Annotated in this window: 64 protein-coding genes, 1 pseudogene and 1 other annotated feature (1 of these 66 running past the window's edge); of the genes and pseudogenes, 19 read left to right on the top strand and 46 right to left on the bottom strand. The window is 39.4% G+C overall.

Translation table 11 applies throughout. From position 1 onward, the window contains the following. The 4 genes from AR334_RS00450 to AR334_RS00435 form a co-directional block, all read right to left on the bottom strand. Positions 1-1344 carry the 5' portion of a molybdopterin-dependent oxidoreductase gene (locus AR334_RS00450; protein WP_066303735.1) on the bottom strand. The gene continues 852 nt to the left of window position 1, outside the view, so the window shows 1344 of its 2196 coding nt (coding positions 1-1344); its start codon is at positions 1342-1344; its stop codon lies off the left edge, out of view. Continuing rightward, on the bottom strand, positions 1338-1958 hold the full coding sequence (locus tag AR334_RS00445; protein WP_066303731.1) for a molecular chaperone: 621 nt from the start codon (positions 1956-1958) through the stop codon (positions 1338-1340). The genes AR334_RS00450 and AR334_RS00445 overlap by 7 nt, the downstream gene beginning before the upstream one ends. Then, the gene (locus tag AR334_RS00440) at positions 1951-2193 is read right to left on the bottom strand and encodes a hypothetical protein (RefSeq protein ID WP_066303730.1); all 243 of its coding nucleotides are present in this window, start codon (positions 2191-2193) and stop codon (positions 1951-1953) included. Before AR334_RS00440 ends, AR334_RS00445 begins: the two co-directional genes overlap by 8 nt. 236 nt (positions 2194-2429) lie before the next feature. Next, on the bottom strand, positions 2430-4484 hold the full coding sequence (locus AR334_RS00435; RefSeq protein ID WP_066303729.1) for a molybdopterin-dependent oxidoreductase: 2055 nt from the start codon (positions 4482-4484) through the stop codon (positions 2430-2432). Positions 4485-4615: 131 nt separating this feature from the next. On the opposite strand from AR334_RS00435, the gene AR334_RS00430 reads away from it, so the two are divergent. Both AR334_RS00430 and AR334_RS00425 read left to right on the top strand, forming a co-directional pair. Then, positions 4616-5215, top strand: a complete 600-nt coding sequence (locus AR334_RS00430) for a 4Fe-4S dicluster domain-containing protein (protein ID WP_066303723.1) — start codon at positions 4616-4618, stop codon at positions 5213-5215. After that, positions 5190-6764, top strand: coding sequence for a CdaR family transcriptional regulator (locus AR334_RS00425; RefSeq protein WP_066303721.1), 1575 nt, complete (start codon positions 5190-5192; stop codon positions 6762-6764). The genes AR334_RS00430 and AR334_RS00425 overlap by 26 nt, the downstream gene beginning before the upstream one ends. Positions 6765-6806: 42 nt before the next feature. Here the strand turns inward: AR334_RS00425 and AR334_RS00420 are convergent, their stop codons facing one another. The 12 genes from AR334_RS00420 to AR334_RS00370 all read right to left on the bottom strand — a co-directional run bounded on the left by AR334_RS00420 (position 6807) and on the right by AR334_RS00370 (position 13637). Next, on the bottom strand, positions 6807-7133 hold the full coding sequence (locus AR334_RS00420; RefSeq protein WP_253701137.1) for a hypothetical protein: 327 nt from the start codon (positions 7131-7133) through the stop codon (positions 6807-6809). 16 nt (positions 7134-7149) lie between these two features. Further along, a complete protein-coding gene (locus AR334_RS00415; RefSeq protein WP_066303719.1) occupies positions 7150-7503 on the bottom strand; it encodes a hypothetical protein in 354 nt (117 codons plus the stop codon). Between the two features lie 16 nt (positions 7504-7519). Beyond that, positions 7520-7705 carry a hypothetical protein gene (locus AR334_RS00410; protein ID WP_066303716.1) on the bottom strand — a complete coding sequence of 62 codons (186 nt, stop codon included), beginning with the start codon at positions 7703-7705 and terminating at the stop codon, positions 7520-7522. Positions 7706-7725: 20 nt separating this feature from the next. Then, positions 7726-8100 carry an Hsp20/alpha crystallin family protein gene (locus AR334_RS00405; RefSeq protein WP_066303713.1) on the bottom strand — a complete coding sequence of 125 codons (375 nt, stop codon included), beginning with the start codon at positions 8098-8100 and terminating at the stop codon, positions 7726-7728. A gap of 100 nt (positions 8101-8200) precedes the next feature. Continuing rightward, positions 8201-8446, bottom strand: a complete 246-nt coding sequence (locus AR334_RS00400) for a hypothetical protein (RefSeq protein WP_066303707.1) — start codon at positions 8444-8446, stop codon at positions 8201-8203. A gap of 1 nt (position 8447) precedes the next feature. Beyond that, the gene (locus AR334_RS00395; RefSeq protein ID WP_066303703.1) at positions 8448-9008 is read right to left on the bottom strand and encodes a hypothetical protein; all 561 of its coding nucleotides are present in this window, start codon (positions 9006-9008) and stop codon (positions 8448-8450) included. 203 nt (positions 9009-9211) lie between these two features. Then, positions 9212-9721: a hypothetical protein gene (locus AR334_RS00390; protein ID WP_066303699.1), complete on the bottom strand. Its 510-nt coding sequence runs from the start codon at positions 9719-9721 to the stop codon at positions 9212-9214. A gap of 94 nt (positions 9722-9815) precedes the next feature. Further along, positions 9816-10064: a hypothetical protein gene (locus tag AR334_RS00385; RefSeq protein ID WP_066303696.1), complete on the bottom strand. Its 249-nt coding sequence runs from the start codon at positions 10062-10064 to the stop codon at positions 9816-9818. 112 nt (positions 10065-10176) lie between these two features. Beyond that, on the bottom strand, positions 10177-11706 hold the full coding sequence (locus AR334_RS00380; protein ID WP_066303693.1) for an NAD(P)/FAD-dependent oxidoreductase: 1530 nt from the start codon (positions 11704-11706) through the stop codon (positions 10177-10179). 177 nt (positions 11707-11883) lie between these two features. Further along, the gene (locus AR334_RS00375; RefSeq protein WP_082692709.1) at positions 11884-12819 is read right to left on the bottom strand and encodes a hypothetical protein; all 936 of its coding nucleotides are present in this window, start codon (positions 12817-12819) and stop codon (positions 11884-11886) included. Between the two features lie 235 nt (positions 12820-13054). Further along, positions 13055-13213: a DUF3934 domain-containing protein gene (locus AR334_RS28600; protein WP_082692708.1), complete on the bottom strand. Its 159-nt coding sequence runs from the start codon at positions 13211-13213 to the stop codon at positions 13055-13057. Positions 13214-13436: 223 nt separating this feature from the next. Continuing rightward, on the bottom strand, positions 13437-13637 hold the full coding sequence (locus AR334_RS00370) for a cold-shock protein (RefSeq protein WP_027322326.1): 201 nt from the start codon (positions 13635-13637) through the stop codon (positions 13437-13439). A 257-nt stretch (positions 13638-13894) separates the two neighbouring features. On the opposite strand from AR334_RS00370, the gene AR334_RS00365 reads away from it, so the two are divergent. Then, positions 13895-14179, top strand: a complete 285-nt coding sequence (locus AR334_RS00365; RefSeq protein ID WP_066303689.1) for a hypothetical protein — start codon at positions 13895-13897, stop codon at positions 14177-14179. Between the two features lie 82 nt (positions 14180-14261). On the opposite strand, the gene lysS is transcribed toward AR334_RS00365, so the two are convergent. After that, positions 14262-15722, bottom strand: coding sequence for a lysine--tRNA ligase (gene lysS / locus AR334_RS00360; protein ID WP_066303684.1), 1461 nt, complete (start codon positions 15720-15722; stop codon positions 14262-14264). Positions 15723-15809: 87 nt separating this feature from the next. Further along, positions 15810-16076 (bottom strand) — a binding site (T-box leader). 219 nt (positions 16077-16295) lie between these two features. Continuing rightward, the gene (locus AR334_RS00355; protein ID WP_066303682.1) at positions 16296-17273 is read right to left on the bottom strand and encodes a DNA/RNA non-specific endonuclease; all 978 of its coding nucleotides are present in this window, start codon (positions 17271-17273) and stop codon (positions 16296-16298) included. Between the two features lie 446 nt (positions 17274-17719). Between AR334_RS00355 and AR334_RS29795 the strand changes: the two genes are divergently transcribed. Continuing rightward, entirely contained in the window at positions 17720-18103 is a 384-nt protein-coding gene (locus AR334_RS29795) for a DUF5661 family protein (RefSeq protein WP_172799132.1), read from the top strand. 84 nt (positions 18104-18187) lie between these two features. Here AR334_RS29795 and AR334_RS00345 read toward each other — a convergent pair whose 3' ends face one another. Both AR334_RS00345 and AR334_RS00340 read right to left on the bottom strand, forming a co-directional pair. After that, a complete protein-coding gene (locus AR334_RS00345; RefSeq protein ID WP_301337148.1) occupies positions 18188-19639 on the bottom strand; it encodes a serine hydrolase in 1452 nt (483 codons plus the stop codon). A gap of 311 nt (positions 19640-19950) precedes the next feature. Beyond that, complete coding sequence (locus AR334_RS00340; protein WP_066303677.1) at positions 19951-20358, bottom strand: DUF6223 family protein; 408 nt, start codon at positions 20356-20358, stop codon at positions 19951-19953. A 205-nt stretch (positions 20359-20563) separates the two neighbouring features. On the opposite strand from AR334_RS00340, the pseudogene AR334_RS00335 reads away from it, so the two are divergent. The 3 genes and pseudogenes from AR334_RS00335 to AR334_RS00325 all read left to right on the top strand — a co-directional run bounded on the left by AR334_RS00335 (position 20564) and on the right by AR334_RS00325 (position 23562). Beyond that, positions 20564-21250 (top strand): annotated as a pseudogene (locus AR334_RS00335) (response regulator transcription factor). Continuing rightward, positions 21247-22371, top strand: coding sequence for a cell wall metabolism sensor histidine kinase WalK (locus AR334_RS00330; protein WP_066303675.1), 1125 nt, complete (start codon positions 21247-21249; stop codon positions 22369-22371). Before AR334_RS00335 ends, AR334_RS00330 begins: the two are co-directional and overlap by 4 nt. A gap of 42 nt (positions 22372-22413) precedes the next feature. Beyond that, on the top strand, positions 22414-23562 hold the full coding sequence (locus tag AR334_RS00325) for an FAD-dependent monooxygenase (protein ID WP_066303673.1): 1149 nt from the start codon (positions 22414-22416) through the stop codon (positions 23560-23562). Here AR334_RS00325 and AR334_RS00320 read toward each other — a convergent pair. The 5 genes from AR334_RS00320 to AR334_RS00300 form a co-directional block, all read right to left on the bottom strand. Continuing rightward, positions 23539-23880, bottom strand: a complete 342-nt coding sequence (locus AR334_RS00320; protein WP_082692706.1) for a DJ-1/PfpI family protein — start codon at positions 23878-23880, stop codon at positions 23539-23541. The two genes, AR334_RS00325 and AR334_RS00320, sit on opposite strands and share 24 nt — an antisense overlap. Positions 23881-24470: 590 nt before the next feature. Then, the gene (locus AR334_RS00315; protein ID WP_066305134.1) at positions 24471-25373 is read right to left on the bottom strand and encodes an NAD(P)/FAD-dependent oxidoreductase; all 903 of its coding nucleotides are present in this window, start codon (positions 25371-25373) and stop codon (positions 24471-24473) included. A gap of 78 nt (positions 25374-25451) precedes the next feature. After that, on the bottom strand, positions 25452-25844 hold the full coding sequence (locus AR334_RS00310) for an Rrf2 family transcriptional regulator (RefSeq protein ID WP_066303669.1): 393 nt from the start codon (positions 25842-25844) through the stop codon (positions 25452-25454). A gap of 302 nt (positions 25845-26146) precedes the next feature. Beyond that, positions 26147-26698, bottom strand: coding sequence for an NADPH-dependent FMN reductase (locus AR334_RS00305; protein WP_007085796.1), 552 nt, complete (start codon positions 26696-26698; stop codon positions 26147-26149). 176 nt (positions 26699-26874) lie between these two features. Continuing rightward, positions 26875-27204: a putative quinol monooxygenase gene (locus AR334_RS00300; protein ID WP_007085797.1), complete on the bottom strand. Its 330-nt coding sequence runs from the start codon at positions 27202-27204 to the stop codon at positions 26875-26877. A gap of 176 nt (positions 27205-27380) precedes the next feature. On the opposite strand from AR334_RS00300, the gene AR334_RS00295 reads away from it, so the two are divergent. Further along, entirely contained in the window at positions 27381-27737 is a 357-nt protein-coding gene (locus tag AR334_RS00295) for a winged helix-turn-helix transcriptional regulator (protein ID WP_007085798.1), read from the top strand. 386 nt (positions 27738-28123) lie between these two features. Here AR334_RS00295 and AR334_RS00290 read toward each other — a convergent pair whose 3' ends face one another. After that, the gene (locus AR334_RS00290; RefSeq protein ID WP_066303665.1) at positions 28124-28477 is read right to left on the bottom strand and encodes a hypothetical protein; all 354 of its coding nucleotides are present in this window, start codon (positions 28475-28477) and stop codon (positions 28124-28126) included. 340 nt (positions 28478-28817) lie between these two features. On the opposite strand from AR334_RS00290, the gene AR334_RS00285 reads away from it, so the two are divergent. After that, on the top strand, positions 28818-29279 hold the full coding sequence (locus tag AR334_RS00285; RefSeq protein ID WP_066303659.1) for an Rrf2 family transcriptional regulator: 462 nt from the start codon (positions 28818-28820) through the stop codon (positions 29277-29279). A gap of 40 nt (positions 29280-29319) precedes the next feature. Continuing rightward, positions 29320-29988, top strand: coding sequence for an NAD(P)H-dependent oxidoreductase (locus tag AR334_RS00280; RefSeq protein ID WP_082692705.1), 669 nt, complete (start codon positions 29320-29322; stop codon positions 29986-29988). Positions 29989-30305: 317 nt separating this feature from the next. Here AR334_RS00280 and AR334_RS00275 read toward each other — a convergent pair whose 3' ends face one another. From AR334_RS00275 to AR334_RS00260, 4 genes are all read right to left on the bottom strand, one after another. After that, positions 30306-30824 carry an RNA polymerase subunit sigma gene (locus tag AR334_RS00275; RefSeq protein WP_253701136.1) on the bottom strand — a complete coding sequence of 173 codons (519 nt, stop codon included), beginning with the start codon at positions 30822-30824 and terminating at the stop codon, positions 30306-30308. Further along, complete coding sequence (locus AR334_RS00270; protein ID WP_066303656.1) at positions 30818-31033, bottom strand: hypothetical protein; 216 nt, start codon at positions 31031-31033, stop codon at positions 30818-30820. The genes AR334_RS00275 and AR334_RS00270 overlap by 7 nt, the downstream gene beginning before the upstream one ends. Before the next feature lie 326 nt (positions 31034-31359). Continuing rightward, positions 31360-31698, bottom strand: coding sequence for a DUF1801 domain-containing protein (locus AR334_RS00265; RefSeq protein ID WP_066303653.1), 339 nt, complete (start codon positions 31696-31698; stop codon positions 31360-31362). 43 nt (positions 31699-31741) lie between these two features. Continuing rightward, positions 31742-32104: a VOC family protein gene (locus tag AR334_RS00260; protein ID WP_066303649.1), complete on the bottom strand. Its 363-nt coding sequence runs from the start codon at positions 32102-32104 to the stop codon at positions 31742-31744. A gap of 686 nt (positions 32105-32790) precedes the next feature. Here AR334_RS00260 and AR334_RS00255 point away from each other — a divergent pair. Together AR334_RS00255 and AR334_RS00250 are read left to right on the top strand one after the other, a co-directional pair. Then, positions 32791-33705 (top strand): SDR family oxidoreductase, encoded by a 915-nt coding sequence (locus tag AR334_RS00255; protein WP_066303647.1) that lies wholly within the window; start codon positions 32791-32793, stop codon positions 33703-33705. A 5-nt stretch (positions 33706-33710) separates the two neighbouring features. Continuing rightward, on the top strand, positions 33711-34304 hold the full coding sequence (locus AR334_RS00250; protein ID WP_066303645.1) for a TetR/AcrR family transcriptional regulator: 594 nt from the start codon (positions 33711-33713) through the stop codon (positions 34302-34304). 11 nt (positions 34305-34315) lie between these two features. Here AR334_RS00250 and AR334_RS00245 read toward each other — a convergent pair whose 3' ends face one another. The 3 genes from AR334_RS00245 to AR334_RS00235 all read right to left on the bottom strand — a co-directional run bounded on the left by AR334_RS00245 (position 34316) and on the right by AR334_RS00235 (position 36194). Continuing rightward, positions 34316-34555: a hypothetical protein gene (locus AR334_RS00245; protein WP_066303641.1), complete on the bottom strand. Its 240-nt coding sequence runs from the start codon at positions 34553-34555 to the stop codon at positions 34316-34318. A 54-nt stretch (positions 34556-34609) separates the two neighbouring features. Next, positions 34610-34972: a VOC family protein gene (locus tag AR334_RS00240; protein WP_066303639.1), complete on the bottom strand. Its 363-nt coding sequence runs from the start codon at positions 34970-34972 to the stop codon at positions 34610-34612. Between the two features lie 427 nt (positions 34973-35399). Beyond that, positions 35400-36194 (bottom strand): collagenase, encoded by a 795-nt coding sequence (locus tag AR334_RS00235; RefSeq protein WP_172799130.1) that lies wholly within the window; start codon positions 36192-36194, stop codon positions 35400-35402. Between the two features lie 322 nt (positions 36195-36516). Between AR334_RS00235 and AR334_RS00230 the strand changes: the two genes are divergently transcribed. After that, complete coding sequence (locus AR334_RS00230; protein WP_066303636.1) at positions 36517-36804, top strand: hypothetical protein; 288 nt, start codon at positions 36517-36519, stop codon at positions 36802-36804. Between the two features lie 507 nt (positions 36805-37311). Here AR334_RS00230 and AR334_RS00225 read toward each other — a convergent pair. Further along, on the bottom strand, positions 37312-37809 hold the full coding sequence (locus AR334_RS00225) for a DinB family protein (RefSeq protein WP_066303634.1): 498 nt from the start codon (positions 37807-37809) through the stop codon (positions 37312-37314). Between the two features lie 330 nt (positions 37810-38139). Here AR334_RS00225 and AR334_RS00220 point away from each other — a divergent pair, with 330 nt between their 5' ends. The 3 genes from AR334_RS00220 to AR334_RS00210 all read left to right on the top strand — a co-directional run bounded on the left by AR334_RS00220 (position 38140) and on the right by AR334_RS00210 (position 41109). Then, a complete protein-coding gene (locus AR334_RS00220; protein WP_066303632.1) occupies positions 38140-39060 on the top strand; it encodes an alpha/beta hydrolase in 921 nt (306 codons plus the stop codon). A gap of 127 nt (positions 39061-39187) precedes the next feature. Continuing rightward, on the top strand, positions 39188-39985 hold the full coding sequence (locus AR334_RS00215; protein WP_066303630.1) for a Cof-type HAD-IIB family hydrolase: 798 nt from the start codon (positions 39188-39190) through the stop codon (positions 39983-39985). Positions 39986-40125: 140 nt separating this feature from the next. After that, a complete protein-coding gene (locus tag AR334_RS00210; RefSeq protein ID WP_066303629.1) occupies positions 40126-41109 on the top strand; it encodes a metal-dependent hydrolase in 984 nt (327 codons plus the stop codon). A gap of 68 nt (positions 41110-41177) precedes the next feature. Here AR334_RS00210 and AR334_RS00205 read toward each other — a convergent pair whose 3' ends face one another. From AR334_RS00205 to AR334_RS00190, 4 genes are all read right to left on the bottom strand, one after another. Continuing rightward, positions 41178-42032 (bottom strand): patatin family protein, encoded by an 855-nt coding sequence (locus AR334_RS00205; protein ID WP_066303627.1) that lies wholly within the window; start codon positions 42030-42032, stop codon positions 41178-41180. Positions 42033-42266: 234 nt separating this feature from the next. Beyond that, positions 42267-43055, bottom strand: a complete 789-nt coding sequence (locus tag AR334_RS00200) for an enoyl-CoA hydratase/isomerase family protein (RefSeq protein ID WP_066303622.1) — start codon at positions 43053-43055, stop codon at positions 42267-42269. Positions 43056-43295: 240 nt separating this feature from the next. Beyond that, positions 43296-44852: a glycine betaine ABC transporter substrate-binding protein gene (locus AR334_RS00195; RefSeq protein WP_082692704.1), complete on the bottom strand. Its 1557-nt coding sequence runs from the start codon at positions 44850-44852 to the stop codon at positions 43296-43298. Beyond that, on the bottom strand, positions 44842-45990 hold the full coding sequence (locus tag AR334_RS00190; RefSeq protein ID WP_066303615.1) for an ABC transporter ATP-binding protein: 1149 nt from the start codon (positions 45988-45990) through the stop codon (positions 44842-44844). The genes AR334_RS00195 and AR334_RS00190 overlap by 11 nt, the downstream gene beginning before the upstream one ends. 331 nt (positions 45991-46321) lie before the next feature. Here AR334_RS00190 and AR334_RS00185 point away from each other — a divergent pair, with 331 nt between their 5' ends. Then, on the top strand, positions 46322-46762 hold the full coding sequence (locus AR334_RS00185; protein WP_066303613.1) for a YaiI/YqxD family protein: 441 nt from the start codon (positions 46322-46324) through the stop codon (positions 46760-46762). A gap of 22 nt (positions 46763-46784) precedes the next feature. Here AR334_RS00185 and AR334_RS00180 read toward each other — a convergent pair whose 3' ends face one another. The 8 genes from AR334_RS00180 to AR334_RS00145 form a co-directional block, all read right to left on the bottom strand. Beyond that, entirely contained in the window at positions 46785-46979 is a 195-nt protein-coding gene (locus AR334_RS00180) for a hypothetical protein (protein WP_066303609.1), read from the bottom strand. Between the two features lie 14 nt (positions 46980-46993). After that, positions 46994-47992 carry an NAD(P)-dependent alcohol dehydrogenase gene (locus tag AR334_RS00175; protein ID WP_066303608.1) on the bottom strand — a complete coding sequence of 333 codons (999 nt, stop codon included), beginning with the start codon at positions 47990-47992 and terminating at the stop codon, positions 46994-46996. Positions 47993-48373: 381 nt separating this feature from the next. Then, positions 48374-50206 (bottom strand): S9 family peptidase, encoded by a 1833-nt coding sequence (locus tag AR334_RS00170; protein WP_253701174.1) that lies wholly within the window; start codon positions 50204-50206, stop codon positions 48374-48376. Between the two features lie 125 nt (positions 50207-50331). Continuing rightward, positions 50332-51501: an MFS transporter gene (locus AR334_RS00165; protein ID WP_066303605.1), complete on the bottom strand. Its 1170-nt coding sequence runs from the start codon at positions 51499-51501 to the stop codon at positions 50332-50334. A 58-nt stretch (positions 51502-51559) separates the two neighbouring features. Next, on the bottom strand, positions 51560-52291 hold the full coding sequence (locus AR334_RS00160; protein ID WP_066303603.1) for an SDR family oxidoreductase: 732 nt from the start codon (positions 52289-52291) through the stop codon (positions 51560-51562). 358 nt (positions 52292-52649) lie between these two features. Further along, complete coding sequence (locus AR334_RS00155; protein WP_066303601.1) at positions 52650-53225, bottom strand: dihydrofolate reductase family protein; 576 nt, start codon at positions 53223-53225, stop codon at positions 52650-52652. Between the two features lie 138 nt (positions 53226-53363). Next, positions 53364-53825, bottom strand: coding sequence for a GNAT family N-acetyltransferase (locus tag AR334_RS00150; protein WP_066303599.1), 462 nt, complete (start codon positions 53823-53825; stop codon positions 53364-53366). 284 nt (positions 53826-54109) lie between these two features. Further along, the gene (locus AR334_RS00145) at positions 54110-54487 is read right to left on the bottom strand and encodes a YciI family protein (RefSeq protein WP_066303586.1); all 378 of its coding nucleotides are present in this window, start codon (positions 54485-54487) and stop codon (positions 54110-54112) included. Between the two features lie 395 nt (positions 54488-54882). On the opposite strand from AR334_RS00145, the gene AR334_RS00140 reads away from it, so the two are divergent. Then, positions 54883-55935 carry a M14 family zinc carboxypeptidase gene (locus AR334_RS00140; RefSeq protein WP_066303585.1) on the top strand — a complete coding sequence of 351 codons (1053 nt, stop codon included), beginning with the start codon at positions 54883-54885 and terminating at the stop codon, positions 55933-55935. A 523-nt stretch (positions 55936-56458) separates the two neighbouring features. After that, a complete protein-coding gene (locus tag AR334_RS00135) occupies positions 56459-57352 on the top strand; it encodes a LysR family transcriptional regulator (protein WP_066303584.1) in 894 nt (297 codons plus the stop codon). Positions 57353-57671: the final 319 nt, after the last annotated feature.

Here is a 57671-nt window from a genome sequence, read left to right as displayed (position 1 = left end):
GACCAAATCCATTTGGTCAAACGCTTTTTTGACAACGGTTGGTTCCGGATCCTGTGCTAGCGGGTTGCGGCAGGCAATCCACATCATCTTGATTGGCGGCTCATCCGCTGCTAGCACCTGGGCGCCGAAATTGTTCATATTCACCATACGATCCGCTTCGCCGCCGCTTCCTTCCGGTGCGCCAAAGCTCATCGTATGGTAATTGAAGCCCCATGTTTCGCCGCCAATATAGTTGACCCCGCCGCCGCGCTTGCCGATATTTCCGGTGATGGCGGCAAGAGCATCGATGGAACGGACCATGGCGCCGCCATTCACGTGGCGCTGCATGCCGAATCCAATCCAAATGTTTGCCGGTTTGGCTGTCGCGTATTCACGTGCCAGGCGTTCAATGACCGGCTGTGGCACACCGGTTTTTTTCGAGGCCCACTCCACGGTAATATTTTTGTTCACATAGGCCAAGAATTCGGAGAAACCAATCGAATTTTGGTCGACCCAATCCTTGTCATATAATTGATGATCGAAGATATAGCGGATCATCCCAAGCGCGAGTGCTCCATCTGTACTAGCTTTAATCTGGATGTATTCATCGGCTTTTGAGGCCGTCTGCGTAATTAGCGGGTCAATCACGACAAGCTTTGTCCCGAGCTCCTTCGCCTGCTCAATAAAATACATCGAGTGCGCTGAGGTCCAGGCTGGATTTGCTCCCCATAGGATAATATAGTCAGCGTCGAGAAAATGCTCCGGATCACTATTATAGGCGACCCCCATATCAAAACCTTGTGCATCAGAACCGGCAGGATCACATGGGGTCCCCTGGGCGCGAGTGGTGTAGCCGATGCTCGACATCATTCCTTCTGTTGCGTAGTTTAAGATGTTGAAGTTGCCGGAATATTTATTTAAACAAATCGGCAGGGTGCTGCCGTATTCCTTTTTGATTTCCAAAATCTTTTTGGCAATGATGGTGTAGGCTTCATCCCAGCTGATCCGTTCCCACTTGCCGCTTCCCCGGCCCTTTTGCCTCATTGGATATTTAATCCGGTCAGGTGAATAGACGACTCGGGGATACGTATTTCCCTTTACACAAAGGCGCCCTTTCGTATAAGTGTTGTTTTCATTACCGGTGATAAAGGTAATTCTGCCGTCCTCAACGGTCGTTAAAATCGAACATGTATCATAGCAGTTTCGCGGGCAAGCATTATAAAATTGCTGCACTTTTCCGTTTGTTTTCGCCGCCGCTTTCGGAACGAGCCCCTTTTGACTGCCGGCTGCCCCCAGTCCCAAGAGGGCTGTTAATGAAGCGGAACCTTTTAAGAAATTTCGGCGTGTAATCGATTCGTTTAGCATAAGGCGGCCTCCTCTTGTTTCAATAACATTGTTTCCTGCTGTAAAAATCCTCTCAAAAAATAAGCAAATGCCAAGGTCAATCCATTTTGGCTATGCTCCTCAATCCTTCGACAATGAGCCTCATACCATTTCAAGAGATGGTTGTGCAAAAACAGCTGAAGGATATCCTTCTTCTCCTCAAATCTGAATAAATGCAGAATAAATTCCAATTCAAATTGAAGATGATCATCAGGGTACTGCCCCTCCCTGTCTACCTGCAAGCCTTCATGATAATAGAAGTTGCGAACCTTTAATGTCTCTGCCTGCATCACTGTGCCTTCGATATTTGTGTAGCTCGACTCATAAGGAGAAGCCAATAGTTTATTCGGGCCGACAAACAGCCGGTTATAATCAAATTGAAATGTTTCCAATGATTGATTGTTGATGGTTTCGAGCAGGTTTATCGCTTTTGCTCCCCAATCATTCTGGCTTAGGCTCGGCTTGCTTGATAAAAACGCGGCAACTGTCGCCCATTCTCCAACTGTTAAATTCTGCAGATCGCCCCGATAGTAATGCCAAAGAAGCTGGTAAATCTCGAATCGCTCCTGCTGCTTGTCGATACCGTGTTTATTCATGGGATTCGCCCTCTTTTTCGGACAAAATTTCTTGCTGCAGCTTTTCGAATTCGGCTTTTTCCTCTTCAGTTAATTTCATTTCCTCTTTTACAACGGGATTCGGGTCACCCGTATAATTTTCATTAGGGAAGGATTGGATTTTCGATTTTACATCCTCATTTGCCTGCTCGTTGCAGCCGGTCAGTGAAGCTGCGAATACGACGCTAAGTAGGAGAAATAGAAACTTTTTTATCATCGTTTTTACTCCCTTCTGGATTGTGCCTTCAGCATACCATGTTAAGAAGTGAGCAAATGTAGAAGTGTTTACAGACTTTTGCGGCCGTTGGTGTAAAAACAATCAAACCGAAGCTCTTGTCACTTTTTGTTCAATATTTTACAATATTTTCGCCACATTTTTCTAGAAAAAAGAAAAAGTATGGACATTGTTTCAGCTACTGTTCCTTCCAGGAACTGAAATAAGTCCATACTTTTTTAAATCAATTTTTCAATATTCACGTACAGATCATTGAGTGCATTTCCGTTCCCACCGGTGACTTTTTTCCCCATGTCCGCAGGAATAAAGCTGACCAGCTGATTAACCAGAGGATGATTTGGATGTATGACAAGTGTGTGATACTCTAAATCCTCCGAGTATTTGGCGCGAATCGTAATTTGTCCATGGGCATTGAACAGCTTAACTAGTGAATTTGATTGAATCCCTTTGTCCTTAGCCAACGCAGGATGCAAATAGATGCATGGCTCCGGATTGATTTGCTTATAGGAAAACAGGTTTTGAAATTGCGAATTGATCCGGAAAGGTTCATGATTTAATAGGAGAATATAGGGATACTCCCGCGATTTTTTCTCCTTAGGTAACGCCATCCCAATGGGTGAAAGCTGTTCAGCTTCTGCCTGTGTTGAAAATAACTCCATTTTTCCTGAAGGCGTTTTGAACTCCAGGGATTCCCAAGCGGTTTTCGGGAGATTCACCCTCCGTGGGCCACCGGTCACTAATTCCCGCCAATGTTGGATTTGCAATGCTTCGTAAAATTCATCGGTAAATTCCTGGTCAATGAATTCCTCATCACTCATGTCGGTTGGAAACGCACTGAAATTCTCCTCATAGCTATTTAACCGTTGGGACAGCATCCGGGCTATTTCCAGCTCGCTCTTGCTTTCATAGTAAGGACTGATGGCCGGCTGGTTGATGCTGATCCAATGGTGCCAATAACTGGCCATCACATCCCACTCCTCAAATTGAGTGGTTGCGGGCAAAACAATATCGGAAAAAACCGCCGTCTCCGTTAAAAAATGATCAAGCGTCACAATGAGCTCCAATTGTTGCAGAGATTGCTTGAGTTTTTCGACATTCCCGCTTTGGGTGAGCAGATTTCGGCTCGTAATCCACAGAAATTTAACGGGAGGATCCTGATGTCTTTGCAGTTCATTGGCAAAATCATTGAAATCAAGCGGTCGAACCCCTGCCGGTTTTTCCTTATCATGTGGCAAATGGTTCAGAATGCTGTAGCTGAATTTCCAGCTCGCCCGTTGTCCAAATTGGACACCGCTCCCTTTCCGGCCCAGATTCCCGGTGATGGCGGCAAGGGCATTGATGGCCCGAATATTTTGCCCGCCATTTTGGTGGCGCTGCATACCAAAGCCTGCCCAAATATAGGCTGGTTTATTTTTCGTAAGCTGCTCGGCCAAGAATTGGATCACTTCCATCGTTTGGCCGCATTGATGGAGCGCCTCCTCCATGGAACAGTCATTTAGGTATTCGGTCAACACTGTCCAGCCATGGGTATAGTTACGGATAAATTCAGCGTCATACAGGTTATGCTCCAACACATACTTGGCAACCGCAAGTGCCAGCGCTCCGTCACTGCGAGGCTTAATCTGGATATAGGCATCTGATTTCTTTGCCGTCTCTGTGTAGACTGGATCAATCGTAATCACCTTCGCCCCTTGCTGCCGGGCCGCAATGATATATGGCATCGAATGAATCGAGGTCCAAACTGGATTAATTCCCCATAAGATAATCGCTTTTGCATGACGAACATCCGATATATCGGATGTGTGATGTTCGCCGAAATCATAATAAAGTGCATCCATCCCCGGGGCCCAGCATGGATTGCCGATGGCCCGGGAGGTTTCCCCTAATCCGTTAAAGAAGCCCTCCATTGCATGATGCAGGACGCCCATATTCCCGGAATATTTATTTAACGCTAATGAAAGATGCGAACCATAGCGTTTATTGAGCTCAATGATTTTTTTTGCAATGAGATTAATGGCCTCCGTCCAAGAGATTCGCTGCCAGTTCCCGCTCCCCCGCGGTACTTGCATCATGGGATATTTCAGCCGTTCGGGATGGTAAACATGCTGCAAATAATTAAACCCTTTGGCACAAAGAAGCCCGTTTGTGTAGCCATGCTGCGGATCGCCGGAAACCTTTTTTAATCGGCCATTTACAGAATACCCCAACATGCTGCAGGCACTATAGCAATTTCGGGGACAAACATGGCGGGTGATCGTGTACATCTTGTCCATGGGGTAACCTCCTTCCGACGATAAATTGTTAAAAACTTGTACGATGTTAGGCAACTCAGCTTGGTAAAAACTATTTATACTAAGTATAAAGTGAAAACTTATTTATTTGAGACTAAAAAGGTGAGCATTTTATGAAACAACTCGGTTTTCTTGTCCATGTTGAAAAATGTTTAGGATGTCGCTCCTGCGAATTCTCCTGTAAAAATGAACATGGCTATGATGATACATTTCGCAGAAAAATCCATGATGTTCCTGGTGTTGTGACTGCTGGGCACAGTTTTCATCATTTTTCAATGGCCTGCAACCATTGCCAAAATCCGGCTTGCCTTGCTGTTTGTCCGGAAAGCTGTATTAAAAAGAAGCCGAACGGGATTGTTTTGATTGACCAAGCCAAGTGTTCAGGATGCGGAAAATGCGTGACGGCCTGTCCCTTTTATGCGATCGCAATCAACCCGATTACGGCCAAAGCAGATAAGTGCAATATGTGCTACGAGCGCCAAATGAATAATAAATTGCCCATTTGCGTCTCGGCCTGTCCGGTTAAAGCACTTGAAATCATCGATATTCTTGATCCAAGTAATGCCGATTATGAAAAAGCTGTACATGGCTTTGAAATGAAAAAAGTGACCAACCCTTCCATTCGCTTTCGGACTCGAAAGGAAGAGACCCAGCATTTTTGGAGCTGCACAGAAGGAGGAAACGATCATGTTGGTGTTTCAGGAAATCGTTAGCTCCTCCCCCTTTGACCAAGCGGAAATTATCGCTGGGTGGAAAGGCAAGGACAGATTTATTGCGCAGGCTGCCGCCCCAACCGATGCGTTGGAGGCAGCTAGCCTATTATTGTTGCCCAAGGCCGGCGACGCACAATTGCAGTTGCCTGAATACCTTCCTCAGCCAAACGTTCAAGGAATCCTTTTTTATGGTAATGAAGAGCTAATCCTTTCTCCAGCGATTTTACAAATGGCTGAAACCATTGGTAAGCCAATCTTAACTGTAACAGTCTCCAATCCGGACAGTTTGAAAAAAGCAATCGCGGACCTGCAGCAGCTTAAATCGATGGGATTTTTCCATCTGGTTTGGGAACGTTCAGCGAATTATTGGCTTCAATTAGGACAAAGGCGGGGTCTAATTGGACTTTTATCCAAATTGGGCGCCATCATTGGCGAAGAGATCAACTTATTGAATCAACATTTTTATAGGAGGAACTGGAAAGGGACATCAGGCCCGGAGGAACAATTAATAGACCTTCAAGCAAGCTATTATCAGGAAGCAAAATCACGGACTGATGTTTTTTTCATGCTTAAGGCCGGTTCCGAGGAGGTTCTCCTGTTTCGACTCCAATCAGAGGAACAGCTTTATGGGTTTATTTTCATTCCAATCCGGCCGGGCATGATGCTCGACGTATCGATTGAGCAGCTGACAAATGCCATTCCTGCTCTTATTTCTTTGTTAAAAAGTGAAGAAGCGGTCCTTCGTGCTCATCAATCCTACAAAGAACAATTTCTTACGAATCTTTTATACAACAATATTGAATCCGAGCAGACGCTGCTCTCGCTAGGCAGGCAGTGGGGCTGGGACTTCACGAAGTCAACTCAGTTAATGGCAGTGCGAATGAATGTGACTGCCGCATTTACGGGCGGAAAAATCGATCAAAATCAGATCATCAGTCAAATTCGTTCAATTGTACAGGCAAATTTTCACACGCTTATCGCCTTTCCGATTCAAGGGTTCATTGTCCTGATTGTGTTTGACTCGCCTGCCATTACGGGAAAAAGTCAAAAGGAGTATATGGTTTCGCTGGCTGAAAAAATCCACCATAGTCTCAAGACTGCCTTTTCGGGGATTGACTTCCAGATTGGCCTGGGCCGTCAGTATCCATCAAATATGGAATGCTTTCGAAGTTTTTATGAGGCGAAAGTGGCATTGGAGCTCGGGAAATATGAAACGAAGCAACGGTCTGTGCTCCATTTTGAGGATATCGGCATCGCAAGGCTGCTGGCCAACATTCATAATGATATTTTGCACGATTATTATCAAGAAACGTTGGGTGAATTAATTAGAATGGATCAAGAGAATGAGGATTTCTATCTTGAAACAGTAGAAGCGTTCTTCACAAATAATGCCGACATAAATGCAACAGCCGAACAGCTGTTTATTCATCCCAACACATTGAGAAAACGGATTAAAAAAATCGAATCCCTGCTAAAGGTTGATTTTAATCTTTTAGATGACCTTGTGAAAATCGATGTAGCCATAAAAATTATGAAAATGCTGAAATGAGTTTGTTTAACAAAATGGAGGTCAAATGGCGAACAGTGACTGTCACTGTTCGCTATTTTCTTCACTCTCTTCTTCAATCGTAAGTTCAGCGTTTAACATCTCATCTTGAATCTTTTCTAATGCCTGTCCATTTGGCTGGTGCTCCAATAAATCATAATGGAAGATATCACTAATCGCATTCTCATCGATGGATGCTAAAATTTCGTGAATATCATTGTGGTCGCCCGTTATTGAGCCAAATCCTTGGGTTTGTTTCTTATAATTAACAAAACCGCTTGGAAGATTGTTTCCTAGATTTACACAGGAGGCACCCTCCACCGTCCCGATTGAAATCGAACCAATAAAAAAAGCGGGGGAAAAACGTTTCACGATCAACATCCTTTCCCTACAGTATTGTATAGGACACTGGCTTTCCGTTTATGTTTATTTGAATATCGTCCCTTTGTTCTGTTTCTTGCTGCTGTGGCTTCTTTTGAACAGCTGGATTTTTAGGGATTTTCTTGGGATGAACATGGGGAGAGAAGGTATTCCCGAGGTTTAACATGCCGCTTAACTCTTTTATATCCAACTTTTCAAGCTGGAATGCCAGTTCCTCAATGTTTAAATGTTGTAGATGAAGATCTTTCACGTCCATTTTGACAATGACGGATGGATTGCTTTTATCCTGGATGGATTTCTCAAGTGTGCTAATCTTTTGGAACAGTTCATCCATTTTTTTTAGTATATTTTCTTGGTCCATCAATCTCCATTCCCTTTTACGAGTGTTTCTCTATGAATCCCGCATTCGATTGGACTTTATTTTTCTTTCCTTTAATGGTTCCAAAACCTTCATTTACAACTACTTCGTTTTTTCTACTTTTTATGATGTTTGTTCCCACAAATAAACCGGAAGAGTTATTTATTTCGTTAATTTTTAATGAACCGTACTTAATGGATGTCATGATCATTCTCCTCTTTATTTTTAAAAAAATGGGATGGATATTTCTAGTATTCCCCTTTCAAAAATAGCTTGAAGCTGTTCCAAATGACATTCTTCCGGAATGGGTACTTCTCTTCGAAAAGAACCGTAGTACCGTTCGCTGCTTATCACTTTGATCTTATCATCCATATATTCTTGGTTAATATGTCCTTCAATGATTAAAGTGCCACTCATTCGTTTTACTGAGATGTCCTCTTTCTTGGCTCCAGCCAGTTCCATAGCAAGTATGAAGTTTCGGTTTGATTTATATATATCCAACCTGGGTTCTACAAATGGTGAGATTTCATGCAATAATTCGGAGAAATCGTCTCCTAACATCTGTTTGACATGAGAACGCATCTGAGGCTTTATTCCCATTGAATCCCCCCTGAACAGCTAGTCTTTAATTAACCATATGTATTATTTAGAAAGGACATGCCAAAAAATAAAAATAGGCCAGGCACTTTAACATGTAAACTTAAAGTGTCTGCGCCTGAGCACTAGGTACAACATCTGGATCAATCATATTTCCATCATTTAGATCATTATCAATAATCGGGTTGTTATTTAGGATATTTGTGATGATTCCACTTTGCTGAGCAAATCCGTTGTTCGTCTTTCTGTGTGCGGACCAACCGGTTAATTGGTTTTCTCCAACCGATACGTCAGAGTTTGTATCTTGATGGTTTATATTAATGGCTCCGATTACGATACTAATCGCCACATCATTCACCTCTCATTTGAGTAGGATTTTGATTTTGAAGCTTATCGCCAATTGGCGCATCAATCACATCATTATCAATGACAATATTGGTATTGGATGCGAGCTGACTAATCCCAGTCGTTCTGCCTGTTCCTTCGTTAGTTTTCCTGTGCGCACTCCATCCATTTAGAAGGTTCTCTCCAACTGTAACAGCTGAATTTGTAAATAAACTGTTTACGTTTATTTCCTTAATATCAATTAGTTTTTGTACATCTTCGTATTCATTGATGATTGTGATTGCTTCATTTTCTGTTGGGGTGTCCATTTTTTGTTTATCTTTCCATCCATCCATGTACGTCACTGCATGACTTTCTATTGGTGTGTCAATGACATCGTTATCGATTACTAAGCTAAACGTATCGGTAACTTGTGAATGATGCAATGTACCAAAACCGTGATTCGTTTTTTGATGGGAAGACCAGTTATTTGCATAATTGATTCCAATAAATACTCCAGATGATGTATCAATAGAATTTACATTAATTCCCTTAATTATAAAGTTGTTCATGATTCTTCGCTGCATCTTTATCTCACACTCTCATGTATTATTCATTAACTGACCTGTCTCCCAAATGCTGATTGGCTTAAGTAAATGGGCAATTTCTTATAATAAAATATGTTTATGTATATGTCTTTGTTCTTGCCTTTTTGGGGACGTACTCTAGAGGTGATCACTAAGGAAGATAATAAAAAACCTTCCAAAAAAGGATCCCTGGAAGGTTGAAATCATTCTTTTTCAATGCTTGCAATCTTGATATCACGATCATCCATGATGGCATCGACCTGATCCTGATCATTAGTTAAATTGATATTACCCATTAGCTGATTTTGATTCCCAGTTATGTTACCGTGGTTTGTATTTTGCTTTTGATTTCCTTCAATCCCATTCACATGACCTTTGCCAACGAATAATGCGCTGCTTGGCAGCATGGCATTAACATTTAGACTTTTAAGGTTTAAATTTGTTGTATTGTTTTCACCATTTGAATTCTCAATAGCAATGTGAATGTCCCGATCATCAATTGGAGTATCTACGATGTCGGGGTCAATTAGGATCGATATATTGTGAGATAGTACATTAGATTGTCCGCCGATACTTCCGATTACGCTGTTTTGCTTGCCATGAGCACTCCAACCTATGGCAGTGTTTTGCTCCCCGATAAAAATACCACATTGTCTCTCCATTGTTTGGACATGAATGTTACCCGTAAAATTAAAATTTGTAGTCTTAACCATTCTTGGTTCACCACTTTAGTTCATTATTCATGAAGCTTATTGATTTAATTTATGTTACTGAATCTTGAGTAGTTCACTTGCTAAAAACCATTGTTTATATAGTCACTCCTGAGGCAGGCTTGAAATCCTGGTCAAAGATTACCCCGTCCACGATTTCAAAACTATCTGCAACATTATTTATATTCCCGGCATTAATGGTGTTAATACCGTATATTCCCCCCTGGTTTAGATTTTGTTTCCTGTTAGCATCCATCCCATTGACAATCCCTTCGCCAATAAAAATGGCGGAACTAGGTTGAGGAGAATTTATGTTTAATAATCCTACATTAATAACCGAAGGCACGTGCATTTCCTCCTATTCTCCCGGTACTTTTCATTATATTATGTTCACCCAATAAACTATGGAACTTCAAATTGATACCCCATGAAGGGCTTAAGCTGAATATACCTTCGCCTTATTTAATGACGGATTTGAAATGGTCTGTGAATTCCTTCTTCAAATCGATTCCGTCACCTTTTAGGATCTCTTTGGCCAGATAATAGCCGCTGGCCATAACCCCTGCCACACCAAAACCTGGAAAAACCCATTGTCCAACCAAATATAAATTTTTTATATCCGTCGTCTGTTTTATAAATTTCCCATACTCTTTCTCTTCTACTGACCATCCCATAAAAGAACCATGCTGGCTGTATGTGTATCTTTCATAAGTAATGGGAGTAGATAACTCATGATGTTCAAGGGCATTTATAAAGTCATTGCCCAAGTGATTTTTTATTCGGCATAAGATATTTTCTTCAACTCGATTCTTATGCTCCCTATACGCCTCCCCACGCACCTTTCCTTCTTCCGTTTTCCAGTTGTCTCCGTAACTGTATGGGAGCGGAATTAGCGCTATAATGGGTCTATATCGGTCTCCATCCCGTTTAGGATAAATGTTCATGACAATCGGAACATTTTCATCCGTATATTCTTCTGGCTGTTTCTGATAATCTTTTCTTCCAGTCATGGTGATACACTCCACTTTCCCAAAATTATACTGGTCATTGATAGCCATAAACAGAGCACAGATGGAGGGGAAGATTTTTTTATCCGCCATCTTCCGGTGCATCTTTTTCACGTATTTTTCTTCTGTCTTAATCCAGTTATAGGTATACTGTGGCGATGCATTGCTGATTACCTTTCCATAATATTCGTTCCCAGTCTTTGTCCTGACACCATAGGCCATTCCATCTTCAACTAGAATTTCTGTTACTTCATTATTCAGCTTCAGTTCCCCACCCATCCTGATGAGGCTTTTGACCACGGCATTGGGAATCGCCTGCATGCCAGCTTTAGGATATTCGTTGTTGCTGAACACCCCCCACTGATAAGCAAACGCCATAAACACCATCGGATAGGGGCAATAGGAGTAAATAGCAGATTTCAGTTCGTCACAATCGGTAAATTGATCGAGTATTTTCTTCGCATCTTTATTGCCATATTTCATAAAAATTGGTTTCTGTTTTTTGGACTTTATTCCAAACCGAATTAGCTCTAACAAATTCATATCATAAGGGGGTTCTGGCGCTTCCGTTCCTGAAAACATTTCCTGATTGATTGTTTCCATTATGCCAAAAAGCTTCTCAACATCCGCTTCATACCCCGAAAATTCTCTTTTAAAATCATCTTTTATGCTCCCATGCTTAAATACGTGTTTTTCCCCGTCGATATAACAGTGCATATCTCCATGGCATGGAATGGTGTCGATGGGTGGTGCGCCCCAGTATTCCAAGAACTGCGGGATTGATTGATTTTCCTTTAATTCATAAAGTCCATGAATCCCCAAATCGAAATGAACGTCTTTTCTGGAAAAAGACGTCACCAGTCCTCCCGGCACCGTATGCTTTTCCAACACCAACACTTTTTTGTTATGCTTAGCGAGAAAATTGGCAGCACTTAACCCTCCCATTCCTGCGCCAATGATGATGAAATCATATTTTTCCATCGTTTTCACCACACTTATTATATGGTTATAGCAACCCCTCAAAGATTGCTTAAACGGGCCTTTATTTCTATTTTATAACAAGTATGGAAATCGATTGTGTCTTGTTGGTGAACAATTCGAAAAGGTTTGCCAATGGGCTTCAAGCAAATAGTGACTCGAGTTTCTTTACTATCACGTTTATTTTTTCAGACATTTGATAGGGTCAATTTTGATGGAATCCCAGTTTCCTAGAGAATCCTTTTTATATTGAGAAATTAATACATCTGTATCATTTGTTAATTGATAAAAGATAAATCGATAATCGGCTCCATCCGTACCAATAAAATCAATAGTCTTGACGTACCCATCTTGTTTAGTAGGTAACTGTTTTTTTATTAATTTGCACCATTCTCCATACATAATCGCAACAACTGCTTCCGCATCATGCTGCCAAAGATGATAGGGGGCACATAGGAAGTCCTCTCCGTACAATTTCATCTGGTCAATTTTATACTGGTTTTGAACTTTTTTTAATTGGACATAGCCGTAATAATATGCAAAATAGGTGACACCTCTTGATGAACCTTCGATGCTTTCAAGCTCAATGAAATAAGGAACAATGTCTTTTTCATAAGGTAGTCTGTTCATCTTAATTAAATTTAGATGTCCAATTCCAGCAAACGATTGAAGATATTCATGATAGGAAACCCTTTTGTGATAGTCTTTAGTAAAAAAGTTATAAGCTATTGGATAGGGGAACTTTGCCATGCCCACAGTTCCGCATCCACCCAACTGGTTTTGAGTGAGGTTTTCTGCCTCTCTTAAAATACTAAAGTAGTATAAAACAGTTTCATCAGGAGTCCGAGTTAATGTTGCAGGGAGTTTAATTTCTTTGAAGTCTTTTTCATAATAGGGATCAAAAAATTGGCTGTTCTTAACGAGGGTATTTTTAATAGGGAGGGAGGAAGGACGAAAGTATTTTTCAGCATCTCTGTTCCTTATTAACGAAGTTTGGGTTCGTTCAACTGGTTGTCCAAATATTTGCGGTTCGTATTGAGCTCCCATAACGAGAGTCATTTTTTTTCTGGAATCATGATTGAACGTCCGATTTATCCATTTTCTAAATTGTTTCAATTTGACTCCCCCTTCGGAGAATATACTGTTTTACCTTATTCACTTTTTGGCAAGATTATTAATATTATGATATTCCATCTTTACAAATGGTATTATTGCATTTGGCAGCGATATCACCTGTCGCTATTGTCGTATTTTTTAACAAACGTCATGAAGAGTTTTAACATTAAATCATTACACTGCCCCGTTTATGAACACAAAACAAAAAAGGAACCAGTATGGTCCCTCACATCTTTTAACTATTCCTCGTGGTCTTGGCAATATCCGTTTTTTTTGTACCTTTACTTATATAGGGTTTGGCACTCTTTGCTTTGTTTGCACTAGCTTGCCAACGATTCCATCCTTTTTTGTCTGTTCCTCTGCCTATTCCGCTTTTCCCCTTAGCTTTACTCATACATTCACCCCATTACTATTCTACTTTGAGTTGCCTATCTGGTTATGTTTATCCAATTATGATGAAGAAAATTAGGAATTCTACAAATTATATGTTAGAATGTGTTTACCATTTGAATTACTGTTTTCATGTTCCCTACTCATCAGTGAGTGGGGTTTTTTGTTTTTAAGAAAAATAAAAGACAGACTCTAAAAAAAGAGCCTGTCCATATTTGCCATTGTTATTAAGCTTTACGAACGTTAGCTGCTTGAGCTCCACGTTGGCCTTGCTCAACATCAAAAGTCACTTCTTGACCTTCTTCTAGTGTTTTATACCCTTCGCCTTGGATAGCTGAGAAATGAACGAATACATCTTCTCCACCTTCACGTTCGATGAATCCGAAACCTTTTTCGCCATTAAACCATTTTACTTTACCTTTTTCCATGTTTGTTGCCTCCTACTGTGTTCGTACACACATTGTATTACTATCCTTGCTCTCAGTGATCATCAAGACGAAAAGTTTTACTAATACCATCTTATACACCGAACAAAAATAATTCATCTATAGAATAGCATTTGTTGACATTGTTTGCAAGGAACCCTAATTTTTTAACTATGTACTTCTTACTGTTCACCCATCAATGTACTTACTATTATTTTTCTATAATAAGGACATAATGATTGTAAAAGGGTGTGTTCCGAATGGATTTCCCCACGATACATACTAATTTTTGGGATGCTGTAATAGCAGTCCCGCTAATCATGATTATTACTGAAATACTAAAAGTGATTCTGAAGATTCCCAAAAAGTTTGTACCCACTATTGCTCTTATTTTAGGATTAAGTATTTCCATTTTTATAAGTCACAGACATCATCTAGTAGCAGGTATTTTTATGGGGTGGTTCTATGGATATGCTGCTATAGGTTCTTATGCGTCATTAAAAACTGCTTTATTGTCATTTAGGGGGGTTAGAAACGAAAAATAATTTTCTTTTTTGTACCCTTTTTCAAATAAGGTGGTAACTGAGACTTCAGTTTACCACCTTAAATATCCAATTGGATTGTTGATTATAATTTTTTAGTTAATGGAAACAAAACGCAATCTTTAATCGTATCACTATCAGTTAACACCATTAGCAAACGTTCTATGCCAAATCCCCAGCCTGAAATTGGCGGCATGCCATATTCCATAGCAACTAAATAATCTTCGTCCATCTCCATAGCTTCTATATCACCATTATTTTTAAGTATAGCTTGTTCTTCCAGCCTTCTTCTTTGTTCAAGTGGATCAACTAACTCAGAATAGGCATTTATTATTTCAGCACTGTTTACCACCAATTGAAATCGATCTGTAATAGTAGGGTTATGATCATTTGCACGTGCCAATGGAGATAAATCAATTGGATGCTGGATTAAAAAGGTTGGCTTGATAAGTTTAGGTCTGCACATTTTTTTGTAAAGAAGATCAATAAAATTACCTCTCCCTAAAGATTCAATATCAGGGTGATCTAATTGAAGATTTTTTTCCTTCGTTTCTTGGTATAAATCCTTAACATCAGGATAAAGGTCAATATCAATTCCTGTGTCTTTTAAAATTAAATCTCGGAAAGAGATAACTTCCCAATTTAATGAAAAATCAATAGCTTGACCTTGTATCAGTATTGTCGTTGTATTAAATGTTTGTTCAAGCACATTCAGAAGCATTTCACGCATTAATTTCATTGTGTCCTCATAATTCCAATATGCCGCATAGCCTTCAACCATTGTAAACTCTTGAAGATGCTGAGGGCTAATCCCTTCATTTCGGAAACACTTTGCAAATTCAAATACTTTGGTAAAACCACCAACAATTAATCTCTTCAAATATGTTTCTGGAGCTATTCTTAAATTTAATTCAGTGTCTAACGCGTTATGAAACGTTTTAAAAGGCTCAGCTAGTGCACCCGATGATGTATGTTGCAATACTGGTGTTTCAACTTCCAAAAAACCTTTTTCCTCAAAAAATCTGCGAATCGCACGAACCATGCTTGTTCTGGTTAACAATCGATTTTGAGTGTCTTTCGTCATCATTAAATCTAAGTAACGCTGTCTATATCGAAGTTCAACATTACTTAATCCGTGCCACTTCTCAGGCAAAGTTCGTAATGCCTTTCCAAGAAATACATAGCTTTCGATACGCAATGTTTTCTCACCTGTTTTTGTCGAATACATTCGCCCTTCAGCACCTATAAAGTCCCCAATATCTACAAACTCCAAAAATTGTTCAAATGGTCCATCACCAACTTCTTCTTTTTTTAATAGTAGTTGAAGGCTTCCATTAATGTTTGAGATCGTAATAAAACTCAGTTTATTAAAATCTCTAATACTCATTATTCGTCCCGCAACTTTTACTCCCGTTTTACCATCCTCAAGTCGTGCAGCTTCGTTAAGTTCGTAGTTTGCTGAAAATTTTTCGGGATAGGCCGTTATTCCCTGAGCCATTAACGTTTCTAGTTTTTCTATTCTTCTTGTTCTTTGTTCGTTACCCATTTTATTTACCTCCTGTTATTTGCTCATTTACCAATAAGACAATATATTTTTATCAACAAAAAAACTCCCACCCCCAAGATTGTTCATCTTGAGGACGAGAGTTTAGCTTCGTGGTACCACCTCAGTTTGTTGATATGTTACCATACCAACCTCTTTAGGTACGTCAATAAAATAAATTGATTATACCCTATCTCTTTATCGGGAGATCCCGTCGCAGTATCACTAAGAATAATCAAGCTTAGATCCGTGCGAAGCTCCGAGGCTTTTTCATTAAGCTAATTATTACTCCATTCCACCAACAGGAGCTCTCTGTGAATAATTAATCAAAATTACTCTTCTCTTCATCGCTTTATATTCCGTTTTTAATTTAAAGAATATTTTAGTCAAATTAACTTGTTTAGTCAATGGGACTTTGACTAATAATTTTTTATTCATTACAAAGAAATGCTCCTACTTATAAATGTTAAATTTACAACTTGTTCAACTAAACTGCCCCGCTGGTACAACAAGAAAAAAGCCGCCATAAATAGCAGCCTTTCTTCATTTTTGTGTAATATTTGTATATAGCCTTGTTTACTCACCTACTAGTCCATCACCATCTCGGTCGTCCATATATTTATAGAGCCATGAATCGCGCGTAATTGGCATTTTAAAGCCAGCAGCTTTGGCTTCCGCGATCGTCACAATTCCATTATGGTTGGTATCCACCTTACTAATATTTTCATTACTATTTTCCGTTCCGTTTGCTGGTACATTGTCTGTTTTCGGTGGCGTACCACTCGTACCTGTCGTTTCCCTTAAATTTTTGTTCACTTCATCTGGGTTGACATTGTCAAATTCATCAGTAATGGATCTGCCCTGTATTTTGTAGGTGAATTTATAATGGCTAGGAATTTGCGTCTGAGTGTTTGGATATGAAATCACTGCTACGAAATCGGTACAACCTCCTGCATCTCGAATCACTTTTTCCATATAAGCTTGATCGCCGTGTCGATTGAGAATGCTGTCCTGAGGTGTAATGTTATAGGCGTTTGATACTCCCCCAAGTGAATCTGCAATCACATGTCCTTGATCTAAATCTGGACGCTCAGTCCCTGGAACCTTTGCTTCATCAGGATAGTATCTCCCAGAAGATGTAACATGTTCAGTATTCGGATTTTGAAGTGTTATATTTTTTGCCTCAACACGAATCAGCTGTCCGTATTCATTTGTAAAAGCCCAATATTCCCTGTCGCCAAACCCGATATCCACTCTGACATTCGGCTTTCTATAACCTGACCTATCTCCGCCATCTACTTCAATTACCGTATATTTACTGTAGTCAAAGTCACCATTAACACTTGTTGTCGTCGGTGTACTCGTGGCAGGAACGCTTGGACTATCTTCGCTTTCACTAGTTGTTTTTTTGGCTTCAACGTTTTTGCTTACTTCTTGAGTTTTATTTTCTTTGATTTCTGTATTATTTTGTTGTGAACAACCAGTAAATATAATAAGTAGTGAAAGGAATAATAAAATAATCCCCCATGATTTTTGAAACCATCTTTGCTGCATAATGCACCTCTTTTTATAATTGAAATGGAATAATTTTATTATTTTTAACTAAGGTAACAAATTTTTGTAATGGCATAGAAAAAAATTTGTCATAGTAAAAATACAAATACTATTATACTGCTAAAATCCATCAAAAAACGAATAAATTTATATAATTTAAAAAGGATTCCAAGCTAAAGCTGAAATCCTTTTCATCATCGCTCTTTTTAGTATCATTGCTGTCATTGTTCGAGCAACCTACAATCATAACTAAAAGGCTGAAATTCTTCTATACCCATTACCACATCGTTAAACCTAAAACAACATCATAAATTGAAGTAATAGGCACCATTGGTTCAATTAGCTAAGTCGTATTTTTTGTTGAATTCACTACTTTTAGAAGACATGCTCATAAATAGGCAAATAACGTATATTGTTGTTAACTACCTGTTTAGGAGAGATGTGTTTTGTACTACTATCATAATCCGTATTTGAACCACTTCAGTAACGGTTATAACTATGGTACGCAATTTCTATACCCAACTAGTCCATACGGGTATAGGAATAGTCGTTCTGCAACTAGGGTTAAATCTTTTTCCAAAGAGGAAGCAGCGGCAATCGCTTTACTTTTAGGCATTGATTTTAATAAAAGCAAGTTTGATTTAGATGAGTTTTGGATGGGAGTAAATACAGAGCTTGAACATGGAAAAATATCAAGCCAAACGAATGTTACAGGCGATGACCCTATTATGACTGGGAAAATTGCACTGGCTCATCTTAACGAGTTTCCTGATTACTACAAAAGATTAAAGGTACTTGAGGAAGAAGCAAAAGCCTATTGGAACAAGTGATATAAAATGGATACACAAATGATAGGAAAAGCTTTTTGTAAGCGGCTTTGTAAAAATTGTATTTAAGTGAACGGGTGTCATATTTCAAAAGGAAGTATTTTCATGCCCAATCGACCGAACCAACCGAATGATCTCCATGCTTCCCTTTAGTGCCAGAATGACAGTCATGACCTTCAGCCAATTGATTACGTCCGGCTGGAAGATTGCTGCCATATGCCATATCGGTACAACCCGAGTCATACTCAACAGCAGGATAATAAGCAAACCTGCAAAATGTAGAACAATTCTTACTATAGCTTTGATGGTTATTTTAGAATGGCCGAAATTCTCAGGAACCCATGGCGTAAAGCAGCGCTTCGCAGTTCTTGCGGTCGTATATAATAACCAAGCGCTGAGAATGAAAATTAATCCATTTACAAGAAAATATTTCTGCGAAATGCTTAGACCGGATCCTCCAATCGGTTGTTCATTTAGTAAGTTTATCACCCCGGAGGCGATGTGTGTAGTTGTAATGACGTGTGTTTCAGGCCATTCAGCATCGATCGCGTCAAGAACGTTAGCGAAAACGATAACTCCCAGTTGTTGTTCCGGAACCATAAAAGTTTGGGCTTGGAATCCTAATGAGCCACCCGGCGATCCAATGACCGGTAAACCGTTAATGGTATCTGACGACCACCCCATGGCGTACGTTCCTGGAACAGGTTCGGTCTGCATGAGACGTATGCTTTTCCAAGTAAGCACGGATTCATCTTCAAATCTGCCTCCGTTCATCTGGGCAATCAAGTAATGGCTCATGTCCTTCGCACTGGTATACATGTAGCCCGCTGGAGCATCCCCGGCAATATAAACAAAGGGGCCGTCGTAGGCAACGTTGTGTCCAAATATCCGACGGTATGGCGTAGCCAGTCCGTGTGAAGCCGCTTCATCGAGCGTTACATAGCTATCATGCATAGACAGAGGGCTGAAAATATGTTCCTTTACATAGTTGCCATAGGACTGGCCGGATACTCGTTGCACAATATATCCAAGAAGTACATAATTTGCATTCGAATACGTGTACGGATGTTGAGTTTGCTTGGTTCCCTTTAAAAACTTTTCCGCATAAGACAAGGCGTTTTTCTCTATAGCGTTTTGATTTTGATTATTGACACTTTCCAGCGTGTTGCTAAAAGTAGAGATTTGGGTGAACCCACTTGTTTGATTAAGCAACTGACGTACAGTAATGAACTCTGCACCTTTATAGTGGGTCGGTAGATAGCGCTGTATAGGCGCATCTAAGTCAATTTTCCCTGCTTCGACAAGCTGTAGAACAGCAATAGCCGTAATCGACTTGCCGATCGAACCTAATCCGAAAGGTGTTTCAGGTGTTACAGGACGCCCCGATGAATCGGCTTGGCCATATCCCTTAAGGTAAAGAATACGATCCCCCTGTACAATCCCGAGAGCCAGCCCTGGAAGACGTTGTCGTTTCATTTCACGAGCAATAAAACTATCTACTTCGGTGAAGACTGAAGTTCCAGGGCGCTCTGCTTGCATGCTTCCATCATTTCGCGTTGAGTTGAATAGGGGGAAAATGATCAGACCAAACAAGATGATTGCTATAATCCTCCTTCTCAATTTCATTCCACCCCATTCCTGTTTTTTTCTGTAAACTATACAAAGATCAGATTCATTTTTTCTAAATCTAGCACATATTCCCATGATTGAAGAATGTTAAACTCATACATTAGTATTGTTTATTATCCCTTGAATGTTTGGACTTCCACCCTTTTATCGATTCCAATTCTAGTCTTCATGCCTTTTTTTTAAAAAACATCAAATGCATTATGCCAACTACAGGGCTTTCGTCAGCCGGCGCTGCGGCGGGAGCGGCTTAGCGTGATCCCTGAGAGGATCGTGCTAGTCAGCCCCATCACTATGGCAATGATAGCCCCGACTCGGCCATCACCGGTGCCGGGACCACCAGGGAATATGGTCACATGCACCACAGCGTAGACGATGACAATTACTCCCACCACCATGGCCACAATGGCCCCACGTCGCCCGCTGCCCGCACCGAAACGACCAGCGGAGCGGGCCAGAGACAACCCGGCGAGGATCGAGCAAATCAGCCCCACCACCGCGTCCATCGTGGCCCAGAGTCGACCAGGGGTAAATCCGTAACCAATATTACCGTTGGCCGCTTCAGCAGAGGCCAGAGTTGGCACAAGTAGAAATGCACAAAGTATTACGAATGAAACTAGCTTCATTTTCATTTGTTAAACCCTCCACTTTGTTGTTTTTGTAAACTGAATATTGCTATCGTTTCACAATCAGTTTAAAAAATAAATGTCGAGAACTTATGCAGATCTTCCTCTTTTTGCGTGGAAACCTTCAAGAATATGGTAAATCACGGTATAATTTTCGGTAATGGTATAATCTCGCACAGGAAGCAGATTAAACTGGGAAGTGGTGATGGGAATGGAAACGAAATTGTTGCTGGTGGAGGATGAACCGGGCATGCTTGAGGAAATGCACACCTATCTCGAGCGTGAAGGGTTTCGGGTATTGACAGCCTGTACCGGTCAGGAAGCGCTAAGGATTGCCGGATCTGAACGGCCTGATATCGTCGTACTCGATTGGATGCTCCCTGAGAAAAGCGGCATCGAGGTATGCCGCGAAATTAGGCAAATATCAAATTGCGGTATTATTATGGTCACAGCCCGATCGGATGAAGCGGATAAAATCGTAGGTCTGGAAATCGGTGCGGACGATTATTTAACAAAACCGTTCAGCTTACGCGAGCTTGCTTCGCGAATCCGAGCTTTACTTCGCCGCTTGCGCGGACCTGAGGATAGGTCGACATTCCTGGAAAGAGACAACCTGACTATTTCCGAGGCCAAATGTCAAGTATTCAAGGGCGGCAAGGAAATCCAACTGACACCAACGGAATTTTAAATCTTGTACACGTTGGCAGCAAGACCGGGAATGGTTTTCAGCCGCCTGCAATTATTAAAAACTGCCCTTTCGGACGAATATATGGGATACGAAAGAACAATGGATTCCCATATCCGAAATCTACGCCGCAAGCTGGGAGACGATCCCGCCAATCCTCGTTATATTCAAACGGTATACGGTTTTGGTTACCGATTCGGTGAACAATCATGAGGTTGACGGTACGTCAAAAAATATTTGTTTACACGGGGCTGCTCGTTCTTATTCTTGGAGCCTCTCATATTGTTAGCAATCAGTTTTACATGAGTTTTTTGTTCGATCAATTTCATAAGGAAGAAATCGATGGAGCGTATTTGAACGCACCGCCAGAGGAACAAATCGAGATCTTGAAGACTTACTTTTTGGGTAAGTTGAAGCAATTTTGGTTTGAAAAATGGGTATTTTTCGTAGCAACCGGGCTTTTCTTCAGTTTATGGATTTCGGGTGTACTGACGATCCCGCTTAGAAAGCTTGTTGCTGCTATCGAACGCGTTGCCCAGGGGGATCTGGACGTGAACGTTCCTGTACAATCAAAAGACGAATATGGCAAAGTAATCCAGACATTCAACGATATGACGCTTCGCCTTCGTGAAGCTGAAGACGCCCGCAGGCGATTAATAGCTGATGTTGCACATGAGCTTCGAACTCCGCTGTCTATCATGCAGCTAAAATTAGAAAATGCCCAACAGCCAGGTCAACACGTCCCTCCGGAAATGCTGCTTAGACTCCAAGACGAAGTGATCCGCTTAGGCCTGCTTGTGGAAGATCTTCATGTCTTGTCATTGGCTGAAGCGGGCCGGTTGGCATTGGATTGCCAACGGCTTGATCTGTCGGCGAGACTTGAACAAGTTGTTGATGATGTGAAAATGGAAGCTGAGGAAAACGGACTTGGATTGAGCTTCTATTCTAACACGAGGCCGGTGACGGTGATGGCCGACTCGAGACGGATCACGCAGGTATTCATCAATTTGTTGACAAATGCAATCCGCTACACGCCGGAAGGCGGAAGGATTTCGGTTGTAATGAAAGACAAAGTTTTGGAGCGGAATGAAGTCTATACATGTGTCTCAGTGATAGACACCGGCATCGGTATTCCAGCCGAAGAGCTTGCCCACCTATTCGATCGTTTTTATCGCGTGGAAAAAGCCCGTTCGCGGCATACTGGCGGAACAGGGCTCGGATTATCGATCGCTCATCATTTAGTCAGAGCCCATGGCGGGTTCATCCGCGTCGTGAGTGAGCCTGATCAAGGTACGACATTTACCGTTTATTTGCTTTTGAGTAAATCAGATTAATAAAGGCTGGGTTTGGAGTCTGCAAGAAGGGAGAATAATCAAATGGCAAATATCAGTATTATAGGCGGAGGAATCGGCGGGATATGTACGGCCTTTGCATTACAGCAGAGAGGACATGACGTCACGTTGTATGAAGGCGCAGCCACCTTTCAATCACAAGGAGCAGGTCTCGGGGTCGGTGCAAACGCGATGAAAGCTCTAGATAAGCTGGGACTTAAAGAACAAATGATGGAACATAGCCAAATTTTGCGCAAAATGATTATTTTATCAGATAAAGGAAAGCCCATTACGGAAACGGATTCGCTTATGGTCAGCGAACGGTTTGGTACGGATAATGTCACGATCCATAGAGCAGACCTGCTGCTTGTCCTAAGGAATGCGTTAAAGCCGGGAACGATAGTATTTAATAAGCGATGCGTGGATTTTGTGCAGGAACAAGATGGTGTAACAATTTCATTCGAAGATGGAGAAACCGTCCGCTCGGATGCCGTAGTGGCCGCGGATGGGATCAACTCCCTTTTTCGAAGAAATTTAGTGCCGGATTCCAAGCCAAGATATGCCGGCTATACGTGCTGGCGAGCTGTCATCACTGACCCAGCAATCGTGATTGATAATCTTGTGGCAACGGAAACATGGGGGCCTTCGGGACGATATGGTATTGTTCCTCTTGCCGGCGGTAAAATTTATTGGTTTGCCTGTGTGAAGGCAAAAGCCCGCGATCAGCGGATCGCAAAGTACGGTATAAAAGATTTGCTCTCGATCTTTAAGGGGTATCATAGACCCATTCCACAGATCCTCCATGCTACAGATGAAAAGTCACTTATCCACAATGATATTTTGGATATTAAGCCGATCCAACAATTCGCTTTTGGCCGGATTGTCCTGCTCGGCGATGCCGCCCATGCGACAACCCCCAATCTGGGACAAGGAGCCGGGCTAGCGATGGAGGACGCCTATGTCTTAGCGAGATGCTTGATGACTGCCGGGGAGATTGTCACAGCGTTTAAAGAATATGAAAGAAAAAGACTGGCCCGTACAAGGAAAATTATAAAAATGTCAAATCAGATTGGCCAAATCGCCCAGCTTGAGAACAAAGGGCTCATCCTGTTAAGAAACGCTGTTTTAAAGCAAGTTCCACCATCGATGAACATGAAACGATTTGAATTTTTATATGACGTGGATTGGGATTAAAAAATGAAAGGCGAGGAGCAATTTGAAAAATATAAAAAATCTTCTCATGGAATGGTACACCGCCTGACGGCCAGTTTGAACTTTATGGTTCCAGCCACCGCCAGGGATGATTAACAAATCTGGTCTGTTGTCTAAACGTAAAAAATCATGGACCGTTACTTGAACGCCTAAGGATGAAACGACTTCTTTTTGAGACTGACTTGCGACTAATTCAATCTCGAATGGAGCTCCTGCCTCGATTCCTCGCTTTAAAACTTCATAAGGTGCCAAAGCGACAAGTTCCCCAAATCCTTCAAATAATACAATTTGTATCTTCACCCTCATACTCTCCTTTAAAACCTCATTCAGAATAACCCCATTCTACTTTCTTAGACGGGGTTAAAATGAGTTGTTTAAATCAAAGGGGTTAATCCACAATCGTACCTGATTGTTAGCGGTGCTAATCTTCCTTTCTATTTATTTCAATCCAGAATGACATTGCTCTCATTCCCCACCATCGCAATGACTTGACCGGCACCTAAAATTATTGCCAATTGGATGTTTATCTTATCAGTTTTCAGCTTACGGAATACCTCTAATTAAATGAACAATCAGAAAGCCGAGCGGGTATCTATTTATTGACTGCAACAAAATAAAAAATCCTCTATCCCCAATTAATTCGTTCATATCGAGTATACCTTGAACTTTTAATAATTAAAATTACATATATTTAATGAAAATTGATAAGAATTTCTTATTATAATTCTTTTATTCAACAAAATGGCCCGTTGTTGAATAAAAGTAAAACATCGATCTTAAATTAAACTCACCCATTAGTGCAACAAGAAAAGAATCGCCGCAGCCAATCCTTTCTTAAACTCAAGCACCCTATAGTTTAAGTACATTGTTTCACAAAGTTTTTAAATAGTTTAATTAAAATCATCTTGAGATAAGTCTGTATTGACTCCCATTGCGGCTCTAGAACCTTCCGCTGCTGCAATAATCACTTGTGAAGGAGCAATAACTGATGTATCTCCAGCGGCATATAGCCCTTCAATATTAGTTCTGCCAAATTGATCAGTTATAATTCCACCGAGCTCCTGTGTTTTACATCCTAAAGATTGACCGAAAGTGGTGGCTTGAATCCATTTAGGTGTCACAAATCCTCCATTCCTCTTTACCTCTTCACCATCCTCAAAAATTACAGCTTCTAAACTCCCATTTCCGCCTATAAGAGATTTAATTTTTTGCTCATATACTTTAATTCCTTTTCTTTGTAACATATTCATTTGCTCTACGGTCAATATCTTTTTTCCATTGGTACAAACAATTAAGTCTTTGCTCCAATTGTAAACTGTTTTAGCCATATGGAAAGCAGAGTAGCTTTCTGAAATAATCATTAGCGGAAGGTCTTTCAACTCCCAGCCATCACAATAAGGACAGCTGAAAAGACTTTTTCCATAGAAATCCATAATGTTTTCTATTGCCGGATGAATTTCCTTAAGTCCTGTAGCTAAAATCACCTTCTTCCCTTCAATACATTCTCCTTTTTCGGTCACGACTTCGAAATGCATTCCCGTTTTTTTTACATCAATAATTTTTTCATTTCTTATCATGATAGAAGGATACTTGGCTATGTCCTGATGAGCAATTTCTCTAAATTCTCTTGGTTTAATTCCGTCTCTTGTAATAAATCCATGCGACTCTTGGGTAACTGCGTTTCTTGGAGAGTTATTGTCGAATAAAATCACATTTCTTCTTGCCCTGCCTAATACAAGTGCAGCGTTTAAACCCGCTGGACCTCCACCTACAATTACACAATCTAACATAATAATATACACTCCTTTTAATTAAATATATTAAAGACCTTTATTATCTATAATAAAGGGATAAAAAAAGACATCATTTAATTATTCAGATGTCTTAGCTAAATCTGCCAGGGTTTGCCGCCTTAATTCTTCTTCCATTTTTTCTTCGGACTTCAACATTACTTTTTGGATCTGACATTGAGGTCCATGGTCTAATCCGCACTCAAACAATGATGACTTTCCCTCAATAGCAAAAATAATATCAAGAAAAGAAATGGATTCCCAGCCTCTTGTCAATGAATATCCACCATTTGCTCCTGACACAGAAGATACCATTCCTTCTTTTACAAGCTTGGTTAGGATTTTAGATAAGTAAGTTGGTGAAACATTCAGCTTTTCTGCTAGTGTCTGTACCCCTATTGGTTTGCTTGATTTTGACAAGGCTAAATTTAACATTGTATGAAGAGCGTAATTAGTTGCTTTTGAGTACTTCAATGTATTCAACCCTTCCTATCTATTAAAGACTATAAGACTCTCTAATATCTATTATAATTGTGTAAAAACGATTGTCAAGATACCTGCTTTATTCAACCTGCCACGTTCGTATTATAAGGTCAGCCAGATATTTCTGGGTGACCATTTTTTATATAGTTTTATCATTACGGTAGCCGGGGTAGAACGTACCTGTCCATAGGAAGAGGATCCCGTTAGCCGCCATATCCACCTTACCTGGCAGACACCTCCTCAGGTAAGCGAAAAGACCGGCCATATTGCGGGCCGGTCTTTTTGTTGTTCATTTAATTTTGTGATTTTACAAAGTCAATAAATGCTTCGACTTTACTGTCCAAGAAATTAAGCGTTCCTTCGTCAACTAATTGGCCTGATTGTTCATCAAACTTCTGATGGGCAAAACCGATTAGTACTTCATTTCCGCCCGGAGGAAGGATTCTTGCTTGAATGCCAGGGGCATCCAGAATTTCACGCAAATGCATTTGGGCACGGACGGTTCCGAGCATTCCCATAGTCGCACCGAGAGCCATGACTGGTTTGCCAATGAAAACCTTATCCACCCTCGAAGCCCAGTCCAAGGCGTTTTTCAAAACACCAGGAATCGACCAGTTGTATTCCGGAGTAATAATGACAACTCCGTCAGCATTTGAAACTGCCTCTTTGAATTCTTTTACAGACTGCGGCGGATTGTTTTCTTCATCTTGATCAAAATGAGGCAAGGAACGGATGTCGGCAATTTCCAAGTTCATTTTTTCTTTGTATCTTTCCTGCATTGTTTTAGCCAGCTGCATGTTATAAGACTCTTTCCTTAGACTTCCTACGAGTACAACAATATTCATCCTTTATTTCCTCCTGATGTATTGGTAATAATTTTTGAAATTAAATTATGTAACACATCGGATTGTTCATCCGTTATTCCATTCAATACGGTTTTATGGGTATCCCTAAGAATAGGGATAACCACACTTTCAAGGCGTTTGCCTTCTTCGGTTAAATGATTAAAGATTCAACGTCATCACGCATTCGTTATATGACTTCCCCATTCGCCCTTCGGTTGCAACCAGCTGACGCTTCTATCCACAATTAAATCGCCCAGTGTTCCTTCGTAATTCTTGCGGTATGGTTTAATAAATTCTTCCGCAAGCCAGCTATCTCTCGTGCCTTGCCATGTTTCATAAATGATCAAGTCATCCGGCTGATCCAGATCGTCCGATACAATGGCGCTAATGAATGCCTTCTCGGATGACATCTCCTCAATAAGGGAAGATAGCTCCTTGCGGAATTCTTCTTTCTTCCCTGGTTTAGCCTTAAAACGAATATTGAGTTGAACTTGTTGATTGGTCATATTGACTCCTCCTATAAATTTTATATTTTGCGGCGATTCCGTTACACCATTCCCCAAGTACTTGAAGAACAACTTACAAGATATAGTATCCTTCAGTAAGCACATTAACGGAAGTACCCACTTTTTTGTGATATAGTAACTAAAAAGTAATAAATGTGGAATGGAGAGGTTTAGACTTGAAAAAATTTAGTTGTGGTTTTGAAGTGACAAAGGAAGTTATTGGCGGAAAATGGAAAGGTCTTGTATTATACTTTTTAATGAATGGACCAAAGAGAACGAGTGAATTAAAGCGTATTGTCCCAAATATAACTCAGAAAATGCTGATTCAAACACTTAGAGAGCTTGAAGACAGTGGACTTGTGAGCAGAAAGATGTATAATCAAGTACCACCGAAGGTTGAATATTCATCCACTGAACTTGGAGAATCTCTTAAACCTATCTTGCAGGAGCTCTGTCAATGGGGAAGCCATTATGCGGAGCAAGAGTATGCAGAAGGTGAATTTGAAATCGCACAACCAGAAGAGGCTTCTTAATGAGGAAACCAGCTTATAACACCTTATATGTAAGGTATTTTATTGTTGTACTAAGATTTGGCCATTTTAATTCGAAGTAGATGGCCTCGACTGATTCTTTAAGACCATTAAAGCTTCCTTAATGTAGTTAAAAACGGGGGTAGCGTCCTTGGAATCCACTTACGTTGAAATCCGAATTTTCCTGACGCTAACCCATTTATTATAGGGATTCTGCCCTGTTGTAACATAAGTAGAACTTCTTTACTTTTTACTACAGGATTACTGGCACGACTATTAGAACAGAAAACAGTTACCAATTAGGTAACTGTTTTCTGTTCTCTAATATAAAATACTGAATTAATCTCACTCTATTTCCAAATGGGTTCTCATTATCTATACAAAAGAAGTCAATTATTACGGTTTTTTTCTCCCCATTCACATAACTGTTCAATAGTTTGATGATACTTTTCGGGGAAATCAGAACTAAATCTTATGGCATCATTTTTGTTTTTTAAGATTATAAAACCATTAGGAGGATGAAGTTTTGTTTTATGCAAACTCATATCTTCATCAAGAGATACCATTACTTCTATATACGGCATAAGAGCTATCCTTGAGCGCTCTTCTTGAAATTTTAAATTTTCTTGATTCTGAATAAAAATCTTTTCATTTTGTTTAATAACCTTCATATTTTGGCTTAATGTTAAGCACACTGCGATTAAGGTTGCTGCCCCTCCAAGATAACTCCCCCAAAACGCCAACCATTCGGCATTACCTAAATCCTTACCTGTATTTAAATCAATATATATAAAAGATATTTAGACCCACAGGGATTAATACAATCAATAATGAAATAGGAATAATCCACTTATTATCTTTAAAAAATTGTCTCATCTATTCTCCTCTGATTTATTATCGATAGTAGTCAAGGTCATAAAAGACAGATTGAATAACGATTTAATTTGTAAAAAACCAATACCTTTTTTTATTTCCGCACTTTTCTCTTTACTTTTTTATTATTGTTTTATAAAATAAGATAAAACAAGATAATCATTGTCTTGTTTATCTTATTTTATACGATATAGAAAAGTGGTGGTTGTTATGCAAATTAAAAATGGATTCGAACAAAGTGTATATGCCATTTGTTTACTTAGTATGTTACCCGCTAAGTCCGTTTTGCCAGGCGAAGCAATAAGTAACCAGATAGGAGCTTCACCGACTTATTTTCAAAAAATATTAAGGAAGCTTGCAGATTCTGATCTAATTGCTTCAGTTCCTGGTAAAAAAGGGGGATTTAAACTAAAAAAGACCCCTAGTGAAATAAGGATATATGATATTTTTCTAGCAATCGAGGGACAACAAGCATTGTACTATTCCAATAATGTTTTAGGAGAAATGGTTCATAAGAAGGACAAAGAAGCATGTGTGCTAAGTGACTTAATGGAAAGAGCGGAAACTTCTTGGATAACAGTCTTAAAAAGTGAGACTATTTCCTCTCTATTTACAGAGTTGCATAAAGAAAAAGAATTGCAAGATTGGGTAAATCAAAATTTAGTCCAATAAACCAACAACCAGAATTAACCATAGAATGGAGAAAATAATCATGAATACAGATTTACTAGTAAAAGAACAAGTAATTAATGCTTTACAGTATAGACATGCAACTAAAAATTTCGATAACAGAAAAAAAATTTCAGAAGAGGATTTTAACTTTATACTTGAAGCGGGAAGGTTATCTCCAAGCTCATTAGGTTTTGAACCTTGGAAATTTTTAATTGTGCAAAATGCTGAATTAAGGGAACGACTAAAAGAAGTTTCTTTGGGTGCAATAAGTCAACTTGATACCGCAAGTCATTTTATAATCATACTAAGTCGCACTGATGTTAGATATGACTCTGATTATATTTTTAAACATATGAAAGACGTTCAAAAGATGCCAGATGAAATTATGGAGTTTATATCCAATGCTCTAAAAGATACGCAAGAAGCCCGTGGAATTATAAACAACGAACGAGCATTATACGATTGGTCTTCTAAACAAAGTTATATTGCTATGGCTAATATGATGACATCTGCTGCTCTTATTGGAATAGATTCTTGTCCAATGGAAGGCTTTAATTATGATGAAGTGGAAAATATCCTAAAAGAACAAAAATTAATAAAAGGAGAAAATTGGAAGCCTTCAGTAATGGTAGCCTTTGGCTATAGAATGGAAGATCCAAAACGCGCTAAAACCAGAAGAAATTTAGATGAAATTATAGAATTTGTATAAAGAATAACTATAAAAAGATAACTAAAGATTAAGGTAACTCCATTTTTGAGTTACCTTAATTATTTTTTTATCACGCCTTTAGCTTAAAAATTGATTTACTAGTCATTATTTAAATCACTATCAAGGAATGAATTTTTTTCTCTTCGCCCCTACCTTTTTTATCAATAAATTGATATATAACTTATTGTCCTTTAACAGTTACCAACTAAATACTGCAAATAACCATCAAAAGAAATTTCTATCTCATCTTTCCCCTTTTATCGAATAAGAAAGAGGCTGCTTTTTTAGCCATATATTTTGAAGTTGTGGTCAATAATTTATTGAATTGGCGAAAAAGCAATTTGCCAAACTCCATTTTCATTCTTTATCATTTGAAAGCCAGATTTGGCTTCTGAGCTATCGCTTGAATCATGCTCAATATATCCCTCATAATCACTTTTTTGCAAGAACCTTCCCATGTCAATGTTCTTGAATCGTATGTGGTTCTGTTCATTCGTGCCTCTATCAGATGCAGGTATTTTTTCATCTTCTTCTTTTGACCATTGCACGTACTCCGGCCTATCAGTATATAAAGCGTATTGTACGTTGTACTTTTTATCGAAACCTGCTTTAACATACAATTTTGCTATACTAATTGGCCCTAATCCCTCTAAACGCATTAAATTCAAATCATTTTGAAAACTTCCATAAGCCTTTTCTTCACTATGTGTCAGTGTAAAAGGACATATTGAAGCAATATTGTCGTCGTTGATTTTAACATTGGGATCTTTAGTAGAGGTATTTGATTTATCCTCTGTCATAAAAAACTCAACATAACCATATCTTAAGTTCACCATTTTAATGTACTCTTTGTTGCCTTTTCTGCTACCCAGCTTTCAACTACATCTTTCTCATAAAGACTATCATACGCTGGTTTATTTACAAAAGATAATTGGTCACCATCACTAATAAAATCTTTTGCAAAATTTCCAACCAATTTTGCAGCCACTTCTTTTGAGATCCTATTATCTTTTAAAGCGAAAGAGTAGTTCTTGTAATGATACAATTTAAATCCACTTTCGTTGAAAGTTATTTGGATATTATGAACAAAGTTATCACTGTTAGGTTCTTTTTTCCTCCAAATGTATAGCGGGCGCTCTCCTCTTTTTTAAAAAATGAATGAGCTGCGTCTATTTAATTATTGCCATTTTTCGGATCTCACAGAAGTTAATTTTCATGGTAGTTTAAGTGAAACTTTTCACAATAAGAGGGAAAAAGCACCTATATACAGAGGTATTACTCTCTCATTTTTCTGTTAAGTCGATAGTGAATAATTAAAAGCAAGGATACTTTACACAAATGGTATCCTTGCTTTTGTTTATTCATATGGAGTTAGAATGAACTGGATGCCTGATCTAGCAACTGGGAAAGCAAATCGTAATCTGGCGAATCACCTTCACGAATTTTGAGCCATTTTCGTTCAGTAGGACCCTCAAATCCCTTAGGGACATCCAGCTCAGAGGCATTCATAATCATAAACGCAATGGCATCCTTGGAAGGAGAAATTACCGCCGCGTATTGCCCGTTCTTCAGGAAATGTGGCTTTTTGTATTGAATCCGCTCTTCGACTTCTGGTATCGTTTTATGGACTAGGTGGCGAAGTCGATTACAAACTTCTACCTTCCAGGGCTGATTAAGACTATCGATAAAAGAGGAGACCTCCTGGTTCATTGCAGCATAGCTCCTTTCGCAAATAACTTCTTCCTAAACTTAATTATTGAGCGTTTTTATCTGGTTGGAATAGGCCAAACAAAAGTCCTTCGGGACCCTGACAGTATGCAACAAATCCACGACCTGGAAGTGTCATTTTTGGATATATCGTTTCTCCGCCATTTTCTTGAACTTTTTCCAACGATTCTTCTAAATTATTTACTTCAATTGTATTAATTACACGAGCTTGACCATCGGGAGAGGGTAAGATTCCACCTGTTACTTCAAGCCCTTCTTCATCCGTAGTTATAAAATTGTATCCGTAATCCCCAAACGGCTCTATCTTCCATCCAAAAATATTTTTGTAAAATTCAATTGTCTTTTCTGTATTTGATACCTGCATTTCAAAGTGGGCTATACGGTTCATATATATCCTCCTTTAGAATGATAATACAATTACCATCATAATCTAAATGGAATAAATTAACAATATTATTATTGCATAGCTTTAACAACATTAACTATCCTTGAACAAAATAGGGCATCAATCTTCTTGCTAGATCAATGCCTCTGTTAAATCTATTTCCTTTTAGATGATTTAAATCCAATGATAATAACAGCAATAATTACGGCGAACCAGATATACCAGGCCATACTTATTCCTCCTCAACTGAATATACGGTAATAAAGCAATTCATTAAATAGCAGCAACAAGGCTGATGCCCTTACAGAGTAATCCTTATTCATTTGCCTAGCCTTTAATGCAAGCAATTCTTCATTAATCAGTTTTATCCTTATTGAGCAAACCTGCCCGTTACTTCTATACCTTCCTAACGGTTCCCTTTCTATAATCAAGGCGATAATTCCTCTAATATGACCGAAAAGGAAGAATTTATTTTGTTATTATCAAGAACCTGGGAACGCTTCTTTTTTGTTGTACTTTATTAAATTAAACGGGAGGTTAGTTGAGGAAACGACACGTCAATTTTTCCGCTTTTTTTTAAAAAAATATTCTAAATTTGCCTATTGATGCTCCCCCAATTATCATTTATAATAACTTTAAATGAATGAATTGTTCATTCATAATTAACAATGTGGAATGGGTTGTGAAAAATGACGATTATCAAGGAGAAAAAGGAATGGGACTTAAAAAATAAATATGTAATGATTACAGGCGCAACAAACGGGATTGGTCTGGCTGGAGCAAAGGCAATTGCTTTAAGGGGAGCGAATTTAGGCATTATTGCTAGAGATAAAGCGAGAGCAGAAGAGATAGCCATTCAAATAATGGAGGATGCAAGCAACCAGATTAAGGTAGATGTATTCATTGCTGATCTTGCCTCTCAAAGGTCCATTCGCAATGCTGCTAAACAAATACTTGAGAGCTGCCCAAAGATTGATGTTTTGGTGAATAATGCCGGGGCATTATTCGATACTTTTCAAAAAACTGAGGATGGATTTGAAAAAACATGGGCAGTAAATCACCTTGCGCCATTTTTTCTAACATCCCTTCTTTTAGACCGTCTGAAGGAAAGTGAATCAGCCAGAATCATTAATACTGCTTCACATGGTCACAAGATGGTGAAAAATGGGCTTGATTTTGATAATGTTAATTCAGAACATCTCTATAGAGGGATAAAAAAGCTATTGGGTGGTCCTACCTTATGTTATGCCCAAAGCAAACTTGCCAATATCCTATTTACATCGGAATTAGCGCATCGATTGGAAGGAACCGGAATTACCGCTCATTGTTTTGATCCGGGACTAGTCTCGACAAATTTCAATCAAAACAATGGATTTTTAGCAAAGGCAACCATGGCTTGCATGAAGCCCTTTTCACGTACACCTGAAGAGGGAGCTGATACATTGGTATGGCTTGTGGAATCAAAGAATGTGTCCGAGTTAAATGGACACTACTGTGCAAACAGGCAAAGTATCGAACCATCAGTTGTGGCTGCTAATAGAGAAACAGCAAGGAAACTTTGGGAAATTAGTGAAGAACAAGTATCGCATGTCAGAAGAGAGTGAAGATCGTGTGTCCATTAAATGATGAACAATTTCAGCAGATTCGTGATGAACGAAGGGAACAAATAAAAAAGGCAGCACTGAAAGTTTTTTCCCGCCGTGGGCTCGTTGGCACAAAAATAAGCATGATTGCCAAGGAAGCTGGTGTTAGTCAGGGGTTAACCTATCGTTATTTTCAATCTAAGGATGAGCTTTTCATTGAATTAGTGCAGGAAGCAATGGAAGAATCGGCTGCAGCTTTTACCGATTTAGAGAATGTAGAAGTATCGCCAACAGAAATCATCAAGACGTTAACGGCAAAAATGCTTGATGAAAGCAATAGACATTCATTTATGATTATTCAACAGGGACAGACCTCGGATGAAGTTCCTGAGAGGGCAAAAGAAATTGCTCAACAATTTTCTACTACTTCTTTTATCGAAAAAGTAATTCCAATCTTTAAAAAGGGACAGGAAATGGGGGAATTTTGTCAAGGTGACCCATTTGCTCTCCTAATGTTCTATTTCTCTGTCATTTCCGGTTTAATGTTGCAACAGACTGGTGAGGCTGAGCAGGATCAAGTCTCAAAAATAAATATCTTAATGAAAATGTTAAGAAATTGATTTAAGAGTGTTTATTCTCTTAAAAACACGCAAAAAGGACCTGAGCAAGGTCCTTTTGTTTTGGACGAATGCTGATTGCTTTCAAAATCACTTTCTAAGTATTTTTCCTTAACTTTGATTTCATCATTAATATCAATCAACTTCTCGCCTAAACCTTCTTTAATAAAAGTATCAGTAATCACAATTCTAAAAAATGAATTTAACCTTTTTATCTCCTCCATTCTTGGCCTTCTTATCTCTACGTTAAGCACCCAAAACTCCTCCTCTCTCCTATTCTCCTCAGCTCCATAAAGGAAAGATTGCTATTAAACTTCTTGTATAAACTCCACCCGATTTCCAAAAGGGTCTCTAAACTCAAATCGTTCAAAATTCGGTATTGTTACTGAATCTATTATTTTTATATCATTTTGTTCCAATACCTTTCTCCAGTAAGATATATCCTCAACTCTATATGCTAAGTGTGCTTTTGTTTTTTCTCTATTAAAACCATCTTCCGTTCCAACGTGTACATCTTTATCCCCAACCTTTAGCCAAAATCCGCCTCGTCCTTTTAGTGATTCAGGTTTTTCTATTTCTGTTAACCCTAATATTCCACAATAAAAGTTTCTTCCTTCCCCTTCAGCACCCTTTGGAATAGTAATCTGAGCGTGATGTAATCCAATTATCATAAAATCTCCTTCCCATTAAATACTTATCTAAGTACTTCTTTTAAGTAAATGTTACTTTATTCAATTTTATAAATAAAATATATTTTTATTATATAAAGTGATAATAAATACTTATATTCCTCCACTCACCTGTTTTGCTACCGTGCTATCGTTCAACTTAACATTTTCCCATCTACCCTGAAAATGTGCTTGAAATACTGTCAACATTACCAGTCAAATAAAATACTAAAAAATAAAAAAAGACCATCGTCACCGATGATCTTTATATTCGCTTTACTCCAATATATCTAGATATATCGTTTCTGTGCCTTTCCAAAAGGAGGATTTTGCAGGTGTTTATAGAATTTGTGAGTCCTTAAGTATACATAGAATATCATTGAAATCCTCAATCAATTCTGAACCACGAACGTAGCATAACTTATAACTTTTAATAGAACGTTTTAAGTGCACCCAAGAAATTAGTTTCAAATTCAGCCATTCCTATATGTGTAGCTTGCATAAAACTTCTATCAAAATCTCCCGTATTATTTGTTTCATTTATAATTTCTTTTACAATTCCAACCCCATATGTATCAATTAAATATTTTATAGTAAAGTAACTTTGTTTATATACATCCATATCACCTTTTGTTCGTGCGGTTTGCCATTGTTCTTGTGTAACAAGCTCATGTAATGGAGCTAATTTGATATCCGAATACACCACATTAGTTTGGTCATTTCCAACATATTCGCAAATCCCCTCCTGGAACCATTGTGGATAAGGGGAAGCCCCTTTAGAATTATTAACCATTCGCGAAAAAATGTAGTGAGTATATTCGTGTAAAATCGACTTTTGAAAATTATACAGCGGGGTTTCCTTCTTTTCTAAAATCGCTTCCTTGTTGTCATACTTAATAGCCAACAGCTTGTCAAAATCAGAATAAAAACCAGCTATGTGTTCGAGCCCGGATAACTCTCTTAATTCATCTTTGTTTTGTACTACGATTAAATCGATAGGTACTTCTTTTACGGCTCCGAACAGTTCCTTGTTTTTGCCCATTGCCCAATCTAATGTTTCTTTGGTAATGGGAATAAGTTCCGAAAAATCATCAGGATAATATACAGAAATATGATGGTACTGTTCGATGGTTCTTTCTTCTTTAAATTGCGTCTCCTTCTCACCATCATAATTTAACGTCATTGCCATCTTAATTGATTGAAAAAACGGTAAATCTTGATTCATTTCCCTTTCGAATATCTTATGGATAAAAACTCCGATTCCTATGGCTAATAACAGTAATAAAACGCTAATTGTTGAAAAAATAATAAGTAGAAATCTATATAATTTCCTCATTCTGCACCTACCAGATGATCTTCCATTTAATTTCACACTGATTCTCTAATTATTCGACAGATTTCTAGGAAATTCCTTCTTGAACTAAACTGCACTTTATCTGAATAAGGACAAAAAAGCTGTTTTCTAAAAGATTGTTGTTTTTGAGGTATTAATTAATTTAAACAGTATAATTGTTTTAAGAAATAAATATAGAAAGTAAGGGATTAATTTGTTTGATAAATTTAAAAAACCATTGCTTGAGAAAGGAAATGTAATTACATTTGAATTAGATGATTGGTACAAATGGTACAAAGAGCCTCGGAATTTTCACAATGCGGTTGTGGCACATCTTGTAAATGAAGGTTGCAAAGTAGAGACAGTTTCAATTGTTGATAAGGTTACTAGTAATAAGATTTCAACCCTAATTATCGATGGAAAAAAATATGAACTAAGTGTACGAAATATGTTGTGGTTAGGTCCGACTCAATCAGTATTCTTGAAAAAAATCGAGTCATAAACAATTATATGAAATATTAGTCTAAAAGACCTTACACGAGGTCTTTTTTTGCTAGCTAAGCATTTCAACTTAAGAAAAGTACATCACTTCTTTAATTTTTCTAAATCGTATACTGCTTTTCATATCCAATTATTGCATTAGGTTCAAGTTTATGGTTCCTCGCATAATTGATATAGTCCATAGCTAACTTTTGAGACCGTGATAATTCTACCAAGAAATTGTTCCTCCCTTCATTCACCTTTTTTACACCTCATTAAACTCAATCCCTAAATGTGTTGTAACATATAAAAAGACGCCTTCTTATTTAAGAAAAGCGCCCGACTGTTCAACAATGAAATATGCGAAAGACCGCCATGCAAATACGTTCTAATTTATTTGACTAACACACCCGTTTAGCCATCTATAAAGCAGGAAAATCACCCGCTTCACCATAGTGAATGTAAATGGCTTCACACCGTCAATACTGCTTCTACGGCTGGGCGAGGAAGGTTGCTGAATGATGGTGCTTTAGGACCAATCAACGCCACCCCAAGAGGATTGCAACTTTCGCAACAGAACAATTTGGCCGATATGATACGAATCGTGCATCATGATATTGCTGAGTAAACGCTCAATAGAGTACCTGTCGGCTGCATACGGAACTTTTAACTTTTCATCGTCAAGGTCCGCAATGACCGTTTTTAATTTATTCATGACTTCATTAAGGCGTTGCACTGTCTGTGCCCACCCAATTTCGTCTTCTGGATTCCCCGGATTTCCAAAGGTTTCTTCATTATTTTCAGCCTTATGCGGATTCTCTGTGCCCTTAATTCGATGGATCACGTCTTCATTACAAAATATCAAGTGGTTGACAATCTGCCAAATCGAATTGCTGATTCCTGAACTAGTCCATGCTGCCTCAGCTGCGTTGACTCCATGAAGCGCCTGTTCCATGGATGCAAACCACTCATTCTCATAGCAATGCATGTCGAGTTGTTCTAAAAACATTTTGGCTACAACTTGCATAAAACCAATCCCCTCGCTGTTTAGTGTAATCTTTCAAAGTGAAAAGACATGAAAAAATCTGCGTATAATCGTTCCTAAAAGGTAAAAACCAACACCAAGTTTTCACTATGACTTATTCGACTCATCCAGTTTATATTCCTTCTACATGTACCTAACCACAATTACTTTTATTTCAAATAACTTTAAGTATTTTTTAAATTAAGAAAAAATAAATTTGATCACTTATAAATTACCACAAATAATCCAAATTAGGACTTTAGGGTTTTCCGTTTTTTGTTTACCGGCATATGATAATGTACCGAAAACTTAAAATGGACAGGAGGAGTTAGGATGGATGAGGAGAAAAAGGAGAAAAAAAGTAAATCCCTCTGGGGGCCGTTGTTGGCAGTACCATTTATATTTTTTCTCCCCCCTCTTAGCATCGGTTTGTATCTAACGCATCCCTTTCCTGCAAAAACGACGAAAAACCCGAAGGATTATGGCATGGTTTTCGACGAAATTGAATTTCACAGCAGAAAAGACCAAGTTAAGCTGGCTGGATGGTGGATTCCCGCCGCTTCAAAGCAAAGCAAAAAAACAGTCATTACAGCACACGGTTATATGAATGAACGTTCCATGAACAGGATTGAAGGACTCAAGCTTGCTCGAATTCTTACGGAACAAGGATATAATGTGTTGATGTTTGATTTTCGAAATGCCGGCAAATCAAAAGGAAGAACAACGGGGTTGGGTTTCTTTGAAAACCACGATTTATATGCAGCGATTGATTATGCCATTCAGAAAAAAAGTCAGAAAAAGATTGCGCTTCTTGGCTGGAGTATGGGTGCTTCCACGGCCCTTATTGCCGGATGCGAACATCCTGGAGTTTCTGCCATCATTGCGGATAGTCCCTTTAGTGATTTAGAGCCCTTTTTAAAAGAAAATCTTTCTTATTGGTCCAAATTGCCAAAAAATCCCTTTACACCAATTATTTATCACTCTATGCGAAAACTTCTTAAAATTGACCCTACTGAAGTGTCTCCAATCAATCATGTTAAGAATGCAAAAGGAAAGTCCTTCCTGTTCATTCACAGTAAAACAGACGAAGCCATTCCATATACCGAAAGTAAAAGTTTATTCCATTCGGTCTCCTCTGCCAATCGTAAAGAATTATGGCTAACGGAAGGATGTCAACACATTCATTCTTATCCTCAGAATAAAAAAGAATATACGCGTCGTGTTGTCCAGTTTCTTGATAAATATTTAACATAAAAAGTGTCAGGTACCTTCCAATATTCTGGAGCTTACTGAAATTCTTTATTTATTCTGAACACTGAATTTACAAGCCTTTAATATTCACATGGTATGATGGGTTTACCAACGAAGGGAGGCAGCATAAATGAATGTGCGTGCAGTATTTATTGATATGGATGGTACACTTCTAACAGCCTCGAACGACATCTCCAGCCGAAATATGGAGGCCATTAATAGCCTCATAAATCAGGGAGTTAAGGTTTTTCTAGCTACTGGCCGTCACTATGAAGTAACCGCTCCCTATCACAAAGAAATAGGATTACGGTCTCCAATGATCTGTTTGAATGGTGCCGCTATTCATGATGCGGTTACTGGGAAAGCGATGCATATGCAAACCGTTCAAGTGGACGAAGCTCGATTTCACCAATTAACAGCCGAAAATCCTTGTAATGTCATTATTCATACCACAGATGGGATCTATTGTAAGGAAACAAATGAAGAAATTGATTACTGGACACAAGTTGGGAAAATTCCTCCACAGTATGTTGGCGATTTAAGACGGGCAGATTATCGAGATGTCCTTAAATATAGTGTGCTAACAGGTGCCCCGAGTCAAAAATTTTCTGCTTTGTTTAAAAAGGAAGCAGAGGTAATCGATTGGAATAATGGATTTGAACTGGTTGCTCATAATGTATCGAAATGGTCTGCGATCAAAAGGTTGCTGCACGCATTTCGAATTAGTCCAAATGAAGCGGTTGCCATTGGAGACGGACCCAATGATATTCAGATGCTTCGTCATGTAGGTACTGGTGTGGCGATGGGGAACGCAAGCAAAGAGGTCAAAGCAGCCGCTGATTTTGTGACTGGATACCACGAACAAGATGGTTTGGCGGACTTTATCGAACGTTATCTGCTTCAATCGTATAAATCCATTGTGATTTAGGTTTATTAAATGACAGGTGATCCCCTGTCATTTTTATTTGGTTACAAAAACAACATATACCTTTTACATTCGATTAATAAAGAAGAAACCATCTCCAAATATAATATAGAGAAAGCCTACATTTTGAGTGGAGTGATGAAATGGATACAACTTCTCACATTATGATGGGGTTAGGATTGGGAGCTCTTGCTCAAATTGATCCTGTTATCGCGAATGATGCTGCCCTGTCACAAGCTGTTGTTATCGGTACGGTCATAGGTTCCAATGCACCTGACTTTGACTTTATTTATCTTGTAAAAGGAAAAGGCTGCTATTACCGAAATCACCGAGCATGGTCCCATTCGATTCTTGCTTTACCTTTGTGGAGTGCCGCCGTTTCAGGTATTATTTTCAGTTTTTTTACCGTACCATCTTTTACCCATCTATTTTTTTGGACCTTCTTAGCCGTTATTCTGCATGTCTTCTTTGATTTGTTTAACGTGCACGGGACACAAGTCCTACTCCCTTTTTCTAAAAAGTGGGTCGCTTATGACTCACTCCCCTTATTCGACCCGACCATTTTTTTCGTTCATGTGCTAGGGTTTGGCCTGCTTCTTTTCTATGAACCTGGAATAACCTTTCTAATTATCTATCTTTTTATTTTCCTATATGTTGGGGTCCGAACACTTTACGCATTTATGATAAAAAGAAAATTAGAGCATCACTTCATTCGGTCCATCCGGATTAAATTGATTCCACGGATGTTCTTGTTTCATTGGGACGTTCTCATCGAGACAAAGGAAGATTTTTTATTTGGGGTCTATACTGATGGAAGCCTGAACATTGAACATACTTTTTCAAAGGAAATCGACTTTCCAGAACTGGTTTCAGATAGTCAAAACCATCCTTCCGTTTCTGATTTTCTGTCCAGCACCCAATATGCTTATCCCTTTGTCCGGTCTTGGAAAAATGGATATCTCATCTATTGGAAGGACCTCCGTTTTCGCACAAATAAATTTTTTCCCACTCTTGCGATTCTGTTTATTTCCTCTGATTTCAAGATGAAGAATTGCTATATCGGCACCTTGTATTCCTTGAAGCAATACAAACAGGTTGTCCGAAAACTTAAAAAAAGTGGGTTCTGATGGCAAATTAATAAATTAAAAAAGTGCCAGTCACCTCATTTCTGGAGAGTGCCTGGCACTTCATTTTGTTATCCGTTCTTCGCTAAAAAGCTTTCTAGCCTATTAAACTGTTCCTGTGCGTCTTTCATACCCAATTCGTAAAGGCGCTCTAATCGTTCCTTGTTGCGTTCCACTCTTCCGACCGGCATCTCCATGCTTGGTCTAATCACAAACAAGTTTCCTTGCTCTTCTTGTCTATGAATATATTCTAGGGTTTGATTATAGTGTTTGTATCGTACCATCAACAGGTCATTAATTTTAGGATGCTGCTTGTACTTGAAAATAGAAGACATCTTACTTGGCGGCTGTTTAAAATAGCCCTGTGGTTTGGTTAAGATAATTACATTTTTTCTATATCCATCGTTCTCCGCCTTTTTGATCGGAATAGGGTCCACAATCCCGCCGTCTAAAAGCTGCCGATTTTTGTATTCCACACTCGGCGCTACAAAAGGCAATGAGCTTGATGCTCTCAAGAGTTTAGTCAAATGTTCACTTTGGTGCTCTTTTTCAAAATAAACAGGTTCCCCTGTTTCACAATCCGTTGCGACAATCACGAATTGCTCAGGACCATTGATAAAGGTATCCATGTCAAAGGGTACCAATTTATTGGGGATTTCATCAAACAGAAAGTCCATTCCGAACAGTTCCCGTTTTTTTATAAAATTCGATAAGGATAAGTACCGTTTATCCGCGATGTAGCCGAGATTTACCTCTTTGTTACGTCCTGCTTGTCTTGAAAGATAGGAAGCCCCCATACAAGCTCCAGCAGATACACCGATTACGTACGGGAAGTATAGATCTTGACTCATAAAATACTCAAGCACTCCAGCCGTATATAATCCACGCATGCCGCCGCCTTCAAGAACTAGTCCCGCGTCTGTCATCTTCCATTCCCTCTATTCAATTTAAGATTCTTTCTAAAAAATATGGTATCAAAAATATGAGCTATTTGTAACTGATAAGCATTTCATTGAGATTGGTTTAGAAACTTCTTGCTCCAGTTGGACGACGAGGGTTCAAAAATGAAAATAAAAAGTGCCAGCAGAAGTAATAATGAGGGTGCCCGGCACTTTCCAGCTTTCGTACATTGGAATGGTTCAATTAATCCAGAGATTCACCTATTCTCCGCGGAATACAGGCTTTCTTTTCTCGGCAAAAGCAAGAACCCCTTCCTGAACGTCTTTAGTTCCAAAACATTGTTTAATAAACGCGAACTCTTGTTTTAAAATCGTTGTAAGAACTGTATCAGGGCTTGCAGCTAGCAATCTCTTCGAAAGCGTCATCGCAATTGGCGGTCCTGCTGCTAATTCCCTGGCAAAATTCATCACCTGTTTCTGTAATTCTTCAGCTGGAAATACACCGTTCACCAATCCAATTCGTTCCGCTTCCTCTGGGTAAATGTCCCGACCAGTAAAAATCAATTCGGCCGCTTTTGCCTGCCCGACCAACCGCGGTAAAAAATAACTCATTCCCGCATCAGGGCTGAGACCGCGGCGAATATATCCTGTTGTAACCCTTGCATCCGCAGACATGAACCGGATGTCACAAGCTAGAGCGAGGGCAAGTCCTGCACCAGCCGCAATCCCATTAATGGCAGCCACAACCGGTTTATCACAATGAACAATCCCCAATGCTTGATGTCCCACCCAACCCAATTCATCTAATTTCTGATGACGTGATTGAATTTCCTGATTTTTCGTCGTGTAATCGGTCAAATCAAGACCTGCACAGAATCCTCGTCCACTGCCGGTAATGACAATGACACGTACCTCATCGTCAGCAGAGGCTTCTGTAATGGCCTGAATAATCTCATGACTGAGCGTATCATTTACAGCATTCAGACGCTCAGGTCTGTTTAGTGTTAGTGTACGAACCCCATCTTTCGTTTCAACAATAATATGTTTCATCTTTTTATTCCTCCTTACATTTTCCTCAAAAAATCCCGAGTCAAACTAATTTATCTACTATTCAGACTATTTATAATATAACTCCCCCAGCGGTTGCTTGTCACATTTAAACCCTTTATATTAAGTTATGAACTAAATTCCACCCATATATCGACTACGGTAGTCTTTTATATTTGCAAAAAATGTGCCAGGCACCTGCTAATTTCTTGGCAGGAACCTGGCACTAGAGGACATAGCGGTCTATTTAATTAATCCCTTCTTTTTTAGAAACTCTCTGGCTACATCTCTAGGATCCTTCTTATCTAAATCTACCTTTGCGTTCATCTCCGCCATATCATTTTCCGATATTTTCCCGCCTAGCTCATTTATAATCCCTTCTAGCTTAGGAAACTTCTTCAATGTATCCTCCCGAACAATTGGGGCTGCATAATAAGGAGGGAAGAATTTTTTATCGTCTTTCAGTACACCAAGGTTAAAACGGACAATGCGTCCATCTGTGGTATAGGCAGGGATAATATCTACCTTCCCTTCTTTTACAACAGAATACATGAGATTTGCATCTAGGCTTCTTTTATCCTTAAACTTGAGCCCATACGTTTCAACCATTGGGTCATAACCGTCTTCTCGTTCATAAAATTCAGTGGCGCCGCCGAAGGAAAGCTTTGATGAATGAGGTGCCAAATCAGAAATGGTCTTTACACCCAACTCATTATACTTTTCCTCATTTAAAGCAAGGGCATACGTATTCTGGAACCCAAAAGGCTTGAGCCAAGCAAGCCCGTATTTTTCATGGTATCCCTTTTTTACGATCTCATAAATTTCATTAGGACTTAATTCTGGATCATACTCTTCCTTTAAAATCGTTAAAAGACCTGTCCCCGTATATTCAACATAAAGATCGATATCGCCTTTTTTAATAGCTTCCGTTAGGATCGGGGTCTCGCCCAGTCCCTCTTCCACCTTGACCTTATAATCGCTTTTTTCTTTCACATATTCAGCAATAATATAGGGAAGGATGTATTGCTCCGTCCACTTTTTCCCCGCAATGACAATGGTATCTTTAGACGTTACTCCCTTTACCCCAAGGAAACTGATCAGAATCACAATCGGAATGATAATGAAAAGTGATTTTTTCCATTGGATTTTTTTCTTTTTTAAAGGATCTGTTGCGATTTCAATCCTTTTAAGAATAAAATCAATGGCAATAGCCAAAATAGCTGCTGGTATGGCACCAGCCAAAACTAATTCATTACGTGCTGTGGACAATCCCCGATAGATAATATCACCAAGTCCGCCTCCGCCAATAAAAGCGGCCAGCGTAGCGACACCTATGGTCAGAACCGTTGCTGTTCGTAACCCGGCCATAATAATCGGAAGCGCTAATGGGAGTTCAATCATTCGTAAGATTTGGTTCTTTGTCATTCCCATTCCAAGCCCTGCTTCCACAGCGGATTTATCCACAGACTGAATTCCCGTATACGTGTTTCGTAATATCGGAAGCAGCGCATAAATGGTAAGTGCAATGATCGCCGTAACATTACCGATACCAAAAAACGGGAGCAAGAATCCAAACAAAGCTAAACTTGGAACAGTTTGAAACACGGAAGCAATTCCCATGATTGGCTCTGCTATTCTTTTTCTCCTGGCAATATAGATGCCTGTAGGGATGGAAATGAGAGCCGCAATTAAAATGGAAACTAGCGATAAAAATAGGTGCTGCTGCAGTGCTTCAAAAATATCGGTCCACCGCGTTTGAAAGGTATCAATCATTAACGTAAATACGTTTTCATCGCTCATTCCCAACATCTCCTTCTCCAGGTGTTACAGTTTTCATTCCTGCTAACCCTCTCATCATGCTGGAGCGAGTAATGAGTCCAACTAGTTTTCCTTTTTCAAGAACAGGTATAGAGGTTACACCATTAGCAAAGATTTCAGCCACTTCTTGATAGGGACGATCTACTTCCACGGAAAGGTAATCCTTGTTGATAATATCACCTAACGTTTTGTTTTCATCGGTATAATACCGTTCTACATCATCAATCGTTGCAATACCATGCAGAACATGGTCAATGGTGGTAACAAGCAAGCTATCCACTTTATGCGTCATCATCGTATTTAAAGCCTGGGCAAGTCCTCGGTTCGGTTTGGCCGTGATTACTTTTTTAATCATTAAATCCTTGGCATCAGGATGAGCGTATGTTCCAGCTTGCAGCCGATCTTCCCCAATAAATCCTCTGACAAAGTCATTTTTCGGATGACGAAGAATTTTTTCGGGTGTATCAAATTGAACGATTTCCCCATCCTTCATAATCGCAATTCGATCTGCGATTTTAATCGCTTCATCCATATCGTGCGTCACAAATACGATGGTTTTCTTAATGCTTTCCTGTAGACGAACCAATTCATCTTGCAGTTGTTCCCTGCTGATTGGGTCGAGTGCACTAAATGGTTCATCCATCAGGATAATCGGGGGTTCGGCCGCCAATGCTCGAATAACACCGATCCGTTGTTGCTGCCCGCCGCTTAATTCTGAAGGAAATCGAGATTTAAAGGCATCAGGGTCAAGCCCTACGAGGTCGAGTAGTTCATCAACCCGATTACTGTATCGTTCTTTTTCCCACCCTTTTAAACGGGGCACCAGGGTAATGTTATCTTCTATCGTCATGTGCGGAAGAAGACCAATTTGCTGGATGACATATCCAATATTTCTTCGAAGTTGTACTGGATTTTTTTCTGAAATATCTTCACCATTGATCAAAATCTTCCCCTTTGTAGGCTCAATCAATCGGTTAATCATTTTCATGGTTGTTGTTTTTCCGCAGCCGCTGGGACCTATCAGTGTCACTAATTCTCCCTTATCAATATGGAAGTTGATGTCTTTTAAGGCCTCATATCCATCCGGGAATTTTTTAGATACATGCTGAAAGGTAATCAAAAAACAATCGCCTCCTATCCCTTCGATTTATGGTATTTTTCTGTTCGAGTAAAGCCCCGTTCTTTATTAGGTATGAAATTTTATATTAAGATAGAATGCGTCTTTTGAAACATCTTTTCTTGATAGAGGTATAGAATCATTTAAGGTATATACAACTAAGGTACTAAGCTCTTTATCAATAAAAAATGCCAGGCAGCCTCACTTATTTCTCGGAGGGTACCTGGCACTATTTTTTAATTTATCGCATCTACATACCTTAACCATCTTATCGTTTGACAAAGGCTAAATTTATCATTATCATCAATTCAAACTTAACAATGGGGAGATATGTTTGAAAATTTATGTCGATGCGGATGCATGTCCGGTAAAAGATATCATTATTTCTGAAGGTACGAATGCTGAAATTCCTGTTATTCTTGTTACTAGCTTCTCTCATTTTTCTACTGCGCAACAACCATCGGGTGTAGAAACTATTTATGTCGACTCTGGAGCAGATGCTGCGGATTATCGGATCATGAAGTTAGCACAAAAAGGAGATATAATCGTTACGCAAGATTATGGCCTTGCTTCGCTGGGTTTAGCAAAAGGTTGTGTGGTACTTCACCATAATGGGTTTAGCTATACAAATGAAAACATTGACCAATTATTACAAACACGTTATTTGAGTGCAATGGCTCGAAAAAGCGGAAAGCGTACAAAGGGTCCAAAACCATTAACATCAGAAGATAGGGAAAAATTTAAGAACCTTTTTAAAAGAGTAATTTCACAATAAATTAGGCAATCATCAGTATGTTTTACCAAGCAACCTGTCTTCCATCGAAAAAGAATCCCCCGTTAGGTCCTTCCGATCCAATCGTCGCTAACCATACAATCGACTCCGCAGCTTGCTTTGGTGTTCTCGGAGCCGATGGTCCCCCCATATCTGTGCTTACCCATCCTGGATCGACTGCGTTTACTTTAATATCCCCCGTGACTTCTGCCGCTATCATGCGCGTCAATCCATTTAGGGCATGTTTGGATATGAAGAATAGGCTTTTTCTACGCAGATGACCACTTTTCCCTTGGCATGTCCTTCCCCAAGATAACGAATCGCTTCTTCAACCTGACTTAACGGGTATCGCTTATCTATTACTGGGATAAGTTTACCGGCAACGAAAAGTTCACTCAAAAAATTTTGGTCATTTTTATTTGGTTTGTGAATAAGGATTGCCATCTTCTTTCTTTCCTTTTTTAAAATCCGAGGTCCCAGCACCAATAGCTGCAGAATTAGAGACGCGGAACCTCCAATCATCACATATGTTCCTTCTGGATTTAGTGCACGCTTGTAGTCGAAAATAGACCGGGTTCCTACTACATCGAGAATCAAATCATAATGCTGTCCGTTTTTTGTAAAATCTTCCTCCGTGTAGTCTATCACATGGTCAGCACCAATGGACTTCAATGTATCTAATTTTTTCTTACTGTCCACACAAGTTACTTCCGCCCCTTTTAATTTGGCCATTTGCAAGGAAAAGGTCCCGACTCCTCCACCAGCACCATTAATTAACACCTTTTTCGCTTCATGGATCTGTCCTTTATCACGAAGACCCTGTAGAGCTAGAACTCCCGCTTGTGGTATCGCAGCTGCCTCCTCAAATGTCATACTGGACGGCTTCAACGTCAATGCCTCTGCATTAACACTTACATATTCCGCAAAACCGCCCCAACCACACCATGATATGTCTCCGAATACCTCATCCCCTACAGATAAATGCTTTACTTCACTGCCAACTGCTTCAACCCTTCCAGCTATATCAGCACCCAGGATTTTGTATTTTGGTTTAAAAATACCCCCGAGACGATTCAGGAACGGTTTGCCTCTAAGAAGGTCCCAGTCCCAAGAATTTACAGAAGCAGCATGAACCTTTACCAATACCTCATTTTGTTTTACCACAGGCATCTCTAGTTCTTTCAGATGAAGTACGTCCATCGTTCCGTATTTATTGTATACCATCGCTTTCATAATGGAATCTCCTTCATATTTGAGTTAAGGATTCATTCTGTTCCTACCTTTACATTGCTCCTATACTTAGACGAGATTATAAGAGATTTATGTTTTTAGCCTATCTGAATGAATATCGCATTTTAATATATGTGGAATAGTATATATTTCTTCCTTTTTTTGCAAAAACCTCTTCATGTAACCTGCCCCGTTGATATAAATTCAATAAATGGATTAATTTTGTTGCAATACTTTTGAGATTCTTATTTTGCTAGTTGTTTCCCAATCGTCAATCACATTATAATCTCAACAAAAAAACTCACATTGTTAATTTAACAACAAGTGTGAGTGTTTTATCCTATTCTAATAAAGTTTTAATTTTTCAAAAAGAAATAACGAGAATTATAAATGGAAGAAAGGATATTCCCGGCTCCATTTGAAACCACTGTTTCTCTTTTCTTCCACTCCCATATTTCGTTCGAAAAAGTTAACGATTGCCTTGTAAGCAATCTCCTTATTTTTCAGTTTTGAAATCGTATGGCCTTCATCTTCGAAACGAATAAAGTCGACCTGGTGTTGTTTTTCCTTCAATTTATTCACGATTTGCTCGGATTCTTGAATGTGGACACGTGGATCCCTTTCACCATGGATGACTAAAAGAGGAGAGGAAATTCGATTGGCATGATGTAATGGGTCGATTTGATCAAAGAAGTCTCCGTCTCTTTCAATCGTTCCATATTCCGCCTCCCTAAGCATCTTACGCCAAGGACTTGTGGTTTGTAGGAACGTTCTTAGGCTAGACATTCCAACGATATCAATGGCGGCAGACCATAGGTGTGGATAGTGGCTGATGGCTGCAAGGACCATAAATCCTCCATAGCTACCGCCCATTATCCCTATTCTATTAGGATCGATGTTCCCATGCACCTTAAGCCATTCCACTAAAAAAACAATATCTTTTACCGCATCCATTCTTTTTCGGACGTCGTCCAATTTCGTGTACGTTTTTCCATAACCTGTACTCCCACGGATATTTGGTGTGCATACAGCATAACCTTTACGGATTAGATATTGTACAACTGGGGTGTATACAGCGCGAGACTGCAACTCAGGGCAGCCGTGAATGATAATGACTACAGGTAATTTTTCTAATGAATTTTTGGGTTTATAATAAAAGGCGGGAATTTGAAGATGATCAAATGAGCGATAACTTATAAGTTCTGGTTCAACTAATGTATGTTCCAATATAAGTGAACGGGAAACATAGGTAAGTCTCGCTAACTGTATCGTCTCTAAATCAAGCTCCCATATATCCGATGGGTGAGCCGGTCCATTAAAAACATAGGCCAATTTCTTACTATCAGGGGAAAATTTTAAATCTTTTATGATTCCAGTAGGTGTCTCCCACGTATATAGATGACTGCTATTTAAGTCTAAAAGTAGACCCTTTGATATTCCACCCTCATTAATAGTAAAGGCTAACAAATTTTTATCTTTATTCATTTCGAGTTCTTCAAAATCCCAATTTCCCTGCTCCAGCCATATGAAATTTTTGGTTTTTATATGGATCAGTGCAAGGTCAAAAAACTCTCTGTCTTTGTTCGATAATACGTAGATATGATCTCCATCCTTACTAAAATGGACATCTCTGAAACTCGCTTCCCCTTTATGCTCTGTTATCCAGTCTACCAATCCTGTTGCCAGATCAAGAATACCCAAATCATTGTCCAGCGGAGAATTGGTCTTTTGAACCAATATTGATTGACCGTCTGAAGACCATTCCACTGCTGTAAATAGACCATCACCGGTTAACACAGGATGAAACTTGAATGTTTCCAGACTTTGAATATAAAGATCAAAATATGCTGGGTGCCTTCGATTACTTGACCAGGCAATCCATTTTCCATCTGGGGAGCTGCCTCCATAACGATGAACATGATTTGGTGACTTTGTCAGTTCGACCAGTGTTCCATCCTCCTTAAGTAAGGACAATTGCTGATTTTCATTTCCGCCTACATCCATCCCGATAATCCGATCAGAAGTGCCATTTACTTTGCCGATAAAGGTGATTCTGTCTTCTGTAAAAGAAATTTGAGCTGGCCATTCTTCCCCTCGACTAAGTTCCCAAACCTGTGGAACCCCCGTATAATCGGCGATAAAACTTAGCTTTTGACCATTAGGGGCATAGACAGGATTCTTGGCAGAACGAACATGTAAATAAGGTTCAATACTCACTTCGAACAAATGCATCCCCCTCCCCGTTCCATTAAGGGATTTTCTCATCCAATTCATTATATTTGGAGAAGTTTTTGTGGTGCCTGGCACTTGTTTTTAAAGAATTAGACGATTAAATGGAATTCTTATTTTGACAGTTGATGTTGTATTGGAATGAACCGATAGTTTCGTAGTAAAATAGCTGCCAAACCAAGGATCAATGATAGAATACCGACCAAAACAACGTATTGTATCCCCATTTCTGCAATAAATAACCCGCCCACTGCTGCACCAAAGGTTGTTCCTAGGTTAGCAGCTGTGAGAAATAATCCATTGGCGAAATCCGGGGCTTCGGGTGCGGCAGACGTAATCCAATATTGATTGATGTTGCCGCCGATTCCCCCCAATATCCCCCAGATTAACGTCACGAACATCATTGGGATACTAAACTGCCCGAACATGAATAATAGAATGTAAACAACTCCCAATGCAAAAGGGAAAATAACGACGGTTTTGATCGCATTCTTCGTGAGTAACTTCCCTGCGACCATACTGCCAATAATATTGGCAGCGCCGTATACAAATAAAAGTATACTAATAAGGTTGGACGACAAATTCGTCACATTTTTTAGATAATCTGCAAGATAACTATAAACGCCGAAGACAGCTGCATTGAGTAAAATGACTGCCACAATCGAAATCCATGTGATAGAATTCTTTAACACGGATAGCTGTGTTCCATATGAAAGTTTTTCTACAACAGGCATCGATGGGACAAACAATAAAGTCGCCACGAAAACTATCGCATTGACGACAGCAAAGAATGCCATCGCCATTTGCAATGAAACGGCGCTCGCCATAAAGCTGGCGATTGGTACGCCGACCACCATACCGGCAGAAACTCCGATGAATATTTTGGAAACCGCTTTTGGCGCTTCTTCTTTACTTACCGATGCAGCAGCTACTGTAAACGCCAACGAACAATAAACAGGATGAAATAAGGCTGGAACGGCCCGGGCAATCAAGGCAATGGTAAAGTTCGGTGCAAAAATTGCTATAACGTTCCCCACTACAAAAACACCCAAGACGAGCAACATGACCTTCTTTCGATTAATCCCTGAAAACAGTAACGGCATCGTTGGACCTGCCGCGGCAACAACTAATGCAAAACTACTTACCAGCCACCCTGCTTTTGATATGCTGATATTAAAGTGATCGGCAATATCAGGCAGGATCCCAATCACGCCCATTTCGGTATTTAGAATGCCGAAGACACCTACGGCTAATATGAAAATTAACAATTGATTTCGTTTCATTTTTAACAGCTCCTCTCTTTCAAAAAGTAACCCCCCAAATAATTGGGGAGCATTTTTTCTATTGATGCGTCGGGAGCAGAAGGATTTCACTTACATTCACTGAAGCAGGTGTGCCGATGGCATAGGCTACGGCATCCGCAACATCACTTGATTTTAGTCCGATTTCACTTTGAAGATTTTCTATATATTCCCGTCTTTTAGGGTTAGAAATGGTTAGATGCAGTTCCGTGTCTACCGTTCCTGGAGAGATTAATGTGCTGCGAATATTGTTTTTATGCTCCTCTTGGCGCAATGTTTCCATTATGGCGCGAACGGCAAACTTTGTTCCACTATAAACCGCACCTTCCTGGAAAACATTATGTCCGGCTGCTGAGGAAGTTGTCACAATATGACCGGATTGTTGCTTTTGCATAATCGGTAACACCGCAGCGATTCCATTTAAAACACCCATGATATTGATATCGATCATTTGGCGCCATTCATCCATCTTCAAGTCTGAGAGCGGCGCTTGCGGCATGATTCCAGCATTATTGAAGAGGACATCGACGCGTCCGTGTTTTTCTACAGCCAAATCGACAATTGCTTGAACCTCATCTTTATTTGTTACATCAGCAGTCGCATAAGTAATATCCGCGTTTGGTAATGATTCAACAAGTGCTTTCAAACGGTCTTCTCGACGAGCACAAATAACTAATTTTGCTCCTCCTTCTGCCAGTTTCTTAGTGGTCGCTTCCCCAATGCCGCTTGATGCACCCGTAATGACAACTACTTTATCTAGAATAGTAGACAATCTATATCCCATCCTTTCTTTCTATAATTCTTATTTTAGCTACGCTTTTCACATATAACCAATACTTATATCTCATATCGAGAAATGCTTATTGGGCATTTCTTGGTTATGGAGATGCCCCCGTTACTTCAATAAAGGGTACCGCCAACATTTTAACGAAAATATACTCTAATCCCTGAATTGCGTCCTACTGGAGTTTCTCCTTACTCTAAGCTTAACCGACACGATTACCCGACAAACTGAATTAGACTGACTCGTAAAAAAAGCAGTGACAGACTAGGACTCGAAAGACCTAGACTGCCGCTGCTTTTATTGTGCTAACGTAATCCGTTAGCGTAATCTACTTTAGGAGACAAAGTCATCTAACCGTCTGGTAAACGAGGCCTATGGCTCCAGAATCAAATGTCTTGTTTTCGATAAGTTTAAGATTGATCCTCTCCTTGAGACCTTGAAATAACGGCAACCCGCTGCCGATCAGGACAGGAGAAACCGTAATTTTATACTCATCTATTAAATCAAACTGCATAAGGTAGTGTGCGAACCTAGGACTGCCGAGGATGACCATATCCTTGCCTGGCTGCTGTTTGAGGTTCTTGATCTCTTCCTCGACATCTTCTTTCACCAGTCTGGAATTGGTCCATTCGACTTTCTCCAGCGTCGTGGAAAAAACGATTTTTGCTGTCTTTTCGATCCACTCGGCATGATTCCGTTCATGCTGTGAAGCTGATGGGTTCGAAGGCACAGATGGCCAGTAACTGTACATCATCTGATAAGTCCCGCGTCCCCAAATGACAGTGTCGACAGTACTCAGAATTTCTTTCGCGTGTTTCTCCAAATCAGCATCGTAAGAAACCCAGCCAATGTCCATTTCACCGTTCGGCCCTTCTACAAAACCGTCAAGCGATGCGTGCAGAAATAAAACGAGTTTTCTCATTTTCAGTTCTCCTTTGTTCATGAGGGATATAAAATGTACTATATTCTTTATTCGTTCCCTATTAATAACATTTTTAATTTTACATTAGATAGTTTGTTAAACCTGTTAAAGTAAAGCCCCCGTTGAATAAGCTAACTATTACAATTTCATTTTTAATCCTTCGTGAGTTGATTTAAAACCTAAACGTTCATAAAAACGTAATGCATCGACTCTTTGTTTATCTGTTGTAAGTTGAATTAAGTGACAACCACGTTCGTTTGCACGTTGAATGGCCCATTTTATGAGTTCGGTTCCTACTCCCTTACCACGTACAGATAAGGTGGTTCTGACCCCTTCAATAGTAGCTCTCCAACCACCTTGGTGGGTAATATATGGAGTAAATGTAATTTGTTGTACTCCAAGCACTTCATTACCTTGATAAGCTACTATCAACTCATTATTAGGGTCAGATGTGATAGCTTGATATGCTTTTGTGTAACTTTCTGGAAGGGGTTTCTCATAACGCTCACGATTCCTTCCCAATTCGTCATCAGCAAGCATTTCAACAATTCTATCCAAATCTTGTTCAGTAGCTAATCTAAACTGGATTTCTTTTTCCAATAAATTCCCCTCCTTGATGAACCAACCGTTTATAACTTTATACTACCTCATTAACTACCATAAGTTGATAATTATCCTTTTATGATATGCTATAAGTATTTCTTATGAACTTTTGTTCTTATATTTATCCTCCTTTTGCTATCCTGCACTTTAGTTCAATAAAAAATGGCCACCGTAATGGCAGCCTGTTCTTAAAGGAACGATACCCTTTTGAAGAACATGACATAAGTTCCTTTTCCAGAATTCTTTTACGATCATTCGCTTATTTGATTAAAATAAATTCATTACAGTTTATTAGTGTGCTCAAGTGCCTCAAATACTTGACGCAATTCAATTTGACCTTCCCCATGTCCTTGCGGATCCGGCATCCGCATGGCCCACTCGATGGCTTCTTCCCTCGACTTAACATCAATCAGAATGAACCCGGCAATCAATTCTTTCGATTCCGAAAATGGTCCATCCGTAATCACCGGCTTTTCCCCTGGTTTCGAATACGAAAAGCGAATCCCATTTGAACTTGGATGAAGTCCTTTAGCCATAACCCGGACCCCTGCCCTAACTAATTCCTCATTGTACTTCGTCATAGCTTCAATGAGTTCAGAGCTCGGGAGCTTTCCTGCTTCCGAATTCTTAGAGGCTTTGACAATCATGATAAACAACATAAAAGTTTCCTCCTTCTTTTTTAGAGGCAAATCCCCTATTTCACCTTTTAATAAATACAGCGAACAGGTATCTTCAAAATCTTCCTTTTAAGTATTCTATAAAATCAGAGGATACTCCTTCCAAACCTTTCTTCCACCTGTTTAATTGAAGAAGAAAGAAGCTGCCGTAGCAGCCATCGTTCTGAAACTCTTGCCCCGTTATAGCAGTGGATTTTTTGTGCAACTACAGAGCTAATAGGTTATTTTTATTTCCAAAATCAACCTAAATAGGAAAATCGGAGGATAACAAATTCGGTAATTAATCACTATGTACATGCCCCCATTATAGTTGTAATATTCTCCTTGTAGTGAATTTTTTGAATCTTATTACAATTATATTAAATGGAGGTTATAAAATGAAAAAGAAAGTTATCGCGTTATCATTATCTGGTTTAATGGCAGTTGGAGGATTTGTAAGCGCTCCCATTTCTGTTGGGGCAGTCGGTGAAGGGCCGAATTATGGCGGAAATGAGTCGATTCAGACTTCTATCCTACATACATACAATGAACTAGTTGAATTTCTTAAAACCCAAGATGCAAAACAAAATGCTATGGACCTAGAAGTCATTGGTCAAACTGTAAAAGGCCGTGATATTTACCTTGCGAAATATATTTCTAACCCTAACAATCCTACCATTCTCTTTTTAACCCAACAACATGGTAATGAACAACTGACTACGGAAGGCGCACTAGAATTTATAAAACACTTAGGAACGAACAAAATGAAAGATGTTCTTGATCATGTAAACATCCTTATCGTACCAATGTTAAATGCTGACGGAGCAATGGGTGATGTCAACTTTTCCCTTGATGACTATGTCGCAGACGGCGGAAGGCATTTGACTCGCTATAATGCTGTTGGCGCAGATTTAAACCGTGACCATGTTGCCAAAATACATCCAGAAACTCAAGCATTGCACAATAATGTGTTAAAAAAGTACAAAATAAATTATATGATTGATCTCCATCATCAAGGAACTCAAAGTGAAATAGACGGGAAATATGTATCAGGGTCCATCCTTTATCCGACAAACCGGAATGTAAAGCCGGAAGTCCTAGAACGTTCAAAAAAATTAGGAGCTGTCGTGTTCAATGCTATTAACTCTAAAGGTTGGGGGAATATTGGAAAATACAATGGCGGTTCAGAGGAAACAATTGGCCGTAATGGTGCCGCAGTTCAATATGATATTTCAACACTTCTTTTTGAAATGCGCGGCATGTCTGATCACAACTATGAGTCTTACGCGCTTGGGCAAAAAAGCAATGGTTATTTGATTAAGCAAACGATAACCACCCTTGATGCAGCAACTAGAGCCATCGCTGATGGTTCAATTGAAAATGTGGATACAAGTTTTTGGAATACCCTTCCAACCCAAACGACTCGACCTTCTGGAGAAGAAACAGAATAAACTCCCTATAACAGCGATGATAGTAATGTTCATTAAGAAAAAGTAATATTTTTCTTTGTTTCTAACTGGTCCACGGTGCCTGACACCCAGCGTTTTTAAAGTTTTAACGCAAAGGGTCAGGCATCAATGTTCAGTTCATTTCTCCATTCACATCTAAGGGAATAAATTATCAAATGACAGCATCGCAATTGGCATGTGACTATTCCGCATAAAGCTATGGCTCCTGAAAATCCGCTTCTTAGGACAATAATTCCACAATAAAATTTGTATTCCTTCTTCCACTTCCTGCTATGCTATTTAGCAATAGCCACCATAATGCTGAACCTAAAAATACTCCTAACACTAAAATCCTATTCCACTATTTTTTTATTAATAAGTGCCTGGGCCTTCTACCTGTTTTTTACCTTTGTTATTTATTTAACCATGCCTTTTGTATGCCAAATACTTATATCTTGTATCGAGATATGCTTGATGGGTATTTCTAAAGTGTATATACTTAACATGATAAAGGAGGCCATGTTAGATGGAATTGAGAGTGTTGCGGTATTTTCTTACGGTTGCAAGAGAAGGTAGCATTACGAAGGCTGCTGATTTTTTGCATGTGACGCAGCCAACCTTGTCCAGACAATTAAAAGACTTGGAACAAGAGTTGGGAAAAAAACTTTTCATTCGCAGCAGTCACAGTATCATTCTTACAGATGAAGGATTGCTCCTGCGAAAGCGAGCAGAAGAAATCGTGGATATGGTCGATAAATTAGAGACTGAATTCCATTCCATGGAAGAAACCATTAGTGGTGATATTTACATAGGAGGTGGAGAGACCGACGCCATGAGACAGATTGCACGGGTGGCAAAAGACATACAGGTACGTTATCCAAATATCCGGTATCACCTCTACAGCGGAAACGAAGATGATGTGACGGATCGGCTAGACAGGGGATTGCTCGACTTTGGGATTTTAATTCAACCAGCGGATATATCAAAATACAATTATATTAATATCCCAGCCAAAGATGTTTGGGGTGTTGTGATGAGGAAAGACAGTCCTCTAGCTGCCAAAGAAACCATTCAAGCAGCAGATTTAGTAAATGTTCCCTTGATTTGTTCACGACAAGCTTTGAAACAAACCTACTCCAGAAATGAATTTGCGGATTGGTTTGGTGAAGATTTTGATAAATTAAACATCGTGACTACATACAATCTTGCCTATAATGCCTCCATCATGGTGGATGAGGGCATGGGGTATGCGATAGCTCTTGATAAAATAGTTAATACGTCTAGCGATAGTAACCTTTGTTTTAGACTGCTGGAGCCCCTACTCCAATCCGGCTTAAATATTGTTTGGAAAAAGCATCAGGTTTTTTCCGCTGCTGCCGAGATGTTTTTAAAAGAAATTCAGGCGAAATTTAGTTTTTAAGAGGTTTATCAAAATAAAATGTGCCAGGCACCTTCCAATTTTCTGGAGGGTGCCTGGCACTTAATAATTAATAATTATTGGCTACCCAAATTATTCTATCCATACAGTCTCGGTCACCAATAGCCCTGATTGGCTACCTAGATGGTTTGATCTTTCCAGTCTCGGTCGCCAATAGCCTTGATTGGCTACCCAGTTGGTTCTATCCTTCCAATCTCGGTCGCCAATAGCCTCGATTGGGATTAAGTCTATATAATTGTGTAAAAAGAAAGGTCATCAATCATGATCCATGTTAAAATGTTTTTTTCGACCAAGAAAATCA

Origin of the sequence: Bacillus sp. FJAT-29814, from assembly GCF_001510715.1 — a bacterium.
Classification (GTDB): domain Bacteria; phylum Bacillota; class Bacilli; order Bacillales; family Cytobacillaceae; genus Neobacillus.
This window is presented reverse-complemented; position numbering and strand designations above follow the sequence as displayed.

Bases quoted from the DNA above. Each gene is read 5' to 3' on its own strand.
- AR334_RS28600 (WP_082692708.1), bottom strand. From the start codon at position 13,213: ATGAGTAAAGCTAAGGGGAAAAGCGGAATAGGCAGAGGAACAGACAAA.
- AR334_RS00180 (WP_066303609.1), bottom strand. From the start codon at position 46,979: ATGATAGCGGCAGAAGTCACGGGGGATATTAAAGTAAACGCAGTCGAT.
- AR334_RS00365 (WP_066303689.1), top strand. From the start codon at position 13,895: ATGGATTTCCCCACGATACATACTAATTTTTGGGATGCTGTAATAGCA.
- AR334_RS00445 (WP_066303731.1), bottom strand. From the start codon at position 1,958: ATGAATAAACACGGTATCGACAAGCAGCAGGAGCGATTCGAGATTTAC.
- AR334_RS00380 (WP_066303693.1), bottom strand. From the start codon at position 11,706: ATGGAAAAATATGATTTCATCATCATTGGCGCAGGAATGGGAGGGTTA.
- AR334_RS00405 (WP_066303713.1), bottom strand. From the start codon at position 8,100: ATGGGAATAAAGCCTCAGATGCGTTCTCATGTCAAACAGATGTTAGGA.
- AR334_RS00155 (WP_066303601.1), bottom strand. From the start codon at position 53,225: ATGAGAAAACTCGTTTTATTTCTGCACGCATCGCTTGACGGTTTTGTA.
- AR334_RS00415 (WP_066303719.1), bottom strand. From the start codon at position 7,503: ATGGACCAAGAAAATATACTAAAAAAAATGGATGAACTGTTCCAAAAG.
- AR334_RS00165 (WP_066303605.1), bottom strand. From the start codon at position 51,501: ATGAAACGAAATCAATTGTTAATTTTCATATTAGCCGTAGGTGTCTTC.
- AR334_RS00370 (WP_027322326.1), bottom strand. From the start codon at position 13,637: ATGGAAAAAGGTAAAGTAAAATGGTTTAATGGCGAAAAAGGTTTCGGA.
- AR334_RS00205 (WP_066303627.1), bottom strand. From the start codon at position 42,032: ATGACAGACGCGGGACTAGTTCTTGAAGGCGGCGGCATGCGTGGATTA.
- AR334_RS00210 (WP_066303629.1), top strand. From the start codon at position 40,126: ATGGATACAACTTCTCACATTATGATGGGGTTAGGATTGGGAGCTCTT.
- AR334_RS00390 (WP_066303699.1), bottom strand. From the start codon at position 9,721: ATGGTTAAGACTACAAATTTTAATTTTACGGGTAACATTCATGTCCAA.
- AR334_RS00260 (WP_066303649.1), bottom strand. From the start codon at position 32,104: ATGAACCGTATAGCCCACTTTGAAATGCAGGTATCAAATACAGAAAAG.
- AR334_RS00200 (WP_066303622.1), bottom strand. From the start codon at position 43,055: ATGAAACATATTATTGTTGAAACGAAAGATGGGGTTCGTACACTAACA.
- AR334_RS00240 (WP_066303639.1), bottom strand. From the start codon at position 34,972: ATGATAATTGGATTACATCACGCTCAGATTACTATTCCAAAGGGTGCT.
- AR334_RS00280 (WP_082692705.1), top strand. From the start codon at position 29,320: ATGAATACAGATTTACTAGTAAAAGAACAAGTAATTAATGCTTTACAG.
- AR334_RS00275 (WP_253701136.1), bottom strand. From the start codon at position 30,824: ATGGTGAACTTAAGATATGGTTATGTTGAGTTTTTTATGACAGAGGAT.
- AR334_RS00285 (WP_066303659.1), top strand. From the start codon at position 28,818: ATGCAAATTAAAAATGGATTCGAACAAAGTGTATATGCCATTTGTTTA.
- AR334_RS00220 (WP_066303632.1), top strand. From the start codon at position 38,140: ATGGATGAGGAGAAAAAGGAGAAAAAAAGTAAATCCCTCTGGGGGCCG.
- AR334_RS00355 (WP_066303682.1), bottom strand. From the start codon at position 17,273: ATGCAGCAAAGATGGTTTCAAAAATCATGGGGGATTATTTTATTATTC.
- AR334_RS00440 (WP_066303730.1), bottom strand. From the start codon at position 2,193: ATGATAAAAAAGTTTCTATTTCTCCTACTTAGCGTCGTATTCGCAGCT.
- AR334_RS00175 (WP_066303608.1), bottom strand. From the start codon at position 47,992: ATGAAAGCGATGGTATACAATAAATACGGAACGATGGACGTACTTCAT.
- AR334_RS00305 (WP_007085796.1), bottom strand. From the start codon at position 26,698: ATGAATATTGTTGTACTCGTAGGAAGTCTAAGGAAAGAGTCTTATAAC.
- AR334_RS00140 (WP_066303585.1), top strand. From the start codon at position 54,883: ATGAAAAAGAAAGTTATCGCGTTATCATTATCTGGTTTAATGGCAGTT.
- AR334_RS00225 (WP_066303634.1), bottom strand. From the start codon at position 37,809: ATGCAAGTTGTAGCCAAAATGTTTTTAGAACAACTCGACATGCATTGC.
- AR334_RS00425 (WP_066303721.1), top strand. From the start codon at position 5,190: ATGTTGGTGTTTCAGGAAATCGTTAGCTCCTCCCCCTTTGACCAAGCG.
- lysS (WP_066303684.1), bottom strand. From the start codon at position 15,722: ATGGGTAACGAACAAAGAACAAGAAGAATAGAAAAACTAGAAACGTTA.
- AR334_RS00340 (WP_066303677.1), bottom strand. From the start codon at position 20,358: ATGAAAATGAAGCTAGTTTCATTCGTAATACTTTGTGCATTTCTACTT.
- AR334_RS00235 (WP_172799130.1), bottom strand. From the start codon at position 36,194: ATGAATCAAGATTTACCGTTTTTTCAATCAATTAAGATGGCAATGACG.
- AR334_RS00345 (WP_301337148.1), bottom strand. From the start codon at position 19,639: ATGCAAGCAGAGCGCCCTGGAACTTCAGTCTTCACCGAAGTAGATAGT.
- AR334_RS00435 (WP_066303729.1), bottom strand. From the start codon at position 4,484: ATGGACAAGATGTACACGATCACCCGCCATGTTTGTCCCCGAAATTGC.
- AR334_RS00255 (WP_066303647.1), top strand. From the start codon at position 32,791: ATGACGATTATCAAGGAGAAAAAGGAATGGGACTTAAAAAATAAATAT.
- AR334_RS00325 (WP_066303673.1), top strand. From the start codon at position 22,414: ATGGCAAATATCAGTATTATAGGCGGAGGAATCGGCGGGATATGTACG.
- AR334_RS00395 (WP_066303703.1), bottom strand. From the start codon at position 9,008: ATGCAGCGAAGAATCATGAACAACTTTATAATTAAGGGAATTAATGTA.
- AR334_RS00265 (WP_066303653.1), bottom strand. From the start codon at position 31,698: ATGAACCAGGAGGTCTCCTCTTTTATCGATAGTCTTAATCAGCCCTGG.
- AR334_RS00145 (WP_066303586.1), bottom strand. From the start codon at position 54,487: ATGTTGTTTATCATGATTGTCAAAGCCTCTAAGAATTCGGAAGCAGGA.
- AR334_RS00215 (WP_066303630.1), top strand. From the start codon at position 39,188: ATGAATGTGCGTGCAGTATTTATTGATATGGATGGTACACTTCTAACA.
- AR334_RS00430 (WP_066303723.1), top strand. From the start codon at position 4,616: ATGAAACAACTCGGTTTTCTTGTCCATGTTGAAAAATGTTTAGGATGT.
- AR334_RS00135 (WP_066303584.1), top strand. From the start codon at position 56,459: ATGGAATTGAGAGTGTTGCGGTATTTTCTTACGGTTGCAAGAGAAGGT.
- AR334_RS00410 (WP_066303716.1), bottom strand. From the start codon at position 7,705: ATGACATCCATTAAGTACGGTTCATTAAAAATTAACGAAATAAATAAC.
- AR334_RS00195 (WP_082692704.1), bottom strand. From the start codon at position 44,852: ATGAGCGATGAAAACGTATTTACGTTAATGATTGATACCTTTCAAACG.
- AR334_RS00300 (WP_007085797.1), bottom strand. From the start codon at position 27,204: ATGACCAATCAACAAGTTCAACTCAATATTCGTTTTAAGGCTAAACCA.
- AR334_RS00330 (WP_066303675.1), top strand. From the start codon at position 21,247: ATGAGGTTGACGGTACGTCAAAAAATATTTGTTTACACGGGGCTGCTC.